The organism is Nonomuraea sp. NPDC003754 (assembly GCF_053605785.1).
In genome coordinates this window covers 1-53112 of the sequence record NZ_JBSGJX010000057.1, presented here as the reverse complement: position 1 = coordinate 53112, position 53112 = coordinate 1, and the positions used below count along the sequence as shown (strand labels likewise).

At 70.8% G+C, this 53112-nt stretch carries 53 protein-coding genes and 1 tRNA gene; 27 read left to right on the top strand and 27 right to left on the bottom strand.

The genetic code is table 11. The features are described from left to right. On the bottom strand, positions 1-70 hold a 70-nt coding region (locus ACWEVS_RS41640), incomplete at its 3' end, for a hypothetical protein (protein WP_452556374.1). Between the two features lie 917 nt (positions 71-987). Here ACWEVS_RS41640 and ACWEVS_RS41635 point away from each other — a divergent pair. The 5 genes from ACWEVS_RS41635 to ACWEVS_RS41615 all read left to right on the top strand — a co-directional run bounded on the left by ACWEVS_RS41635 (position 988) and on the right by ACWEVS_RS41615 (position 5809). Then, on the top strand, positions 988-1209 hold the full coding sequence (locus ACWEVS_RS41635) for a hypothetical protein (protein WP_452556372.1): 222 nt from the start codon (positions 988-990) through the stop codon (positions 1207-1209). Between the two features lie 180 nt (positions 1210-1389). Next, entirely contained in the window at positions 1390-1773 is a 384-nt protein-coding gene (locus tag ACWEVS_RS41630; protein WP_452556370.1) for a DNA methyltransferase, read from the top strand. A 296-nt stretch (positions 1774-2069) separates the two neighbouring features. Beyond that, the gene (locus ACWEVS_RS41625; protein ID WP_452556368.1) at positions 2070-2321 is read left to right on the top strand and encodes a helix-turn-helix transcriptional regulator; all 252 of its coding nucleotides are present in this window, start codon (positions 2070-2072) and stop codon (positions 2319-2321) included. Next, positions 2318-4015 (top strand): tyrosine-type recombinase/integrase, encoded by a 1698-nt coding sequence (locus tag ACWEVS_RS41620; RefSeq protein ID WP_452556366.1) that lies wholly within the window; start codon positions 2318-2320, stop codon positions 4013-4015. Before ACWEVS_RS41625 ends, ACWEVS_RS41620 begins: the two co-directional genes overlap by 4 nt. A 513-nt stretch (positions 4016-4528) precedes the next feature. Further along, positions 4529-5809 carry a hypothetical protein gene (locus ACWEVS_RS41615; protein ID WP_452556364.1) on the top strand — a complete coding sequence of 427 codons (1281 nt, stop codon included), beginning with the start codon at positions 4529-4531 and terminating at the stop codon, positions 5807-5809. A gap of 514 nt (positions 5810-6323) precedes the next feature. Here ACWEVS_RS41615 and ACWEVS_RS41610 read toward each other — a convergent pair. The 4 genes from ACWEVS_RS41610 to ACWEVS_RS41595 all read right to left on the bottom strand — a co-directional run bounded on the left by ACWEVS_RS41610 (position 6324) and on the right by ACWEVS_RS41595 (position 12148). Then, entirely contained in the window at positions 6324-8522 is a 2199-nt protein-coding gene (locus ACWEVS_RS41610; protein ID WP_452556362.1) for a hypothetical protein, read from the bottom strand. Positions 8523-9817: 1295 nt separating this feature from the next. After that, a tRNA-Lys gene (locus tag ACWEVS_RS41605) sits at positions 9818-9891 on the bottom strand. 41 nt (positions 9892-9932) lie between these two features. After that, positions 9933-10493 (bottom strand): class F sortase, encoded by a 561-nt coding sequence (locus ACWEVS_RS41600; protein WP_452556360.1) that lies wholly within the window; start codon positions 10491-10493, stop codon positions 9933-9935. 1163 nt (positions 10494-11656) lie between these two features. Then, positions 11657-12148, bottom strand: a complete 492-nt coding sequence (locus tag ACWEVS_RS41595; protein ID WP_354913712.1) for a hypothetical protein — start codon at positions 12146-12148, stop codon at positions 11657-11659. 219 nt (positions 12149-12367) lie between these two features. On the opposite strand from ACWEVS_RS41595, the gene ACWEVS_RS41590 reads away from it, so the two are divergent. Both ACWEVS_RS41590 and ACWEVS_RS41585 read left to right on the top strand, forming a co-directional pair. Continuing rightward, the gene (locus ACWEVS_RS41590; RefSeq protein ID WP_452556358.1) at positions 12368-13198 is read left to right on the top strand and encodes an AAA family ATPase; all 831 of its coding nucleotides are present in this window, start codon (positions 12368-12370) and stop codon (positions 13196-13198) included. Further along, the gene (locus tag ACWEVS_RS41585) at positions 13195-14535 is read left to right on the top strand and encodes a vWA domain-containing protein (protein ID WP_452556356.1); all 1341 of its coding nucleotides are present in this window, start codon (positions 13195-13197) and stop codon (positions 14533-14535) included. The genes ACWEVS_RS41590 and ACWEVS_RS41585 overlap by 4 nt, the downstream gene beginning before the upstream one ends. Here ACWEVS_RS41585 and ACWEVS_RS41580 read toward each other — a convergent pair. Next, on the bottom strand, positions 14516-15289 hold the full coding sequence (locus ACWEVS_RS41580) for a nuclease-related domain-containing protein (protein WP_354913718.1): 774 nt from the start codon (positions 15287-15289) through the stop codon (positions 14516-14518). The genes ACWEVS_RS41585 and ACWEVS_RS41580 overlap by 20 nt on opposite strands. Positions 15290-15435: 146 nt before the next feature. Here ACWEVS_RS41580 and ACWEVS_RS41575 point away from each other — a divergent pair, with 146 nt between their 5' ends. Continuing rightward, positions 15436-16014, top strand: a complete 579-nt coding sequence (locus ACWEVS_RS41575) for a TetR/AcrR family transcriptional regulator (RefSeq protein ID WP_354913720.1) — start codon at positions 15436-15438, stop codon at positions 16012-16014. On the opposite strand, the gene ACWEVS_RS41570 is transcribed toward ACWEVS_RS41575, so the two are convergent. Continuing rightward, positions 15995-16789, bottom strand: coding sequence for an SDR family NAD(P)-dependent oxidoreductase (locus ACWEVS_RS41570; RefSeq protein ID WP_449917464.1), 795 nt, complete (start codon positions 16787-16789; stop codon positions 15995-15997). The two genes, ACWEVS_RS41575 and ACWEVS_RS41570, sit on opposite strands and share 20 nt — an antisense overlap. A 70-nt stretch (positions 16790-16859) precedes the next feature. Between ACWEVS_RS41570 and ACWEVS_RS41565 the strand changes: the two genes are divergently transcribed. Beyond that, entirely contained in the window at positions 16860-17423 is a 564-nt protein-coding gene (locus ACWEVS_RS41565; RefSeq protein ID WP_452412561.1) for a TetR/AcrR family transcriptional regulator, read from the top strand. Positions 17424-17426: 3 nt separating this feature from the next. Here the strand turns inward: ACWEVS_RS41565 and ACWEVS_RS41560 are convergent, their stop codons facing one another. Genes ACWEVS_RS41560 through ACWEVS_RS41550 form a run of 3 tightly spaced genes read right to left on the bottom strand, consistent with a single transcriptional unit; the run spans position 17427 to position 20802 of the window. Then, positions 17427-18473, bottom strand: coding sequence for an acyl-CoA dehydrogenase family protein (locus tag ACWEVS_RS41560; protein WP_452556353.1), 1047 nt, complete (start codon positions 18471-18473; stop codon positions 17427-17429). Continuing rightward, a complete protein-coding gene (locus ACWEVS_RS41555; protein WP_452556351.1) occupies positions 18470-19609 on the bottom strand; it encodes an acyl-CoA dehydrogenase family protein in 1140 nt (379 codons plus the stop codon). Before ACWEVS_RS41555 ends, ACWEVS_RS41560 begins: the two co-directional genes overlap by 4 nt. Next, entirely contained in the window at positions 19600-20802 is a 1203-nt protein-coding gene (locus ACWEVS_RS41550; protein ID WP_452556349.1) for an acyl-CoA dehydrogenase family protein, read from the bottom strand. Before ACWEVS_RS41550 ends, ACWEVS_RS41555 begins: the two co-directional genes overlap by 10 nt. 107 nt (positions 20803-20909) lie before the next feature. Here ACWEVS_RS41550 and ACWEVS_RS41545 point away from each other — a divergent pair, with 107 nt between their 5' ends. Next, the gene (locus ACWEVS_RS41545) at positions 20910-21497 is read left to right on the top strand and encodes a GNAT family N-acetyltransferase (RefSeq protein ID WP_449917477.1); all 588 of its coding nucleotides are present in this window, start codon (positions 20910-20912) and stop codon (positions 21495-21497) included. Positions 21498-21591: 94 nt separating this feature from the next. On the opposite strand, the gene ACWEVS_RS41540 is transcribed toward ACWEVS_RS41545, so the two are convergent. Beyond that, positions 21592-22194 (bottom strand): TetR/AcrR family transcriptional regulator, encoded by a 603-nt coding sequence (locus tag ACWEVS_RS41540; RefSeq protein WP_452412556.1) that lies wholly within the window; start codon positions 22192-22194, stop codon positions 21592-21594. A gap of 75 nt (positions 22195-22269) precedes the next feature. Here ACWEVS_RS41540 and ACWEVS_RS41535 point away from each other — a divergent pair, with 75 nt between their 5' ends. Beyond that, the gene (locus ACWEVS_RS41535) at positions 22270-23463 is read left to right on the top strand and encodes an FAD-dependent monooxygenase (protein WP_452556347.1); all 1194 of its coding nucleotides are present in this window, start codon (positions 22270-22272) and stop codon (positions 23461-23463) included. On the opposite strand, the gene ACWEVS_RS41530 is transcribed toward ACWEVS_RS41535, so the two are convergent. The 3 genes from ACWEVS_RS41530 to ACWEVS_RS41520 form a co-directional block, all read right to left on the bottom strand. Beyond that, on the bottom strand, positions 23366-24250 hold the full coding sequence (locus tag ACWEVS_RS41530; RefSeq protein WP_452412554.1) for a hypothetical protein: 885 nt from the start codon (positions 24248-24250) through the stop codon (positions 23366-23368). The genes ACWEVS_RS41535 and ACWEVS_RS41530 overlap by 98 nt on opposite strands. Before the next feature lie 74 nt (positions 24251-24324). Continuing rightward, on the bottom strand, positions 24325-24687 hold the full coding sequence (locus ACWEVS_RS41525) for a VOC family protein (RefSeq protein ID WP_452556345.1): 363 nt from the start codon (positions 24685-24687) through the stop codon (positions 24325-24327). A gap of 35 nt (positions 24688-24722) precedes the next feature. Further along, positions 24723-25364 carry a TetR/AcrR family transcriptional regulator gene (locus ACWEVS_RS41520; RefSeq protein ID WP_452556343.1) on the bottom strand — a complete coding sequence of 214 codons (642 nt, stop codon included), beginning with the start codon at positions 25362-25364 and terminating at the stop codon, positions 24723-24725. A gap of 78 nt (positions 25365-25442) precedes the next feature. On the opposite strand from ACWEVS_RS41520, the gene ACWEVS_RS41515 reads away from it, so the two are divergent. From ACWEVS_RS41515 to ACWEVS_RS41500, 4 genes are all read left to right on the top strand, one after another. Next, positions 25443-26426, top strand: a complete 984-nt coding sequence (locus tag ACWEVS_RS41515; RefSeq protein WP_452556341.1) for an SDR family NAD(P)-dependent oxidoreductase — start codon at positions 25443-25445, stop codon at positions 26424-26426. Positions 26427-26586: 160 nt separating this feature from the next. Beyond that, complete coding sequence (locus ACWEVS_RS41510; RefSeq protein WP_354913745.1) at positions 26587-27465, top strand: DMT family transporter; 879 nt, start codon at positions 26587-26589, stop codon at positions 27463-27465. A gap of 80 nt (positions 27466-27545) precedes the next feature. Next, on the top strand, positions 27546-29735 hold the full coding sequence (secA2, locus tag ACWEVS_RS41505; RefSeq protein ID WP_452556338.1) for an accessory Sec system translocase SecA2: 2190 nt from the start codon (positions 27546-27548) through the stop codon (positions 29733-29735). An 84-nt stretch (positions 29736-29819) separates the two neighbouring features. Continuing rightward, entirely contained in the window at positions 29820-30170 is a 351-nt protein-coding gene (locus ACWEVS_RS41500) for a PRC-barrel domain containing protein (RefSeq protein ID WP_354913749.1), read from the top strand. A gap of 60 nt (positions 30171-30230) precedes the next feature. On the opposite strand, the gene ACWEVS_RS41495 is transcribed toward ACWEVS_RS41500, so the two are convergent. Beyond that, a complete protein-coding gene (locus ACWEVS_RS41495; RefSeq protein ID WP_354913751.1) occupies positions 30231-30827 on the bottom strand; it encodes a nucleotidyltransferase family protein in 597 nt (198 codons plus the stop codon). Between the two features lie 60 nt (positions 30828-30887). On the opposite strand from ACWEVS_RS41495, the gene ACWEVS_RS41490 reads away from it, so the two are divergent. From ACWEVS_RS41490 to ACWEVS_RS41480, 3 genes are all read left to right on the top strand, one after another. Further along, complete coding sequence (locus ACWEVS_RS41490) at positions 30888-31349, top strand: DUF1360 domain-containing protein (protein ID WP_452556336.1); 462 nt, start codon at positions 30888-30890, stop codon at positions 31347-31349. Continuing rightward, positions 31346-31828 carry a DUF6328 family protein gene (locus tag ACWEVS_RS41485; RefSeq protein ID WP_449917500.1) on the top strand — a complete coding sequence of 161 codons (483 nt, stop codon included), beginning with the start codon at positions 31346-31348 and terminating at the stop codon, positions 31826-31828. Before ACWEVS_RS41490 ends, ACWEVS_RS41485 begins: the two co-directional genes overlap by 4 nt. A gap of 61 nt (positions 31829-31889) precedes the next feature. After that, the gene (locus ACWEVS_RS41480) at positions 31890-32039 is read left to right on the top strand and encodes a GPGG-motif small membrane protein (RefSeq protein WP_164903902.1); all 150 of its coding nucleotides are present in this window, start codon (positions 31890-31892) and stop codon (positions 32037-32039) included. A gap of 246 nt (positions 32040-32285) precedes the next feature. On the opposite strand, the gene ACWEVS_RS41475 is transcribed toward ACWEVS_RS41480, so the two are convergent. From ACWEVS_RS41475 to ACWEVS_RS41460, 4 genes are read right to left on the bottom strand one after another with little or no spacing between them, the layout of a single operon-like run. Then, positions 32286-33836 carry a membrane dipeptidase gene (locus tag ACWEVS_RS41475; protein WP_452556334.1) on the bottom strand — a complete coding sequence of 517 codons (1551 nt, stop codon included), beginning with the start codon at positions 33834-33836 and terminating at the stop codon, positions 32286-32288. A gap of 38 nt (positions 33837-33874) precedes the next feature. Then, positions 33875-34615: a metallophosphoesterase family protein gene (locus ACWEVS_RS41470; protein WP_452412549.1), complete on the bottom strand. Its 741-nt coding sequence runs from the start codon at positions 34613-34615 to the stop codon at positions 33875-33877. After that, positions 34599-34847: a BON domain-containing protein gene (locus ACWEVS_RS41465; protein ID WP_354913760.1), complete on the bottom strand. Its 249-nt coding sequence runs from the start codon at positions 34845-34847 to the stop codon at positions 34599-34601. The genes ACWEVS_RS41470 and ACWEVS_RS41465 overlap by 17 nt, the downstream gene beginning before the upstream one ends. 46 nt (positions 34848-34893) lie before the next feature. Then, entirely contained in the window at positions 34894-35808 is a 915-nt protein-coding gene (locus ACWEVS_RS41460) for a DNA topoisomerase IB (RefSeq protein ID WP_452556332.1), read from the bottom strand. A gap of 55 nt (positions 35809-35863) precedes the next feature. Between ACWEVS_RS41460 and ACWEVS_RS41455 the strand changes: the two genes are divergently transcribed. Genes ACWEVS_RS41455 through ACWEVS_RS41445 form a run of 3 tightly spaced genes read left to right on the top strand, consistent with a single transcriptional unit; the run spans position 35864 to position 38999 of the window. Then, a complete protein-coding gene (locus ACWEVS_RS41455; protein WP_449917514.1) occupies positions 35864-36121 on the top strand; it encodes a hypothetical protein in 258 nt (85 codons plus the stop codon). Next, positions 36121-37125, top strand: coding sequence for an SDR family oxidoreductase (locus tag ACWEVS_RS41450; RefSeq protein WP_449917517.1), 1005 nt, complete (start codon positions 36121-36123; stop codon positions 37123-37125). Before ACWEVS_RS41455 ends, ACWEVS_RS41450 begins: the two co-directional genes overlap by 1 nt. Positions 37126-37169: 44 nt before the next feature. Continuing rightward, on the top strand, positions 37170-38999 hold the full coding sequence (locus ACWEVS_RS41445; RefSeq protein WP_449917519.1) for a transketolase: 1830 nt from the start codon (positions 37170-37172) through the stop codon (positions 38997-38999). A 56-nt stretch (positions 39000-39055) separates the two neighbouring features. On the opposite strand, the gene ACWEVS_RS41440 is transcribed toward ACWEVS_RS41445, so the two are convergent. Both ACWEVS_RS41440 and ACWEVS_RS41435 read right to left on the bottom strand, forming a co-directional pair. Beyond that, positions 39056-39439: a ChaB family protein gene (locus ACWEVS_RS41440; protein WP_449917521.1), complete on the bottom strand. Its 384-nt coding sequence runs from the start codon at positions 39437-39439 to the stop codon at positions 39056-39058. Between the two features lie 15 nt (positions 39440-39454). Continuing rightward, positions 39455-39703: a DUF6458 family protein gene (locus tag ACWEVS_RS41435; protein ID WP_354913772.1), complete on the bottom strand. Its 249-nt coding sequence runs from the start codon at positions 39701-39703 to the stop codon at positions 39455-39457. A gap of 37 nt (positions 39704-39740) precedes the next feature. Here ACWEVS_RS41435 and ACWEVS_RS41430 point away from each other — a divergent pair, with 37 nt between their 5' ends. The 4 genes from ACWEVS_RS41430 to ACWEVS_RS41415 all read left to right on the top strand — a co-directional run bounded on the left by ACWEVS_RS41430 (position 39741) and on the right by ACWEVS_RS41415 (position 45164). Then, on the top strand, positions 39741-40226 hold the full coding sequence (locus ACWEVS_RS41430) for a shikimate kinase (RefSeq protein WP_452412547.1): 486 nt from the start codon (positions 39741-39743) through the stop codon (positions 40224-40226). 9 nt (positions 40227-40235) lie between these two features. Next, positions 40236-40805, top strand: a complete 570-nt coding sequence (locus ACWEVS_RS41425) for a GNAT family N-acetyltransferase (RefSeq protein ID WP_354913775.1) — start codon at positions 40236-40238, stop codon at positions 40803-40805. Further along, positions 40802-44125 (top strand): nSTAND1 domain-containing NTPase, encoded by a 3324-nt coding sequence (locus ACWEVS_RS41420; RefSeq protein WP_452556330.1) that lies wholly within the window; start codon positions 40802-40804, stop codon positions 44123-44125. The genes ACWEVS_RS41425 and ACWEVS_RS41420 overlap by 4 nt, the downstream gene beginning before the upstream one ends. A gap of 115 nt (positions 44126-44240) precedes the next feature. Continuing rightward, on the top strand, positions 44241-45164 hold the full coding sequence (locus ACWEVS_RS41415; RefSeq protein WP_354913779.1) for a LysR family transcriptional regulator: 924 nt from the start codon (positions 44241-44243) through the stop codon (positions 45162-45164). Here the strand turns inward: ACWEVS_RS41415 and ACWEVS_RS41410 are convergent. The 5 genes from ACWEVS_RS41410 to ACWEVS_RS41390 are packed head-to-tail and all read right to left on the bottom strand — an operon-like array spanning position 45133 to position 49944. Beyond that, on the bottom strand, positions 45133-45885 hold the full coding sequence (locus ACWEVS_RS41410; protein WP_452412545.1) for a serine hydrolase: 753 nt from the start codon (positions 45883-45885) through the stop codon (positions 45133-45135). The genes ACWEVS_RS41415 and ACWEVS_RS41410 overlap by 32 nt on opposite strands. After that, positions 45882-47465 carry an N-acyl-D-amino-acid deacylase family protein gene (locus ACWEVS_RS41405; protein WP_452556328.1) on the bottom strand — a complete coding sequence of 528 codons (1584 nt, stop codon included), beginning with the start codon at positions 47463-47465 and terminating at the stop codon, positions 45882-45884. The genes ACWEVS_RS41410 and ACWEVS_RS41405 overlap by 4 nt, the downstream gene beginning before the upstream one ends. 31 nt (positions 47466-47496) lie before the next feature. Continuing rightward, a complete protein-coding gene (locus ACWEVS_RS41400) occupies positions 47497-48249 on the bottom strand; it encodes an amino acid ABC transporter ATP-binding protein (protein WP_449917586.1) in 753 nt (250 codons plus the stop codon). A gap of 1 nt (position 48250) precedes the next feature. Next, on the bottom strand, positions 48251-49081 hold the full coding sequence (locus ACWEVS_RS41395; protein ID WP_452412543.1) for an amino acid ABC transporter permease: 831 nt from the start codon (positions 49079-49081) through the stop codon (positions 48251-48253). Further along, positions 49078-49944 carry an ABC transporter substrate-binding protein gene (locus ACWEVS_RS41390; protein ID WP_449917539.1) on the bottom strand — a complete coding sequence of 289 codons (867 nt, stop codon included), beginning with the start codon at positions 49942-49944 and terminating at the stop codon, positions 49078-49080. The genes ACWEVS_RS41395 and ACWEVS_RS41390 overlap by 4 nt, the downstream gene beginning before the upstream one ends. Positions 49945-50066: 122 nt before the next feature. On the opposite strand from ACWEVS_RS41390, the gene lysA reads away from it, so the two are divergent. Beyond that, positions 50067-51302, top strand: a complete 1236-nt coding sequence (gene lysA, locus ACWEVS_RS41385; protein ID WP_452556326.1) for a diaminopimelate decarboxylase — start codon at positions 50067-50069, stop codon at positions 51300-51302. 92 nt (positions 51303-51394) lie between these two features. Then, complete coding sequence (locus ACWEVS_RS41380) at positions 51395-51928, top strand: ferritin-like domain-containing protein (RefSeq protein ID WP_449917544.1); 534 nt, start codon at positions 51395-51397, stop codon at positions 51926-51928. Here the strand turns inward: ACWEVS_RS41380 and mreB are convergent. Beyond that, positions 51925-52917: a rod shape-determining protein MreB gene (gene mreB / locus ACWEVS_RS41375; RefSeq protein WP_452556324.1), complete on the bottom strand. Its 993-nt coding sequence runs from the start codon at positions 52915-52917 to the stop codon at positions 51925-51927. The two genes, ACWEVS_RS41380 and mreB, sit on opposite strands and share 4 nt — an antisense overlap. Between the last annotated feature and the right edge of the window lie 195 nt (positions 52918-53112).

Genomic DNA, 53112 nt, shown 5'->3' with positions numbered 1-53112 from the left:
GAGATGGAGGTCCTTTGGAGTGCAGCGCCTGGGCGCCACCCTCGCGCCAGGCACGCCGCCACCGTTCCACCGACCGCTCAGTGACCCGCAGCCGATCTGCTCCTGCACGGAGTGATCACGGTGCTGTTCCTCAGCCCGCAGTGACGCGTACGGGCTGCCGGTGAAGAACGGGTAATACCGGTAGGCGGGGAACAGTTCGTCCTGGCCGTGCCCGGCCTGGGTGTTGACCTTCTTGACCCGGCGGACAATCAGCCTGGCGCTGACCGCGCCGCCTTTCTTGCTGGTGAAGGCGGTGTAGCCGATCTGGGCGACCTCGGCGTCGGAGATCCAGCCGCCGGCTTGGTCATCGAAGATCGCGTTCGGGTACTGGATCGGCCTCCACGCGGTCTCCTCGATGGCTGTGATCGCCACCTTGACCTTGGGATCCAGTTTGGCGGTGACCGAGAAGCGCACGTCGTGGGCGCGGCAAGGGCCGACGGACTCGGCGCCGTAGAACGCGCTGTCGCCGCGCAGGATCAGTGTGCCCGAGCAGCCCACCTGCCGGGCGGTGGTGATGGACTCGCGGATCAGGGACGCTGCGCCACGAGCGGAGTTGGCGCTGCCGCCGCGCAGCCTGGTCGCGGCCACGAATGGGGCGGCCAGTGGGGTGGACAGGGTGATGGCCAGCACGTTCAGCCCGCGGACCAGGACACTTTTGCCTTGGATTTTCGTATGGCCGAACCCGGAGCCCTGCTTGGCATGGCCGTAGGTGCGTCGCTGCATGGAGTCACCTGGTCCGGCTGGCGCGCACCCACCCGGGCTACGCCCTGGAGGTCACCAACTTGCGCCTCATCGACCCCGGCAACGATGAGCAGAGGGTGCTCGCGACCTCATCGCAAGCGCGGTCCTGGTCGTGGTCGAGCACACCTGCCGACAGCTCCTGACGCGGTCGAGGTCCCGGAGGTCACCCACGCGGCAGAGCTGGTCAAGCCGGGCGGGCATCTGGTCGTGCTCACCGGCCTGCACCGCGCTGACCGCGTGGTTGATCCGCTGCCGGAGATCATCGCCCAACCACGCGCCGCGGGCCTGGTGTATCTGCAGTACCTCATCGGCCTACGCCAGCCCGCACAGGGCGAGCACATCCACCCTGACGTCTCCGATCGTGGCCTGGCCGCTTCGCACGAGCTGCAGGAGTGCGCCGGATTGCCGGCGAGCGCACGTGCGCAGTGACGTGCTGCTGTTCACCCGGCCGAAGACGCCTCCGAGTTCATCCGAACCGGAAACGGGGGCCTGCGGAGCCGCTCAGCGGACGGCAGCGCGGACGGAAGTGAGCGTTCATGATCGAGATGACGACGTCGGTGTGGGCGACCGGCCAGCAGAACGTCGCGAGTGCAACGGTGGGGCCGGTACGTGCCGAAGTCGATGCGGCATCCGGGCAAGATGCTGCCCTCCATCGCCGCCACAACGATCGCCGCCTACACCGCACCTGGAGAATGGGGCATCGACCCGAAGTGCGGGATCGGCACCACCCTGGTCGAGGCCACTCACCTCGACAGACACGCCGTGGGTGTGGAGTACGAGGAGAGGTGGGCGCGGCTGACCGTGGCGAACCTCGGCCACGCCCGCAAGCAGGGCTTCCGGCTTCGGGACGAGTGGTGGCCGGGGGGGTTCCCGGCACATCGCCCGACTGCCACCGGATCTGGCCGGGCGGGCGGCGCTGGAGCTCACCTCACCCGTACGGGGCGGCCACGCACGGGCACATCCGCTCGTGGAGCTGAGCCTGAGCTGGAGTAGCGCGGATTTTTCCGGCGTTCGGGCCCGATTCGGGCCAAACGCTGGAGCGCGGGCTGAACCTGTGGATTTCGCTTGACGCGGGCCATGGAGGTGGGCGTCGATACCACCCGCCCACGCACCCGCCGCCCCGCTACCGGGCCCCGAACCCGGGCTGTGGCCGCCCGTCGATGACCGGCAACCACATCCCGCCCCGGGGGGCTACGCGGGGCTGGGTCGGGGCGTAGCGCCCACCACAGCCCGCCAGGAACACGGCCCATACGGCCGCAGGCCTGTCCTCAACGTCACGGAGGTGATGCATGACTAGCACAACGCTAACCAGCCACCCCACGCAGCAGGCAACGCCAGAGGTGATCAGCCTGCTCGCAACCGGACGGCTGCTCGGCATGGGCCGCACCAAGGCCTACCGCCTCGCCCGCGCGGGGCAGTTTCCGTGCCGCGTGCTGCGCATCGGTGGCCGGTACGCAGTATCGGTACGCGGGCTGCGGGCGCTACTCGACCACACCCATCCGGATGGCAGACAAGATCGTCCGGCAAGCAAAGAAGGATGACCACGATGGCGAAAGCCCCGGAAACAACAGCAGCCAAAGAGCCGAACGTAGCCAAGGGCACCACCTTCAAAACGCGCGCCTGCAAGGACTCGGCCACCGGCAAGCGGCTCGGGAAGAACTGCCCGAAGCTGCGCCGCCCGCACGACGACGGAGGAGCCCGGTGGAGCACCACGCACGGCTCCTGGGGCTACCAGCTGGAACTGCCCGCCCACACGGACGGCAAGCGGCGTAACCCGTTGCGGCGCAGCGGATTCGCCACGCTAGAGGATGCCGGGGCCGAGCTGGACCACGCCCGCGGCCTGCTCGCCCTCGACAACGACCCCGCCGTACGGCGGCAGATCACCAAGCTGATGCTGTCGGTCCTCAAAGACGCCAAGAGCCTGCCCGATACCGAGGAAGTGAGGCGCAAGGTCCGCACCCGTCAAGACCTCAACCGGCACATCACCGTGGCCGAGTGGCTGGAGGAATTCCTCAAGCGCAAGCGCGCCATCGAGGCGACGACGAAACGGTCCTACGAATCCCACGTCCGCCTCTACCTTAACCCCTACCTCGGCGACATCCGGCTGGACCGGCTACGCGTCTCCGACATTGCGAGCATGTTCGATGCGATCGAGGAGTTCAACGACATCATCGCCACCGAACGCGCCAGCGGCGACCCCGCCCGCGTAGCAGCCGTCAAGCATCGGCGTCCGGTCGGCCCCACGAGCATGCACCGCATCCGGGCCACCCTGCGGCACGCGCTGAACATCGCGATCCGCCAGGACAGGCTCCTGGACTTCAACCCGGCCGCCGTCGTCGAGATGGCACCGATCGACCGGCCCAAGCCGGTCGTCTGGACCGAGGAGAAGGTGACGCAATGGCGTAAGGACCACGTCGAACACCGGGACCGCCTCAAGCGGGCACGCGACGGCAAGCGGGTCGACCCGATCGCCGCTTTCGTCAGCACTCCCCGGCCCTCGCCCGTCATGGTGTGGACCTCCGAGCAGACGTCGGCCTTCCTCGCCTACGCCCGCCGGGACCGGCTGTTCGCCCTGTATCGACTGATCGCCGTACGCGGCCTGCGGCGCGGCGAAGGAGCCGGCCTCCGCTGGCCGGACATCATCTTCGCGACATCAAGGATCGGCATCCACTGGCAGATCACCCAACTCGGCTGGACCCCGATCCAAGGCAGTCCGAAAACCGATGCCAGCGACCGTGAGATCGCGGTGGACGCCCAGACGATGGTCCTGCTCAAGGAACACCGTAAGCACCAGGCCCGGGAACGGCTGGCTGCAGGCGAAGACTGGGTCGATAGCGACTTCGTCTTCACTGACGAGATGGGCCGGCCGCTACATCCACAGCATGTGACCGACCGCTTCTACTGGCTGTGCTACCAAGCAGGGCTCCCGCCGATCCGGCTGCATGACCTGCGCCACGGAGCGGCCACCGCCATGCTCGCGGCTGGGGTCGATATCAAGATCGTACAGGAGACCCTGGGACACACATCCTCGGCCTTCACTCGCGACACCTACACCAGCGTCTACCCCGAAGCAGCCGCCGCGGCAGCCGAAGCCACCGCCGCGCTGCTGACCTCCTACCCACTCCCCGCATCGTCACCGGTCCCACCTCGACACGGCACAACTCGTTCCAGGGCAGGCGGCCAAACCGCCGCGACAGAGGCGGACGGGGCGGTGATTCACCTGCCCACCAGCTGATCAGCCGTCCGGAAACAGAGCGGGAGGTAGGCCAGCCGCGCGACCGCTGCTGACCTACCTCCGAGTCGAGCGAACCTACGTCAGCCGTCTATGAGTCGGCCACCCCGCGGCCGTCACGTTGCCAATCGGACACCTGGCCCGGGAACCGGCGCGTGAGCGCGGTCCACGTCCATAGTGAACAACGCGCCGTGTGGCGGAGCTAGCCGCCGAACTCACGGGCGACGACCAAGAGCGGCGATGTGCCCACGCCCGCGCTCGGGGGTTGATGGGGGGTTCCGCCACGATATTGCGGTTGTCTAGGACCCGCTGGGCATTAACCTGACCAGAATGAGTCTCTCAGCGCCCGGCCTGGTCCCGGTGCACGTGGGTCAACCGGCGCCGGGTTCTGAGCAAGAGCAGATGCTGTTAGAGGAGCAGGAGCGCATGCGCGCCCGGTATGGCCGGCAGCGACCTCCGCGAATACCGGGCGGGCTGGATTGGCAGAAGCACGGTCTGCAGCCGCGGTGGCTCGGCATGGAGACCAGCGACTGCGTCGTGGCATTGGAGCCGGGATTCTTCCACAACCGTGGCGCTGACGAACGGAACCGTTTCTTCGCTGGCGCTCGACGGCGCAACGAACTTGCCCTGGTAGTCGCAGTGATCGGTGACGTTGATGACGACAGCACTCGCAGCGTCCTGTCACAATTCGACTCGTCCGTTTACCTCAACACCACGCTCACCAGCGTAAACGGCCGGCGCCTCCCCGTCGGGACTCGGCCCGAGATCGCCCCAGACCTAAGCTCTGCTGACCGCGACTTGGCGATCCGGCTGCTCACTCGCCCGCCGGACGCCCCGTGGTGGAGCTTGCACCTCGGTGGCGTACAGCTGGAAGGCGGCACCGGCTCCGGGTCTGTGAACCACGAGGCAGAGGGGCAATTGCACCCTGTTCTCATTGACCCGCTGGGGGACCCGGTGGTCGCGGCTTGGACCTCACCTTCGTGCGGTCAGCGCTGGTACATCATCCCGGACGCCACCGGTTGGGACAACGTTCTGAGCTGGCTGATACATCGGGCCCTGCCCGAGTTTGTGCCCGATGCCCTACGCCGGGCGCGCTCCCCCCACTTCATAGAGCCTGACCTACAGACCACCACCGAGTTGGCAACTCGGCAGGCCCTAGACGAGCTGGAGGCGCGCTACATCATGGAGAAGCTGCGTCTTGAACAGGACTTGCGGGAGGCCGAAGCGCGTGCTGAGCCGGTACGGTACGGGCTGCTCTATGGCACCGGCGCCGAACTGGTCCGTGCGGTTGCGGTAGTGCTGACCGAAGCGGGCCTGCAAACCGTCGATCTGGACGAGGCGCTCGGCGCCACCAAGTCGGCAGACCTGCTCGTAAGCGCCGACTCCCTGCCCGGACGCCTCGTTGAGGTCAAGGCCGCCAGCGGCGCGGCCCAGGAACACCTGGTCGGCCACCTGCAGCGGCACCTCGAGACTTGGCCCCAGCTGCGCCCCAACGAGCCAGTCAGCGGCGGCGTCCTGGTCGTCAATCACCAACACAAGTTGCACCCGTCCCAGAGGGCGGCACACGTCTACTCCCGACCCGAGTTCGTTGCCGCGCTGCCTGTGCCGGTCGTGAGCACCATGCAGCTGTTTCACTGGTGGCGCACGGAGGACTGGGCCGCAATCCGTACCGCGGTACTCGGTGCCGACCTTCGCACCGCGGTTTCGAGCGCAGTTACGGAGGAGGTCACAGATCGTCCAGAAACGCCACCGGTGAGCCGGTGGCAGCGGTGGCGCTCTCGCGGGCGTAGCCGGTAGCGATCTGGTTGGCCGAGGCACACATCAGGTGTCGCGGGCGGAGAGGAGCTGGGCGCGTGTAGGTGGCGCCTTCGGCCTAGGGCGTGTTCTTGATGAGTTCCAACAGTCCGTTGGGCAGCAAGGTGTCGTTAGTGGGGCCACTGTGTGGAGCGACGGCGGTGATGCCGGCTAGGAGAAGGCGGATCAGGTAGGCCAGGGCAGTGGACCTCGATCCGCCGTAGGCCCAGCTCAGGCCGCGCCCGGACTGTTCGGGGGCCAGGTAGAGGACGCCGTCCTCGGTGCGGATCCACACCTGCCGTCAGCGCCCGCGACCCCTGGTGAAACGGGCGAGGAAGCCACGCGCCTGGTCACGTCGGTGCCTTCTGTACCCAGTGTGGATGCGGCCAGGCACTTGTGGAGGTGGGAGATTGGATGGCTTCCTGGCACCGGTATCTACAACCGCTGGAGGCAGCAGCATGGCCCACCACTAATGATCTTCGGTGGGCCCTGCATGCCCTACTTGGTGGGGTCAAGGTTAAGCAGCATCGTCGTCTTCCTCACCGGAGTCGAGGTCCGGCTCATTGGAGTAGATCGTCGATTGGACCTTGACGGCGAGCTTGGAGAGCTTGGCCCATTCGCGGCGGGATCCGAGCGGATGGGCGCCTGCGGCGTCCGGTGTCTGGCTCAGCCGGATGAGCTGGGTAAGGGCCTCTTGTGCATCGGTGAGGGTGCCGAGCAGCTTGCGCCGATAGTCGGCCATCTGATCGAGGACCGGTTTGGGCGCGGTGTCGTCGGCGGCAGCACGCCGATCCTCTTCCTGGGCTGCGCGCTGGGGGTCAGACAACTTGACGACGGTGTACTCGTCGAGGCGGCGGGGTACGCCCGCGCCGTCGCGGGCGATGCCGTCGTGGGCCTCCAGATCGACGTCGACCAGGATGTAGCGGTCGTCCTCGGCCCCCTCCTTGATCAGCTGCTTGTCGGTAAAGGAGTTCACCGCCACCCGATCGGCGTCGAATCTGTTGGCGGCGTGGGCAAGCAGGAGCAGCCCGGCAGGGTTGTCCGCCCGGGCCAGCCCGGCGATGACGTCGTCGACGTCGGCGCGGAACGGGACGGTGATGCCGACCGCCGAGCCGACGTTGCGGGTCAGCAGCTTGTCGGTGATCAGTGCGATACCGCCGGCGACGGCCAGGGTGAGCCTGGCGTCGAGGTCGCCGGAGGCGGCCGGTTCGACCAGCGTGGTGAAGTCCGAGCAGGGCACCGGCTGCCAGTCCGCGTCGGTGACCTCCTTGGTGAGCACGCCTCCGTTGCCCCAGGCGTTGCGCGCCTGCCGCAGGGTCTGTTTTTTGGCCAGCCGCCACGGCAGGTCGGTGATGGGTCCGAGGATCTCCGCGTAGGTGTTGGTGCGCAGCCGTTGCTTGCCCGCGATCGCCTTCACGTGCTTCTTCATGACCTCGAATACAGGCGGGCGGGTCAGGTAATGGACCAGGAACACCGTACGCCAGAGGGGCGTGCCGGGGATGGTTTGGTCGCAGAAGACCTCGGGCGTGTGCTGGGGGTGGTACTGACCGATGGCCAACCGGTAGACGTCGGCGACGCTGATGCCGGTGGTGTCGGTGACGCCGTCGAGCATGGTCCGCTTGAGCGCCCGGGAGCCGATCTCGGCGTTCTGCGCGGCCGAGTCCCACATGCCGAACTCGACGTGGATCGACGACAGGATGCTGCGGACGGCATCATCGAAGACCTCGCCGGGCGGCAGCCCAGAGCCAGGGTGCACCTGAAGCCCCACGGCGATCTGAGCCGGCACAACGATGCTCTGCCCGATCCTGATCGATTCCTCGGCGGGGGTGGCACCGCTCAGGCCAGCGATGAAGGACGCCCGCAGCTTGTCGAGTTCGCCCTGCCGGCCGAGCGCCATGCGCTGGGTCAGTGGCTTGTCCACGCCACGACGCACGGGCTTTTCAGCAAGCAGGACCTCGATGGCCCGCTCAGCGATCTCTTCAGGAGTCGCCTGGTCCCCGCACAGCGCGCCCCAGGCGCTGACGACGCGCGTGATTCCGTCGCGGACGACCAGGACATAGAGCGGCTCGGATCCGTCGGAGAACTCTATGCGGGCCACATGCGCGACGATCGCCCGGGTGATGCGCCGGCTGAGGATGGACTCGTCGTACTGCTTGTTGGAGTTCCGGGTCGCGATGATCGTCTGGCGCAGGTAACCACGCAGATGATCATGGTCGCGAAACCGGTACACCAACATCGCATGTGCGGTGTCGCCGGTCAGCTCGCCCTCAATCTCAGGGTCGGACTCCGCGTGCGGGTCCTGCCCGATGCGCGGCTGCACCAGTGGGAAGACCTCGGTCAGCCAGACGCGGCCGTTGCCGGAGCGCAGCGTCGCTCCGCCGACGTGCTCTTCGATGAGCGAGGAACCACCAGTGCCGGACTGGTACAGAAGCTGCGCCGTCAGTGCGGGCGGGTGGACCACCGCCCGCGACAGCGCGTGCCAGCCGTCTTCCGGCAGTGCGCAGTAGGGGTTGTTCTGACCGACACGCACCAGTCGGGTGCGATCGCGGACTTCTGACAGAGCGGGCAGTTCGTGGCTGAAGTTGGTGACGGTCAGCGTGTCGTCGCCGACCTTCAGCGTGATGGGGTCCCACCGCTCGTCGCCGTGAGTAACCGGCTGTTCCGGGTGGTGGACCGTGTCGAACTGCGGTGCCTGGAACTGAGCGTCAACAGACATGTGCGTCTGTCCTCTCGGTGATCCTGGGCGCCATCCGGCACTCACCGGGGCCCTGCCCCTCGTGCTAGCGCGTGCATACGCCGTCTGGGGGACGCGGAGATCATGAAGGTCCGCGCTGCGTCGCTTGGCAGATCCGAAAGTGCCCCACACCTGGTCACATCGCGCGGCGCGGCTCATGTCACCGGCCGAACGTGTACCCGATGGCTCCTTCTGGGAGCCCCCGGAGCGATCTCCGGGGTGATGCATCGCCCCTGCCAAGGGCGCGACCCGATCCACGGTACATCACTGAATCGCCGCATGCGTCGGCGTTTGTGCCACTTCCAGTGAGCCGGGGTGGACACCGCACCAGGTGTTCCCGCCCTGGCCCAACTGCGCGCCGAGCACCCGGGCATGTCCTGGCACTCCTTCGGCGGCCATATTCCGCGACTTCGAGCCGTTCTGGACCACCGTCGGCGACGGCCTGCCCGGCGGCTACCGGCACCGCCTGCCCTCGCCTTACCCCCATATCGGTACCGGCTGGCCACAGCAGGGCTGACTTCGCCCGTTACCCCGCCCGTCCCCGGCCCGGCAGGGGAAGATGGCGCTCGTGAGCCAACCAACGCGGGAGCAGCGGGCGGCCGCGCTGCATCGGCTGGGGACGGCTGGCCGAACAGGGCGCACCACTGAGCGCTGAAGTCGCCGCGGCAGCGGCAGCTTTGGGGGTTGGCCGAGCGGACTGTGTGGCGCCGCATGGGTTCGGCCCTCATGTCGCGGCCGCGGTTGCTCCGGTCGCACGCCGTGATACGCGTGCGATCAGCCGAGACCCCAGCAACTCCCCCTCGAGCTCTCATAGCCCACCCCAGGAACGGGGCAGCCGCAGCCGGGGCCCCGAGCAGGACGAAGACGACGCTTCGCAGACAAGGAAGACGAGCTCACGAGCAGATCCGTTCTGCAGAGGAGGTCAGAACAGCTCCGCTGCGAAGCGGCGGAGCATGCGCTTCAGACAGCTTGATCAACTCTTTGCCGGAAGGAAAGCGCCTCCCGGCCCAGCATGCCCGCTGCACCTTCCGGTTTGGCGTTCTCTTGATCGTCTTACGAGTCTGACCTGACGAACGGGCTCACGGGACGCCCAGCCACGTGCCTGTCCAGCCACGTGCCAGCCACGTGCCGTGTCAAGTTCTGTCAAGTTCTGTCAAGTTCCGGTACCGTGCCGAAGAGCATCCGGCGAGCAACCACGGGAGCGTCTCAACGCGGCCGGAGCCACTCGAAAACCAAGAAACCCCAGCTCAGCGCCCTGAGCTGGGGTTTCGATGCTGTGCGCCGCCAGGGACTCGAACCCCGGACCCGCTGATTAAGAGTCAGCTGCTCTAACCAACTGAGCTAGCGGCGCCTGCGGGAAGAAACATACCCGACTTCACGGCACAGGTCGAATCAGCGGCGGTCCAGCGGTCCGGCCGCCCGCCGCCCGGTGATGAGCTTCGCGAAGACCACCGTGTTGTCGAGGTAGTGCCTCGTGGTGGTGTTGAACGCCCCGGCGCAGGTGATCAACCGGAGGGCCGGATGCCCGGGATCGCCGTACACCTCCCGCGCGGGGAACTCGTCCTTCGGATAGGTGGCGACCTTGGTGACGACGAAGCGCAGCCGGCGCCCGTCCTTGCGGGTCACGAAGACGCGTTTGCCGGGGGTGAGCTCACTGATCCGGTAGAAGACGGCCGGGCCCGTGGTGTTGTCGTAGTGCCCGACCATCACCGCCGCGCCGGGCGCGCCCGGCCTGGGCCCCATCTTGAACCAGCCGACCTTGTCGGAGACGCTGAGCGGCGGGGCGCCGATCCTGCCGTCCTCGTCGACGCCGACCCGCATGACGGCGGCGGCGATGTCGAGGCTGGGGATCTGGAGGTTCAGGGGAGGCGAGTCGATCCCTTTGGCTCCGGCGGGCCCGACAGCCGCCGTCCGGGGTGGCTTGACCGGGAACGGCCTGGCGCGGGCGGACACGTCCGCCGGAGCGGCCTGGAGACTTCCGGCCCTGCGAGCCTCGGACGTCCCGGCCCGACGGGACTCGGACGTCTCATCCCGGCCAGGTCTGGGGGTCTCGGTCCGACGGGGTGTGGAGGTCTCAGCCCGGCGAGGTTCCGATGTCCCGGCCCGACGAGGCTCGGACGTCTCAGCCCGACGGGGTGCGGAGGTCTCAGCCCGACGGGGTGCGGGGGTCTCGGCACGGCGGGGCTCGGACGTCTCAGCACGGCGGGGTGTGGAGGTTTCGGCACCGCCGGGCCTGGCGCGGTCGGCTCGGACCTGCTGCGGCGGCCTGGGGGTCGTCTCCACTCGCGCCGGCGCGGGCGCGGCACTGTGGACCTGCCTGACCGGCCGGGAGACCGGCTCGCCTCGTACTGGCGCGGGCGCGACGGCACGGGCCTGCCCGGGCCTCTCAGCCCGGCCCGGCGTGTCGGCCTTTCCCGGGCCTGGTGTGCGGGTCCGGACCGGCTTGGGCGGGCTCGACGGCGCAGGTGGAACCGACGGCTTCGAGCGGGCGACCGGCTTCGGCGGACTGGGCGGCACGGGCGAACTCACGGGCTTGGAACGACTGACCGGCTTGGGCGGGCTCGGCGGCGCAGGAGGAACCGACGGCTTCGAGCGGGCGACCGGCTTCGGCGGACTGGGCGGCGCAGGCGAAGTCACCGGCTTGGAACGACTGACCGGCTTCGACGGGCTGGGCGGCGCGGGCGGGGTCATGGGCTTGGAGCGGGCGGCCGGCTTGGGCGGGCTCGACGGCGCAGGTGGGTGGGGTGACTGGGGTGGGGTGGGCGCCTTGGGCGGAGACACGTTGGGCGCCTGGCGCGCTCCGGGACGGGCGCGTTCGAGAGTCTCGGGTCCGGTGGGATCGGGGGCCTTGGACGTGCGAGGTCCGGAGGGGTCGGGGGCCTTGGACGTGCGAGGCCCGGAGGGGTCGGGAGCCTTGGACGTGCGAGGCCCCGCGGGGTCGGAGGCCTTGGGCGTGCGGGGCCCGGAGGGGTCGGGGGTCTTGGGCGTGCGAGGTCCGGAGGGGTCGGGGGACTCGGCCCTGCCGGTGGCCGCGTTCGCGGGCGCCGGTGTGAGGGTCAGGGCCATGAGGGAGGCCGCCACGCACAGGGCGTGGCGGCCGATTGCGTGACGGATCATCACTTGCGGACGGTCGCCTTGGCCATGCCGCCGCCGCCGGTGTGGGGGCCGGGACCCCAGCCCGGGCCCCAGCCGCCGCAGCGGGGGCCGCCCCACCATCCGCCGCCGCCACCACCGCAGCCGTGGCCGCCCTTGAACCCGTGGCCACCCTTGAAGTCGTGGCCGTCCTTGAACCCGTCGCCCTTGAAGTCGTGGCCGCCCTTGAACCCGGGGTCACCCTTGAATCCGGGGTTGCCCTTGAAGTCGTGGCCGATCTTGCCGAAGTTTCCCTTGCCGAAGTCGATCTTGCCGAGGCCGCCCTTGCGGCCGTTCATCCTGCCGAGGTCGTCGTCGAGGTCCTCGTCGAAGCGCCTGGGACCGAAGTCGTCGTCGGGATCGGCGGCGAGGACCGCGCGGCCGGGCAGGCTCTGCGCCGCGACGGAGGTCGCCATGGAGGCGAGACCGAATCCGGAGAGCAGGATCAGGCCGGTGGCGGCTACTGCGATACGCATCGCTTTTTCCTCTCTGAGTGACTGTGAAGTCGAAGCGGGAAATCCCCTCATGTCGCATCCGCCGAACCGACACAATCCGCTTCTTGCCATGGCCATTACTGCAATAAGGCAGAAGACCGTTTATCGCCATTTCTCTTAACGCCACAGAACCCGTCAATTCGGACTTATTGTTGGCCCCTGCTAGAATAAAGTTCGGCCCCCCGCCCGACAGGAGCATCGATGTTCAACTCGCCCGCCGACGTGAGCGAGCGCCTCGCCGCCGTTGACTACCTCTCCGACGACTCCATCGCCACCTCGGTGTTCCTGGCCGCCGCACTCGGCAAGCCGCTGCTCGCCGAAGGACCGGCGGGGGTCGGCAAGACGCAGCTGGCCAAGGCGGTCGCGAAGGCGACCGGGGCCCGCCTGATCAGGCTGCAGTGCTACGAGGGGCTCGACGAGGCCAGGGCGCTGTACGAGTGGAACTACAAGAAGCAGTTGCTGCGCATCCAGGCGACCAGCTCGGACGACGACATCTTCTCCGAGGAGTTCCTGCTGGAGCGGCCCCTGCTCAAGGCGATCAGGAGCCCCGAGCCGGCCGTCCTGCTGATCGACGAGACGGACAAGGCGGACGTCGAGGTCGAGGGCCTGCTGCTGGAGCTGCTGTCGGACTTCCAGGTGACGATCCCCGAGCTGGGCACGATCGAGGCGACGCTGCGGCCGTTCGTCGTGCTCACCTCCAACGCCACGCGGGAGCTGTCGGAGGCGCTCAAGCGGCGCTGCCTCTACCTGCACATCGAGTACCCGACCCCGGAGCGCGAGCGCGACATCGTGCTGTCGCAGGTGCCGACCCTGCCCGCGGACCTGGCCGAACAGCTCGCCAGGACGGTGGCCACGCTGCGGGCGCTCGAGCTGAAGAAGGCCCCCTCGGTCGCCGAGACCGTCGACTGGGCGCGCACGCTGCTGGCGCTCGGCCGCGCGGAGCTCGACGAGGAGACCGTCTCCGGCACGCTCGGCGTGGTGCTCAAGCACGCCTCCGACCAGGCGCGCGCCCGCAAGGAGCTGGGCCTGTGAGCCTGGTGGACCGGCATGTCGGCTTCGTGCACGCGCTGCGCGAAGCGGGGCTGCCCGTGTCGCTGGCGGAGGGTCTCGACGCGGCCAGGGCGCTGCGCGTGATCGACCTGACCGAGCGGGAGTCGCTGCGGGCCGCCTACGCGGCGACGCTGGTCAAGAAGCCCGCCTACCGGCCGGGCTTCGACATGCTGTTCGACCTGTGGTTCCCGTCGTCCACCACCGGGCTGTCCGGTACGGCAGGCAGCCCAGGCGAGCACCCGGCCGACCCGCCCGACGACCCCCGCGAGCGCCTGGCCGAGCTGCTGCACGGTTCGACGGAGGCCGAGATGAGGCAGTTCGCCCGCGCGATGGTCGACCGGTTCGGCCGCCAGCCCGCCGCGGAGGGCAGGCAGAACTGGTTCTCCTACAGCGTCATGCGGGCCCTGTCCCCCGAGACCCTGATCGCGAGCCTGCTGCGGGGTGTCCCGCGGGGCGGCCTGGAGGAGAGGACCGCCAGGCAACGGATCACCACCAATATCAGGCGCTTCGAGGAGGCCGTGGCCGCCGACGTCCGGCGGCGGATCGCCGAGGACTCCGGCATCGAGCGCATCGCCCGCTCCGCCGTACGGCCGCCGGTGGACCAGCTGGACTTCCTGCGGATCACCAGGGCGGACCTGGCCAGGCTGCGCAGAGAGGTGTATCCGCTGGCCCGCCGCCTGGCCACGCGCCTGACGATCAAGCACAGGCACGGCAGGCGCGGGCGGCTCGACTTCCGCAGGACGGTGCGGGCGTCGCTGTCCACGGGCGGCGTGCCCGTGGAGCCGAGGTTCCGGCCGCCGCGCCCGCACAAGCCGGAGCTGGTCATCCTGTGCGACACGAGCGACTCGGTCTCGTCCTTCGCCCATTTCACGCTGCTGCTCACGTATGCGCTGAGGGAGCAGTTCACCAAGGTGCGCGCATTCGGTTTCGTCGACACCGTGGATGAAATCACGCGGTTCTTCACCCCGGGTGGAGATGTGGGCGAGGCACTGACCCGACTCGCAACAGAAGCTCATATGTCGCGGTTCGGCCGGACGAATTATGGGCGGGCATTCGAGGAGTTCGCCGAAAAGGACGCCGTCGGGCCCAGGACCAGCCTGCTGATTCTCGGCGACGCGCGTTCCAATTACCAGCCGCCCGCGCTCGACACGCTGCGCCGGCTGGCCAAGGGCGCCCGGCGCGCGTACTGGCTCAACCCCGAGCCGAGGCGGCAGTGGGACAGCGGCGACTCCCTCGCCACCGCCTACGGCTCGATCGTGCCGATGCGCGAGTGCCGCAACGTCACCCAGCTGGCGGAGTTCATCGAGCGACTGGCCTAGCCAGCTCCCGCGCCGCCGTACGGGCGATCAGCTCGATCTGCTCCTCGGTCAGCACCACCCGGCCCGCCCTCTTGATGACCTTGGCCACCAGCGAGGGCTTGAGCAGCGTGATGCCCTCGCCACTCACGATGCCACCGCGCGGCAGCCGGCCGCAGTGGACGGCGAGCATCGGCTCGATGGACAGCGCGATGCCGGTCTCCCTGCTGAGCAGTGCGGCGAAGGCGTCGGCGGTGTCGACCAGCGGCTTGGCCACGTGGGAGCCGAACTTCTCGCCGAAGAACAGCCGCCCGCCGTAGGCCGCGATGTCGGTGTCGGGCGACCACGCCTCGTTGTCGACGATCCAGGCCCCGGCGGGGCCGATGATCAGATGGTCGATGGAGGCCTGGCCGCGGATGGCCCGGCCCTGCAGGATGCGGTAGCCGGACTTGTTGAGGCCGCGTTTGAGCTTGCGCTGGGTGATCACCTCGCCGCGGCGGCGGCCGCGCCAGACGGAGGTGGCGTTGAAGTTGTACCAGACGATGCCCCAGTCGAGGGCGGCGACGAGACCGGCGAACAGCAGCCCGAAGACGGGGATCCAGGGCAGGTCGAAGCGGAAGGCCAGCCCCAGCCCCGCGACGAACCCGACTCCCGCCTTGATCGCCCTCGACCGTTGCCGGTTCTTGGCGTCCTCGCGCCAGAACTTCTCGTACCACCACTGCGGGGACGAACCTGTGAACTTCTCGTCCTGCTGCACGTAGATCGAGCCACCGGGCACGGCAAACTCCCCGAGTTCAGTAGGTCCACCTTGGATCTGCCACGCCGAAGATCCCTCGCTGGTCATCAGATACCCAAGGTAAGCCTAACTTAGCCGTGACGAGGCCCTTCCGGACACTCAACCGACCAGTCGGTATGCTGTTGACCATGGCACAGGATGAACCGGTCAGGCAGCGGCTGTTGTCGGAGGCGACGAGGCTGTTCGCCGACCGCGGCTTCGAGAGCACGTCGGTGCAGGAGATCGTGGTCGCGGCCGGGGTCACCAAGGGCGCGATGTACCACTACTTCGACTCCAAGGACGACCTGCTGCACGAGATCTACGGTCGCGTGCTGCGGATGCAGATGGACAGGCTGACCAGGATCGCCGACGGCCCGGGGACCGTGGCGGAGCGCCTGCACGCCGCGGCGGCCGACGTCGTGGAGACAACGGCGGACAACCTCGACGACTCCAAGATCTTCTTCAGGTCGATGCACCTGCTGGCCCCCGAGACGCAGAAGACGGTCAGGGCCGATCGCCGGCGCTACCACGAGCGCTTCCGCGACCTGGTGGCCGAGGGGCAGCGTGAGGGCGTGTTCCGTGCGGACGTGCCCGCCGAGATCGTGGTCGACTACTTCTTCGGCTCGGTCCACCATCTCGGCACCTGGTACCACGCCGACGGCCGGCTCTCGGGCGCCCAGGTCGGGGCGCACTTCGCCGACCTGCTGATCAGGTCGTTGCGACCGTAGGGGTGCGCGCGACGCCCCTGGTGACCATCCGGCTCACCAGGGCCAGCAGCCGGCGCGGCCGGCGCGGCATGAGGTGGGCCATCGCGAAGTTGCTCGCCCCCGGCACCACGTAGCCGCGGTCGCGGTCGAGGCCGCGCAGCGCCGCGGCGACCACCTGCCGGGGCGTGGACATCTTGCCGCCGATCGCCGCGTCTCTCGTGCCGAGCACGTCGAAGAAGGGGGTCTCGACCGGCCCCGGGGTCACGGCGAGCACCTTGACGCCGGTGCCGCGCAGCTCGCTCCACAGGGCCAGGCTGAAGTTGAGGACGAAGGCCTTGGACGCGCCGTAGGTGGCGAAGTAGGGCGCGACGTTGAAACCCGCGGTGGAGCCGACGTTGACCACCGCCCCCTCCCCTCTCGCCAGCATGCCCGGCACGAGCGCGTGGGTCAGGCCGACGAGCGCGACCACGTTGACCATGAGCTCGTCGTGCTCGCGCTCCGGCGAGAGGTCCTGGAAGCGGCCCGCCGTACCGAAACCCGCGTTGTTGACCAGCAGGTCGATCCGGCGTCCCTGGACGCGCTCGGCCACCCTGGCGGCGGCGTCGGGGGCGGACAGGTCCTGGCCGATCACCTCGACGGCGACGCCGTGCCGGTCGGCCAGCTCGGTGGCCAGCGCCTCCATCTTCTCCACGGAGCGGGCCACGAGCACGAGGTCGTGACCCCGGGCGGCGAGCTGCCGGGCGAACTCGGCGCCGATCCCGGAGGAGGCGCCGGTGACGAGAGCAGTCTTGTTCATGAGAGCGAATGTAGCAGCTTGGCCGATAACTGCAACACTTTGTCTCAGTTAGGTGCTGTAGCGTCGGCGCATGACAGTCAGGCGGTTGCGGGCGGACGCCGAGCGCAGCGTGCGAGCGATCATGGCGGCCGCCGAGCGGCTGTTCCGCGAGAACCCCTCGGCCACGATGGAGCAGATCGCCGAGGCGGCGGGGGTCGCGCGGGCCACGATCCACCGGCGCTTCGCCAGCCGTGAGGCGCTCATCGAGGCGATGGAGCTGGCCGCGTGGCGCGAGCTCGACGCGATCGTCGAGGCCGCGCGCCCGCAGACCGCTCCCCCACTGGTCGCCCTCCACCAGGCGACGGCGGCGATCCTCGAGGTCAAACCGGGATGGCGGTTCACCCTGGCCGGCCCCGTGCCGATGGGCGCCGAGGCCAGGCAGGTGCAGGAGAGCGTGATGGGCAAGTGCGACGCGGTGTTCGCCAGGGCGCGGGACACCGGGCTGCTGCGCCCCGAGACGGACGTGGCCTGGGTACGGCAGGCCTACCTGGCGCTGCTGACCGAGACCGCGCACACGGCGCCCGACGACGCCGACCCCGACGCCCTGGCCGCCCGCCTGCTCGACACCCTCCTGTACGGCGTCGCGGCGCGTTGACGATCAGGCGGGAGCCGGCAGATCTGCGAGCCCGGCCAGCGCGTCCCTGTGGTCACCCGGCGTGCCGAGCGCGATCTCGGTGGACTTGGCGCGCTTGAGGTACAGGTGGATGGGATGCTCCCAGGTCATCCCGATGCCGCCGTGCAGTTGCACCGCCTCCTCCGCCGCGTGCACCGCCACGCCCGCGTTCCAGGCCTGCGCGACCGCGGCCGACACCGGGTCGGCGGCGGTGGCCGCGCGGGCCGCGGCCCTGGCCCTGACGACGTCCAGCCACAGGTCGGCGAGCCGGTGCTTGATCGCCTGGAAGGACCCGACGGGCCTGGCGAACTGGTAGCGCTCCTTGACGTAGGCGAGCGTCGTCTCCAGGCACCACTCGGCCACGCCGAGCTGCTCGGAGGCCAGCAGCCCCGCCCCGAAGCGCAGCGTCTCCGCCAGGTCCAACGCGCCCAGCGGTTCGGCCGCGGCGCCGTCCAGGGTGACGTTCGAGAGCGGCCTGGTCAGGTCGAGCGACGGCACCACCTCGACGCGGGCGCCGGCCGCGCGGACCGCGTGCAGGACGCCGCCGGCCGGCACCAGCAACACGTCGGCCACGTCGGCGCCTGCCACGCCGCGGACCTGCCCGCTCAGCCTCCCGCCGCTCAGGGTGACCCCGGAGGGGACCTCCCGGTACGGCGTGGCCGCGAACGGCACGGCGAGGGCCGCGGTGCTCTCGCCCTCCGCCATCGCGCCCAGCGGGCCGGCGGCGCCCACCTGGAGGAGGGCGTGGGTGGCCAGCACCGCGCTGGTGAAGAACGGGACCGGCGCCACCGCCCTGCCCAGTTCCTCCAGCACGACCGCGGCCTCCCTCGCGGAGGCGCCCGCTCCGCCGTACTGCTCGGGGATCAGCAGCCCGGCCACGCCGATGTCTCGCGCCAGCGTCTTCCACAGCCCGAGGTCGCAGGGCTCGCCCTCCACCCTGGCCGGCGCCGCGGACGGCGGGCAGCGGTCGGCGAGCACGGCGCGGACGGTGGCCCGCAGCTCGTCCTCGACGTCGGTGTAGAGCAGCGTCATCGCGGCAGGTCCTTCCAGGGCACGTCCTTGTCGGCGCGGGGTTCGGAGGGCAGGCCGAGCACGCGCTCGGCGATGATGTTGCGCAGGATCTCCGAGGTGCCGCCCTCGATCGAGTTGCCCTTGGCCCGCAGGTAGCGGTAGCCGGGGCCGCGGCCGAGGAAGTCGACCGAGTCGGAGCGGCGGAAGGCCCAGTCGTCGTAGCCGAGGTCGCGGTGGAACTCCACCTCGAATCCGGTCAGCGCCTGGTTGAGCCTGGCGAACGACAGTTTCATGCCCGAGCCCTCCGGGCCGGGCTGTCCCGCGGCGAGCTGCTCGCGCAGCCGTACCCCTGACAGGCGGGTGACCTCGGCCTCCACCCACAGCGCGAGCAGGCGCTGGTGCAGGTCGTGGGTGCGCAGCACGGGGTGTTCGCGCCAGGCGTCGGCGACCAGCCCGATCATGCCGCCGCCCTGGCGGACGGGTCCGCCGCCGATGGCCACGCGCTCGTTCATGAGCGTGGTCTGGGCGACCCGCCAGCCGTCGCCGACCTCGCCGAGGCGCAGGTCGTCGGAGAGCCGCACCCCGGTGAGGAAGACCTCGTTGAACTCGGCCTCTCCGGTGATCTGCCGCAGCGGGCGCACCTCGACGCCGGGGGCGCGCATGTCGCAGATGAAGTACGTCAGGCCGCGGTGCTTGGGCAGGTCGGGGTCGGTCCTGGCGACGAGGATGGCCCAGCGGGCGTGGTGGGCGCCCGAGGTCCACACCTTCTGACCGTCGACGACCCATTCGTCGCCGTCCTTGACGGCTCGCGTCGCGAGCGTGGCCAGGTCCGAGCCCGCGCCGGGCTCGCTGAACAGCTGGCACCAGATCTCCTCGCCCGTCCACAACGGGCGCAGGAAGCGCTTCTTCTGCTCCTCGGTGCCGAAGGCGAGGATGGTGGGCGCGGCCATGCCCAGGCCGATCGCCTGCACGCCGGTGTCGAGCTGCGGGGTGTGCGCGAGCGCGCGTTCGACCTCCTGCTGCGTCTCGCGGGGCGCGCCGAGCCCGCCCAGCCCGACGGGGAAGTGCACCCACGCCAGCCCCGCGTCGAATCTGGCGCGCAGGAACTCCAGGCGGTCGGAGGGAGCGTTCGCGAGGAACCTGTCGACTACATCCACTTCTTCAGCTCCCTGTGGGCGAGCGAACGCTTGTGCACCTCGTCGGGCCCGTCGGCGAAGCGCAGCGAGCGCACGCCCGCCCAGAGCCCGGCCAGCGGGAAGTCCTGGCTGACCCCGCCGGCGCCGTGCACCTGGATGGCCTTGTCGAGGATCCACTCCACGTCACGAGGAGTGGCGATCTTGATCGCCTGGATCTCGGTGTGGGCGCCCTTGTTGCCGACGGTGTCCATCAGCCAGGCGGTCTTCAGCACCAGCAGCCTGAGCTGCTCGACGCGCACCCTGGACTCGGCGATCCAGTCCTGGACCACCCCCTGCTCGGCGATGGTCCTGCCGAAGGCCGTACGGCTCAGCGAGCGCCTGCACATCAGCTCGATCGCCCGCTCGGCCATGCCGATCATGCGCATGCAGTGGTGGATACGGCCGGGGCCGAGCCTGGCCTGCGCGATCGCGAAGCCGCCGCCCTCCTCGCCGATCAGGTTCCCGGCAGGCACGCGCACGTCCTCGAAGACCACCTCGGCGTGGCCGCCGTGGTCGGCGTCGCTGTAGCCGAAGACGTGCATGCCGCGCTCGATGCGCAGGCCGGGGGTGTCGCGGGGAACGAGCACCATGCTCTGCCGGCGGTGCTTGGGCGCGTCGGGGTCGGTCTTGCCCATGACGATGAAGATCTTGCAGTCCGGGTTCATCGCGCCGGAGATGAACCACTTGCGGCCGTTGATGACGTACTCCGCGCCGTCCTTGACGATCCGGGTGGCGATGTTGGTCGCGTCGGAGGAGGCGACCTCGGGCTCGGTCATCGCGAACGCCGAGCGGATCTCGCCGTCGAGCAGCGGCTGCAGCCACTCCTTGCGCTGCCACTCGCTGCCGAACATCGACAGCACTTCCATGTTCCCCGTGTCGGGCGCGGCGCAGTTGGTCGCGGTCGGCGCGATGCGTGGGCTGCGGCCCATGATCTCGGCCAGCGGCGCGTACTGCAGGTTGGTGAGGCCGGCACCGTGCTCGCCGGGCAGGAAGAGGTTCCACAGCCCTCGCCTGCGGGCCTCCTCCTTCAGATCGGACATCAGCGGCGGGCTGCTCCAGCCGCCGGCCGCCGCCTGCTCCTCGAAGGCCTCCTCGGCCGGATAGACGAACTCGTCCATGAAGCGCAGCAGCCGCTCGCGCAGGTCCTCGGTGACGGTGTCGAAGGCGAAGTCCATGACCTGACCCTACCGACCGGCCGGTATGGGTGTCGACAAGTGGTCGCGAGGAAAACCGGCCGGGTGGCCATGACCGCAGGTGGGCGCCGCTCTGTACGGTGTGCCGCATGACCGTCAAGATGCCGACCGCCATCGTCCACGAGAACTCCGTCGTACGGCTCGAGCCGCTCACCCTCGGCCACATACCCGACCTGTTCGAGGCGGGCGGCGGTGACGACGAGGTGTGGCGCTGGCTGTCCGTCCCGACGCCGCGCACGCCGGACGAGCTCGCCGCGATCGCCGCCGAGATCATCGGCAGCGACAAGTACGCGGCGCACGCGGTCATCCCCCGGCACACCGGCAAGGCCGTCGGCTGGACGACCTACATCGACGTGCCCGGCTTCGACCAGAGCATCGAGATCGGCTGGACCTGGTACGGCCGGACGGTCTGGCGCACGGCGGTGAACACCAGCTGCAAGGTGCTGCTGATCGACCACGCCTTCGACGTGCTCGGCCACAACAGGGTGCAGCTGAAGACCGACCACCTGAACCTCAGGTCGCAGGCGGCGATCAGGCGGATCGGCGGGGTGCACGAAGGGACACTGCGGCGGAACAGGCAGCGGCCGGACGGGACGTGGCGGGACGCCGTGGTGTTCGGCATCCTGCCCGAGGAGTGGCCCGAGCACCGGGCCCGCCTCGTGTCCTCCTCCGCCTGAGCGCGCCGGTCACCCCGGCCACCCCGACCCGGGTGACACCGACCGCGGTCACCCCGGTCACCCTCCGTGCCGCCGCCGGGGTCAGGGCGAGCGCTCAGGACAGCATGCCGGACAGGAACTCGCCGATCCCCGCCCGCAGGTCCTCCGGCGTCGGCGTCGTACCGGCCCCCGCGATGGCGTCGAACATGACGCCCTCGCCGTAGGCGACCAGTTGCCGCCCGTGCCGTTCCGGATCCGGCGATCCCGCCGCGGCCAGCAGGGCGACGGCGGGGGCCCGGAAGCGGGCGCCCGCCCTGTCGTAGATCTCCCGTAGCTCGGGACGGCGGGTCGCCTCCAGGGCCAGCTCGTAGCGGGCGAGGGTCCTGCGGCGGTCGGCGAACAGGCCCCAGAGCACCTCGGCGATCACGCCCGCCAGATCGTCGCGATCCAGCGGCTCCTCCGCCGCGGACTCGGTGAGCCGACCTTCACCCGGCCACTCCACCGGCAGGGCGGCCGCCGGGGACATCGCCGTCGACTCCAGCTCGGTCAGGCGTTGCAACGTCAGCTCCAGCAGCGCCGCCCTGGTCCGCGCCAGGTTGGAGGTCGACCCCGGAGGAAGGCCGGCGAACTCGTCCACCGCGCGGTGGGTCAGCCCGCGCATGCCGCGCTCGGCGAGCAGGGTGATCGCCGCCTCCGCGACGGCCTCCGAACGTCTCATGTGACCGAGACTACACTTGTAGTTGAAACTACGGCTGTAGTACCGTCCGAACTACAGCCGTAGTGAGGAGTGGACATGTCGAAGGCAGTCGTGATCGGCGCGGGGATCGGCGGCCTGGCCGCGGCCATCGCGCTGGAGCAACGCGGATGGGACGTCACCGTCCTGGAACGCGCGAAGGCGCTCGAACCGGTGGGCTCAGGGCTGGCGATCGCGGCCAACGCCCTCAAGGCACTCGACACCATCGGTCTCGGCGACGAGGTCCGCCGGCTGTCACGGATCCAGGGCAAGGGCGGCATCAGGACGCCGAGCGGCCGCTGGCTGGCCCACACCACCGAGGAACGGGCCACCGCCAGGTACGGCGACTCGGTGGTCGTCATGCTGCGGGCCACGCTCATGGACCTGCTCGCCGACCGGGTGAAGGATCTACGGCTCGGCACGGCCGTCACCGCCGTCGACGCCGGCACCGGCGAGGTCCGCGCCGAAAGCACCCCGGCCGGCCCCGCCTCCGGGGCCACGGGCACGGACGGCATCGCGTTCGAGGCCGACCTGGTGATCGGGGCGGACGGCATCCACTCGGCCACGCGCACCACGCTCTTCCCCGGCCACCCCGCCCCCGTCTACTCGGGCGTGACCGCCTGGCGGGCCCTGATGCCCCATCCGGGCGGCACCGTCCAGAGCGCCGAGACGTGGGGAAGGGGCCAGATCGTGGGTGTCCTCCCGCTGGCCGGGGACCTGGTCTACCTCTACGCCACCGACCTGTCGCCAGCGGGAGCCGTCCATGGGGACGAGCGCGCGGAACTGCTGCGCAGGTTCGGGAGCTGGCACGAGCCGGTGCCCGCGCTGCTGGAGTCCGTCGCCCCGGAGAAGGTGATCCGCAACGACGTCTGCTTCCTCGACACCCCGCTGCCCGCCATGCACCGCGGCCGGGTGGCGCTCGTCGGCGACGCCGCGCATCCCATGACGCCGAACCTCGGCCAGGGCGCCTGCCAGGCGATCGAGGACGCGGTCGTCCTGGCGGCCAACACCGGCGACCTCGCCGCCTACACCGCGGCCAGGCTGGAGCGCACCTCGATGGTGGTGGCCCGGTCGATGAAGCTCTGCCGCATGACCAAGCTCCGCCACCCGCTCGCCGTACGGCTGCGCGACACGGGCATGTCGCTGGCGGCCAGGTTCAGCTCCGATCTGATGCTGCGGTCGATGGATGAGGTACTGGGATGGACACCTCAGGACTCGGCCGGGAGTGGTCGGGGGCCAGCCGTCCCAGCGTGATCGTCCCTGCGATGGTCAGCGCCGCGGCCAGCAGCGCGGGCACGGCCGTCGACGGCGAGGTGGGCAGCGGCTCGCCGAGCAGGATCGCCCCCGCGAGCACCGAGGTGACCGGGTCGATGACCTGCACGCCCGCGTAGGCGACGCCGAAGTAGCCGACCGCGTAGGAGCGCTGGAGCAGCACCACCGCGAAGACCAGCATCACCGGGATGACCAGCGTGAACCAGTGGAGGAGCCGGGAGAGGTCGCCGTGCAGACCGGCGCCGACCACCCGCACGAACGTCGACACGCTGGCGGTCACCACCCCCGCCCCGACCGACAGCAGCAGCGCCTTGGTGGCGCCCTGCGATCTGGCCGCGGCCGCGTTCGAGACCAGTACGATCAGCCCGATCACCGCGAGGAAGCCCAGCGCGGCGGGGGTGGACAGTTCGGGGGTCACGTTGGTGTGCGGGACCAGCAGCGTCAGCCAGAGCAGGCCGACCGCGACGGCGATGGATCCGAGGATCTCGGCCCGGTACGGCTTGCGGCCGTACAGGTAGGCGGCCAGCGGCACGGCGAACACGAGTGTCGCCACGGACACCGGCTGCACGACCACCAGCGGCGCGAAGCTCAGCGCCACGGCGTGCAGGCTGGCGCCGGTGAAGCCGATGACGCCGCCGATCCACCAGCGGGGCCGCTTGACCAGCTTGAGCGAGGCGCCGGCGGCGACGGCCTCGAACTGCTGCAGCGCCGCGCCGATCGCGTATCCCAGTGCCCCAGCGAGGGCGATGATCAGGCCGACCCAGGTCATGGGCGCCCACGCAGGGGCATGTTCACGAGCATTCCTCCAGCTTAGGGTGCCCGCCGCGGCCCTTGAATCAGACTTTAGGAGGACCTCTCCGGACATACACAGAACAGATGCCCCTCGGGGTCCTGCATGACGACCCATCCGTCACCGGGTTGGAAGTCGGGCCTGGTGGCGCCCATGGCCTCGTACTCCTCGACCGCCTTGGCCACGTCCGGAACCCTGAAGTCGAGGTGGAACTGCTTGTCGTCGCTGGGCCATGCGGGGGCCCGGTATCCCGGGATGCGGCCGAAGTAGATGGTCGTGGCGCCGTCGCTCACGGCGGAGTACTCGGGTTCGGCGACCTGGATGCCGAGACCGGTGACCTGGCTCCAGAACTCGGCCATGCGGACGGGGTCATCGCAGTCGATGGTGAACGCGATGAGGTTTGCCTTCGTTGTCATGCGCTCAGTCTTCACGTCATACCTGTCAGCTCGTGTCAGGTACACGAGGATTCGTCCCGAGGGCCGCTCATGTGCTGCCGGCGGCAGCACATGACCAGGTCCACGGCCTGCCGCATCGCACGCCGTACCCCTTCGGGAGAGTCGCCACGCGCCAGAGCGGCCAGCGTCGCGGCGCTCACCGCACCGATCACGCCACCCACCAGCGCGGCGGCACCGATCGGGTCAAGCTGGTCCGGGTAGGCCTCGTGCAGCGCCCCGGCCACCTCGTCCTGCGCGGCGAGGTATCGCTGGAGCACGCGCGCCTGCAGCACCGGAGACGAGGCGGCCAGGCGGACCCGTAGCGCCGCGAGCCCGCTGGCCAGATCACCGTCCCAGCTGTTGGCGATCATCCGCTCCGTCGCCCGCAGGAGGACGTCGGGATACCCCTCGGCTGGATCGCGCTCGGCGATCACCCGCAGGGCGAGGTCGATCCGCACGTCGGCGTCGGCGAAGAGCACGTCCTCCTTCGCCTGGAAGTGGAGGAAGAAGGTGCGCGTGGACACCTCGGCCGCCTCGGCGATCTCGGCCACGGTGACGTCCTCGTAGCCCTTGTCCTCGAACAGGTGGACCGCCGCGTCGATCAGGGCCTGCCGCGTGCGCAGCTTCTTGCGCTCCCGCAACCCGAGGCTCTCCTTCATGGCGCCATCCTATTGCATTCCATGCATTGCTTCATGCTATGTATTGATGCATCGAATGTAGCGAGCTGGAGGTCACCCATGGGACACCTGGACGGACGCGTCGTGCTCATCACCGGCGCCGGGCGGGGCATCGGGCGAGAGGAGGCGCTGCACTTCGCCGCCGAGGGCGCCAAGGTCGTGGTCAACGACCCCGGCGTGGCCATCGACGGCTCCGGTGGCGACTCCGGCGTGGCGGCCGCGGTGGTCGAGGAGATCGTCGCCCGCGGCGGGCAGGCCGTGGCCAGCACCGACAGCGTCGCCGACTGGGACGGCGCGCGGCGCATGGTGGACACGGCCCTGCAGGTCTTCGGCGACCTCCACGTCGTCGTCAACAACGCGACCATCGAGCGCAACCGGGCGCTCGCCGACCTGACGGAGGAGGAGTTCGACGACGTCGTCGCCGTGAAGCTGAAGGGCACGTTCGCGGTCACGCGGTGGGCGGCCCGGTACTGGCGCGAACGATTCGAGGCCGGGGTCCGCGTCGACCGGGCCGTCGTCAACACCTCCTCGGGCTCCGGCCTGCTCAACCCGCTGCCCACCCAGGCCTCCTACGCGGCCGGCAACGCGGGCGTCGCGGCGCTGACCATCGTGGGAGCGCTCGAACTCGGCCGGTACGGCGTGCGAGTCAACTGCCTGTCCCCCTCCATGGCCCGCACCCGGCTCACCCTCGACGTCCCCGGCATGCGCGAGGAACCGTCCGCGGACGGCTTCGACCCGTTGCACCCCTCCACCAGCGCGCCCGTCGCCGCCTACCTGGCAAGCGCCGCGTGCCCGCTCACCGGTCAGGTGCTCTCGGTCCGCGGCGGGTCGGTCGCGGTCAACCACGGATGGTCGCGCGGCGGGCACGTGCGAAAGGAGGGCCGGTGGACCGTCGGCGAACTGGCCGAGAAGCTGCCGGCGGTGCCGATGGACGACCCCTTCGGCAAGCTCGCCGACGCCCTCGGCGGCGCCCTCGGCCCGGACGGGCGCGCCAGGATCCAGGAGATGATCGACGCGCTGCTCGACCAGGAGGGCAGGCGGTAGGGTGAGTCCCGTGCCGTTCTTCATCATCTCTCCGCCCGCCGCGCGCTAGCGGGCGGCCTCTCTCCTGATCTCTCCGGATCTACGGGAACCACGGGATCCGGCGGTGGTTGCTGCCCGCGTACGGGCCGAACGTCGACAACCACTCCATCCGGAGAAATCAATGACGCAAGTTTCCGTACGGCGCGGCGTGCTGTACGTCTCCGTGGCCGCGGCCGCCTGGGGCACCGGCGGCGCGGCGGGCTCCCTGCTCTTCCAGTCCGCCGGGATGGGGCCGATCGGGGTGTCGCTCTGGCGCTACCTGCTCGGCGCGCTCTTCCTGCTCTTCCTCATCCGGCGCCGGCCCCGCCCGCACGGCAGGCTCCTGCTCGTGGGAGCGGGGATGGCGGTGTACCAGACCGCCTACTTCGCGGCGATCTCCTCCTCGGGCGTGGCCGTCGCGACGGTCGTCACGATGGGCGCGACCCCGCTGTTCACCGCGCTCGGCGGGCGGCTGTTCCTCGGCGAACGGCTCGACCGGGTGGGCGCCGTCTGCGTGGGCGCCGCCCTGGCGGGGCTGGTCATGCTGACCGGCGAGACGGCGCTGGACGGCACGACCGCCCAGACCGGGGCGGGGGCGCAGACGCCGGCCGGGATCGGGTTCGCCCTGCTCTCGGCCGCCGGATACGCCGCGGTCACCCTCCACTCCCGGCGGCACCACGACGACCCGTACGGCACCGCGGTCGGCGGGTTCGCCGTCGGCGCGCTCTGCCTGGCCCCCTTCGCCCTGGTCGACGGGGTGCTGCCGCAGGTCACGCTGCCCACCGTCGGCCTGCTCCTCTACCTCGGCGCGGTGCCGACCGCCCTGGCGTACGGGCTGTACTTCAGGAGCCTGTCGGCGCTCAGGGCGACCACCGTCTCGGTGATCTCCCTCGGCGAGGCGGTCGGCGCGGCGGCCCTCGGCGTGCTGGTGTTCGGCGAGCGGCTGACCGTGCTCACCACGGCGGGCTGCCTCGTCCTGCTCGCCGCGGTGATCACACTGACCGTTCACGAACGCGGATGAGCTAGTGTCCGGTACGGCGGCGTCCGCCGTACCGGACAGGTCCGGGAACCGGTGCCGACCGAGCGCTCGTTGGAGGATTCGTGGCGTCGTTTTCCGGGTTTTTCAGGAACATCCTGGACCGGCCAGGTGGCCTGAACCTGTCCCCGTACAGGAAGATCGTCGATGCGGCGGGCAAGCTGTCCTATCCCGGCGAGCTGCCCCGGCCGAGGACGGACAACCTGGCCGAGTTCTGCGCCGTGGCGCGCGAGGCGGCCGACCGGACGCTGGGGCTCAGGCCGTACGACGTGCAGCTGCTCGGCACCGTGGCGCTGCTCCACGGTCACGTGGCCGAGATGGCCACCGGCGAGGGCAAGACGCTGTCGGGCGCGATGGCCGCGGCCGGATACGCGCTGCAGGGCAAGCGGGTCCACGTGATCTCGGTCAACGACTACCTGGCACGGCGTGACGCCGAGTGGATGGCGCCGTTCTACGACGCGCTCGGCGTCACGGTCGGCTGGATCGACCAGAACTCCACGCACGAGGAGCGCCGCGAGGCCTACGCCAAGGACGTCTGCTACGGCCCGGTCAGCGAGATCGGGTTCGACGTGCTGCGCGACCGGATGCGCACCGACCCCGCCGACATCATCATGCCCGCGCCCGAGGTGGCGCTGGTCGACGAGGCCGACTCCGTCCTGGTGGACGAGGCGCGGGTGCCGCTGGTGCTGGCCGGCGCGGCCGACGCCGGCGACGCCGTACCGGAGATGGCGGAGCTGGTGCGCACCCTGGTCAGGGGCTACCACTACGAGATCGACGAGCAGGCCAGGAACGTCTTCCTGACGTCCAAGGGCGCCGACAGCGTGGAGTCGATCCTCGGCGTCGAGCTCTACGACGAGCACGAGCCCGGCACGCTCATCGAGCTGAACCTGGCGCTGCACGCGCACGCGCTGCTGACGCGCGACGTCGACTACATCGTCCGCGACGGCAAGGTCCAGCTCATCAACCCCTCGCGCGGCCGGGTGGCGCTGCTGCAGCGCTGGCCCGACGGGTTGCAGGCGGCGGTGGAGGCCAAGGAGGCGCTCTCGCCGACCGAGAAGGGCGAGATCCTCGACCAGCTCACCGTGCAGGGGCTGATCAGACGCTACCCGCAGGTGTGCGGCATGACCGGCACGGCGGTGGCGGTCAGCGAGCAGCTCGGCGAGTTCTACGACCTCAAGGTCGCCGTCATCCCGCCCAACAAGCCGTGCGTCAGGGAGGACGAGCCCGACCGCCTCTACCCGACCGAGCCCGACAGGGACGCGGCGCTGGTGGAGGAGATCCAGGCGATGCACGCCACGGGCCGGCCGATCCTCATCGGCACCCTCGACGTGGCCGCGTCGGAGCACCTCGCCAAGCTGCTGCAGCGGCGCGGCCTCGACCCCGTCGTCCTCAACGCCAAGAACGACGCGGAGGAGGCGGCGATCATCGCGCGCGCCGGCGAGCGCGAGGCCATCACCGTCTCCACCCAGATGGCCGGGCGCGGCACCGACATCCGTCTCGGCGAGGGCGTGGCGGAGCTGGGCGGCCTGTACGTGATCGGCTCCGGCAAGCACGTCAGCAGCCGGCTCGACGACCAGCTGCGCGGCCGCGCGGGACGCCAGGGCGACCCCGGCGGCTCGGTCTTCTTCGCCAGCATGGCCGACGACCTGGTCACCCAGTTCGTCCCCGGCGAGCGCCCGCCGCCCGCCGACCCCGACGGCGTGGTACGGCACCGCCGCGGCGCCTACCTCGTCGGCCACGCGCAGCGGGTCGCCGAAGGCGTCAACCTGGAGATCCACCGCAACACCTGGCGCTACACCCGCCTGCTCGAGCACCAGCGCGAGCTCATCCTGGAGTGGCGCGACAAGGTCCTGCACGGCGACTCCGCCGCCAAGGCGCTCGCCGAGGCCGATCCGGAGCGCTGGGCCGCCCTCGACGAGGAGACCCGCGACGAGACCGCCCGGCAGATCGTGCTGCACGCCATCGACACCTGCTGGACCGAGCACCTGGCCTTCCTGAGCGACCTGCGCGAGGGCATCCACCTGCGGGCGCTCGGCCGGATGAGCCCGGTGGACGAGTTCCAGCGCGAGGCCGTGGCGGAGTACAGGACGTTGCTGGCCGAGGTCGAGCGCCGCTCGCTGGAGTCCTTCGAGGCCCCGGCGCGCGACCTGAAGCGCCCGTCGGCGACGTGGACGTACATGGTGCAGGAGAACCCGTTCGGCACCGAGCTCGACCGCCTGCTGAAGCGGGTCACCTCGGCCCTGCGGCACGGCTGAGCGCCGGACGGGATTGACCCTCACTTCCGCGGGTAGAGGGGGCGGGCCCGAGAAAGACGAGCAGAAGAGAGGGAGAGAGCACCGATGGAGCTCTGGAACTATCGTCCTGACGTCTACGACCGCAACCAGAGCCTGGACCTGGCGGGATACCACGTCCACGCGACGGACGGGAAGATCGGGAAAGTCGACGAGGCCACCTACGAAGTGGGCGAGAGCTACGTGGTCATCGACACCGGTCCGTGGATCTTCGGTAAGAAGGTCATGCTGCCGGCTTCGGTGATCACGCGCATCGACCCGCAGGAGAGCATCGTCTACGTCTCCAGGACGAAGGAAGAGATCAAGGACGCGCCCGAGTTCGACGAGGGCACGTTCAAGGAGCCGGAGTACCGGCAGCGGCTGGGCGACTACTACGGCCGCTTCCCGCAGTCCTTCTGACCCAGGAGGCAGGAAGGGCCGCGCCCCAGGGCGCGGCCCTTCTCATGTCCGGAGGCGGGTTCAGGGCCAGGAGACGCTCATCCCCTTCTCCACCGGCTTCTCGATCACCCCCAGCCGCTCCAGCAGCGTCAGGAACGTCGACGCGTAGGGCGACGCCTCGACCACCGCCGCCACACGGCTCCAGTCGACCTGCTCGCGCATGGCCCTGACCTGGGGCAGCAGCCCGCCGTAGTCGCACGAGTGCTCGGACAGCGGCAGCAGCCAGGAGATCACCAGATCCGTCGCCTCCAGGACCGGCACGATCACCGCCGCCGCCACCAGCGGCTCGGCCCGTTCCAGCAGCCCCTCGGTGACCGGCCGGTAGGCCACCCTGAAGATCAGGTCCACCAGCCGTCCCTCGTCGTACGCCTTGACCAGCCAGTCCTCGGGCGGCCGCACCGTGTCGAACCCGGCGCGCGTCAGGGCGTCCAGCGCCGCGGGCGCGTCCTTCTCCAGGATCACGAAGTCCACGTCGTGCAGGGACGGCGCCGCCCCTCGCGCGTAGGCGGCGCAACCTCCGGCGAGCGCGTATCTGACGCCCGCGTCCTTGAGGCCGGAGCTGGCGCGTTTCAGGGTTTCCAGGATCGCGTCGGTGACCTCGTGACTGTGGCTGCCCATGGCACGGCACTACCCGATCGATCGGCGACTAGACCTGGCGGCAAGGGGTAGCGGGCCCCCATGACCGAGATCTCCGAGGGGTACGGCCGCCCGCTGAGCGGCTACGTCAAGATCATGGCGGCGTACGGCACAGCCGTGGCCGCCGCGGCCGCGCTGGCCGGGCTGAACGGCAAGCGCCCGCCCGACCGGCTCGGTCTGCTCGATCTCTTCCTGATGGGGGTGTGCACCCACCGCCTGTCGCGCACGCTGGCCAAGGATCCCGTGACGAGCCCGTTGCGCGCGCCGTTCACCACGTTCCAGGGTGTCAGCGGCCCGGCCGAGCTCAAGGAGGAGCCGCGCGACGCGATCGGCGAGCTGATGGCCTGCCCGTTCTGCCTGGCGCAGTGGGTGGCGACGGGCTACGCCGCCGGGCTCGTGCTCGCTCCCCGGCTGACCAGGCTGGTCGGCGCGACCATGACGGCGGTGGCCGTCTCCGACTGGCTGCAGTTCGGTTACGTGAAGCTCATGAAGGAGGCCGAGTGAGGCGGGAACGTCCGGAGCCCGGTGAGAGCCACAAGGAACGGGTGGACCGGGAGCTCGCCGAACTGTTACAGGGTCTGCGGGTGGCGGTCACGGGCGTGCAGGTGCTCTTCGCGTTCCTGCTGACGCTGCCGTTCCAGGCCGGCTTCCCCAAGGTCGACGCCGTGGGCAGGTGGTTGTTCTTCGTGTCGCTGATCGCGTCGGCGTTCGCCTCGGTCTGCTTCATCACGCCCGCCGCCCAGCACCGGTTGATCTTCAGGACCGGGTTGAAGGAGCGGATGCTGCAACGCGCCAACGGGCTGGGCGTGGCGGGCGCGATCCTCCTGCTGGTCGCCATGTCGAGCGCGGTCGCGCTGGTGACCGAAACCGTGATCGACAGCTGGCAGGCCGCGCTGTTCGGCGGTGCGGTGGCGGTGGCCGGCGGATGGTTCTGGCTGCTGCAGCCGCTGCTGGACCTCTACCGCACCCGGGGGTCGTCATAACCGAGCCCCTTCCCGGGCCGTTCGACGTTAGACGGCCTTCCTCAGGGGCAGCTTGGATGCCATGGCTACATTGCTTTGGATCATCGCAGTCATCCTCGTCATCGCCGGGATCTACGTGATCCTGGCCCGTCGCGACATCCTCTGGGGGATCGTCCTCATCGTCCTCGGATTCCTGGTCGGCCCCGGTGGTGTGAGCATCTTCAACGTCTGACCCTCGGGGCGGGACTCCGGTCCATGCCGCCCCGAGGCGACGCCTGTGATAGCCCCTGACGGGGCCGGTTCCCGGACCGTGACGGCCGGCTGAGGCCGTCCGGGCCAGGGCGCCGACCGTCGCCGGCGCGCGTCAGGGACGAGACGGCCGCGGAGCCGACCGGCTCCGCGGCCATGACCTGTCCGGGGGGTTGGACGACCCGTTCTTCGACCGTCAGCGGGCTGGGGGCGCCGTCAGGAACGCGCCTCAGCGCGCCGGTGGTGCCGTGGTCGCCTCCCACGTGCGCAGATAGGCCTCGGCACCGGAGGCGAGGTCGTCCACGAGCGGCTGGCCGCCCAGCTGTCTCAGGTCCTCGATCCAGTCGGGAACCAGGCCGTAGTGGGCGACGCCGTCCACGTTGTAGTCCCACACCCGCTCGCCGGTGCGCGGCCGGTCCAGCGTGAGGGAGCCGTCGGCGGTGGTGAACGGATAGGTCACGGTGCTTCCCGCCCGTGGCGCGGGAAGCGGGCCGAGCCCGTTGGCGTCCAGGCCGTAGCCGTAGCCGGGGCGGCCGATCTCCTGGCGCAGCGGCTGGGTGCGCCGCCACTCCGCGGCGAACTCCTCGGCGGCGTGGCCGTACTGGGTGACCATGCCGCCCAGACGGTAGATGCGCGGCAGGTAGGCCGGGTCGGCCCAGCTGTGGGAGGAGATGACGCCGGGATAGCGGGCGGCTTCGAGCAGGTCGAGCGTCTGGTCGGCGGCCTTGACGCTCATGTGGTCGATCTCGATCATCATGCCGCGCCGCATCATGCCCTCGACCATGTGGCGGCCGAGCGCGGTCAGCCCCTTGGGGTTGCAGTGCGGGGCGGGCGGGTAGACCGGCAGGCCGATGCCCGGTGGCAGCCAGCGCGCCAGGTCAGGAGGCAGGACGGCGGGCGAGATCGGGTTGTCGTGCTCGGGCCCGGTGCACTTCTCGACCTTCCAGAAGCTCCCCGACGACAGCAGGTTGCCCAGGTTGACGATCGCGCCCTGGGTGCCGGAGTCGAAGCGCACGCCGCACAGCGCGTTGTCGTACTTGTGGCAGACGAACATGCTGCGCACGCCCAGCGCGTACATCTCGTCGAGCCCGCGGTCGATCTGCGCCTTGGTGCAGTGCGGGACGCCGAGCGTGGTGCGGCAGCCGAACGGCTCGGAGGTCTCGATGCCGAGCACCACGGCCAGCTTGCCGGCCGTGATGACCTCGCGCGCCTCGGCGGGGCTCCTGACCACCCGGAACCAGCCGCGTCCCGGGCCGCCCGCCAGCGTGTCGATGTGGTCCTGCAGCTCGAACGTGCGCTGGGCCTCGCGCCTGATCGCCCACATCTCGTCGCACGGGTTGGTCTTCAGCGGGTAGATCTCGCACAGCTGCCGGTTGGCGACGAGATCGTTGACCATGACGCGCAGGCCGCCGCGCCAGGCGCGCTCGATCCATTCGTAGTAGGCCTGCTGGTGGGTGAGTGAGTCGTTGGCCGGCCAGTCCTTGAAGGTCGGCCAGCCGGTGGGGTCATGGGTGCCGGTCGGCGAGCCCGTCCTGGTGAAGTTCTCGAACCAGGCGGCTTCGCCGTTGGGGTAGTGGTCGAGGCAGTCGAGCAGGGCACGGGCGACGCCCGCGGGGTCGAACGGCTTGCCGCACAGCAGCTTGCCGCCGAACGCCTCGTAGGACATCAGGTGACTGTGCCCGTCGACGAACCCGCGGACGGGAGCGGAGGGCTGAGTGGGCGCGGCCATCGCGACCACGCACAGCAGGGCGAGTGAAGCCAGGACACGGCGTACGACCATGCACCGACATCAACACCAAGCTACCGCTCGGTCAAGACCTAACATGAGTCGGACTCACTAAGACAGTAAACCCCGTAGGCCCTGCCCAGCACGGGCAGCGCGACGTTGCGGACCCTGATGCCGCCCGGCGTCATGCCCTTCTCCGCCCCCTTGTGCGCGTGACCATGGAGGATGAGGTCGGCGCCCGCGATGTCGACCGCCTCGGCCAGCAGGTAGCTGCCGAGGAAGGGGTAGATCTCCAGCGGCTCCCCCTCCAGCGTCTCCTTGACCGGGGAGTAGTGCGACAGCACGACCTTGAGATCGGTGTCGAGCCCCTTCAGCTCGGACTGCCAGCTGTCGGCGATGCCGCGGGTGTGCCGGACGAAGTCCTTGATCTCCCGCTCGCCGAAGTCGCTCGCGCACTTGCCGGCGAACCCGCCGCCGAAGCCCTTGCCCCCGACGACGCCGAGCCGCCTGCCGTGCAGGGTGAGGACGGCCGAGTCGTCGTCGAGCACGACGATGCCGTGGTCGCGCAGCTCTCCGGCGATCTCGTACTGCAGGTCGGAGTGGTAGTCGTGGTTGCCCAGGACGGCGACGACCGGAACCGGCAGGTCGCGGAACTCCTGGGCGACCAGCCTGCCCTCGTCCAGGGTCCCGTGCCTGGTGAGGTCACCGGCGAGCATCAGCACGTCGGCCCGCTGCTCGATGCCCTCCAGCCGCTCGCGGTACCTGCCGCGCACGTCCTCGCCCAGATGCACGTCGCCGACGGCGGCGATACGCAGCTCAGTCAAGATGCTCATCCTCCCCCGGCTCACGGACCTGCACGACCTGCAGCTCGTTGTGCACGTGCAGCCCCGGGGCGGCCTCCTTCGCCACCTGCTCCATCTGGCGCCTGTGCTCCTCGCCGGTGACCCGGCCGCGCAGGAACAACTGGTCACCGCGCACGTCGACGCGGATGCCGAGCTCGTGGGACCTGTCGTCCTCGGCCAGCGCCCGCTGGACGCGCGCCGCGACGTACTGCGGAGCCTCCATCGCTTCCTCCTTCGTCAGATCACCCCGATGCCCGTGCGGTTACCGGTCAAACAGCTCTGATCAGGTCGATGACCGCGCGTTCCACGTCGCCGCCGGTGCCGACGGTCCTGCCCCGCTCGAACGCCTCGATCACGCGGGGGTCGACGTAGGAGGCCCGCGCCACCGCGGGGGTGTTGCCGAGGTAGTCGGCCACCCGGCGCATGACCTCCGGGACGTCCGGCGTCGTCGCCAGGCCCACCGCCGCCAGGACGGTGCCCTGCCAGGTGCGGAAGTCCTTCGCGGTGGCCTCGCAGCCGAGCGTCTCCCGCACGTAGGTGTTGATCTCGTCGCTGCGCACGTCCGTCCAGCCGTCGGCGCCCTTGTAACGCAGCAGCTCGCCCTCGTGACCGAGCGCCTTCAGCGCCCTGACGACCCTGCACGCGGAACGGTCGGTGACCTCCACCTCGCGCGGGACGTCGCCCTTGGCGGGATAGCAGAACAGGACCGAGCCGTTCGCGCAGGTCACGTGTTCCATCCTGAGCGTCGCCAGGCCGTACGACTCGTACTCCTCGCCGCCCACCCTGAAGTATCCGACGTCGAGCAGGCGCGCCGCGGTGGCCAGCACCCGCTCCCTGGTCAGCCCCCTGGTCTCCAGCTGCTCCTGGACCTTCTTCCGGAAGGCGGGCAGCCGCTCGGCCATCTCGAGCACCCGGTCGAACTTGAGCCTGTCCTGCTGGGCCCGCCACTCCTCGTGGTAGCGGTACTGCCGCCGCCCCGCCGCGTCGGTGCCCGCGGCCTGCAGGTGCCCGTCGGGCGAGCAGCAGATCCACACGTCCTTCCAGGCGGGCGGTACGGCCAGTGCCCTGATCCGGTCGAGCGTGGCGGCGTCGCGCACGGGACGGCCGTCGGGGTAGGTGTAGCTGAATCCCCGCCCCCTGCGCCTGCGCCTGATGCCCGGTTCGTTCTGGTCACTGGGGTGCACGTGACCTGGCTACCCTGCGCGTTATGCGGCAAACGGCCCGGGCAGGGGGGTGGGTATGCGTGAAGATGACTACCGTCCGGAGCAGCGGTCCGCGTCCGGCAAGCCCATGGTTCCTTCGACGCCGCGTGATGTCGTCCACATCAGGGTGGGGTCGTTCATTCTGATCTTCCTTCTGGCGATCGGCGCGATCAGCGTCATCGCGGGGATCGGCTGGCTCGCCGTCGTGGCAGGCGTGCTGGCCCTGGCCACGATCGCCGACATCGTGCTCGCCGTACGCCGGCAGAGAGAGCGAGGAGCGGGAGAGGCGGGCTGATGCGCCCTTCCCGTGTGGTGGTGGTGACGGGTGCCAGTGGTGGTGTCGGCAGAGCGGTGGTGCGCGAGCTCGGCGCGCGCGGCGACACGGTGGCGCTGATCGCGCGCGGGACGGCGGGCCTGGGGGCCGCGGCCGTCGACGTCGGCTCCGCGGGCGGCTCCGGCGTCGTCTACCCGGCCGACGTCTCCTCCTACGAGGAGGTACGGCAGGCCGCGCGACGCGCCGAGGAGGATCTCGGCCCCATCGACGTGTGGATGAACGTGGCCTTCTCGGCGGTGTTCGCCCCCTTCACCGAGGTGAGTCCCGAGGAGTTCGAGCGGGCCACCGCGGTGACCTACCTCGGTTACGTGTGGGGCACCAAGGTGGCGCTGGAGCTGATGCGGCCCCGCGACAGCGGGGTGATCGTGCAGGCCGGCTCGGCATTGTCCTACCGGGGGATCCCGCTGCAGTCGGCCTACTGCGGCGCCAAGCACGCGATCAAGGGCTTCACCGAGTCGGTGCGGACGGAGCTGATGGCCGAGGGCAGCGGGGTGCGGGTCACCATGGTCCAGCTGCCCGCCGTGAACACCCCGCAGTTCGACTGGGTGCTGTCGCGCCTGCGCCGGCATCCGCAGCCGGTGCCGCCGATCTTCCAGCCCGAGGTGGCGGCGCGGGCGCTGGTCCACGCCGCCGACCATCCCGAGCGCAGGGAGTACTGGGTGGGCGCGTCGACCGCTCTCACGCTGGTCGGCGAGCGCGTCGCACCCGGGCTGCTCGACCGCTACCTGGCCAGAACCGGTCAGCAGTCGCAGCTCACCGCCGACAGACCGCCGACGGGCGTGGCGAACCTGTGGGCGCCCGCCGACGAGTACCGCGACCACGGGGCGCACGGGACCTTCGACTCCCGCGCCCACGGCAGGAGCCCGCAGGCCTGGCTGTCCCGGCACCGCCGGTCCGTGCTGGTCGCGCTCGGCGCCGTGGCCGCGGGCGCGACGGTGGCCACCCGCGCCCTGCGCCGCACATAGCGACCGCGGGGCTGGGTAGGCGGCGGGAGACCCTAGGAGGACCGATGCCCGAGCGCGATGTTCATTACCTGTGCGAGCTGGCGGCGCAGCTGCGGGTGGACTCGGTGCGAAGCTCCGCGGCGGCGGGTTCAGGCCACCCGACCTCGTCCATGTCCGCGGCGGACCTGATGGCCGTGCTGTTCGCCCACCATCTGAGATACGACTTCGACGACCCCGGCAATCCCGCCAACGACCACCTCATCTTCTCCAAGGGGCACGCCTCTCCCTTGCTGTACGCGCTGTTCAAGGCGGCGGGGGCCATCACGGACGAGGAGATGCTGAGCTTCAGGAAGCGCGGCAGCCGCCTGGAGGGCCATCCGACGCCGCGCCTGCCGTGGGTCGACGTGGCGACGGGCTCTCTCGGGCAGGGACTGCCGGTCGGCGTGGGAGTGGCGCTGGCGGGGCGGCGCCTCGACCGGCTGCCGTACCACGTGTGGGTGCTGTGCGGGGACAGCGAGCTGGCCGAGGGCTCGATATGGGAGGCCGCCGAGCACGCCGCCGACGAGGGCCTGGCCAACATCACCGCGATCGTCGACGTGAACAGGCTCGGCCAGCGCGGCCCGACCCGGCACGGCTGGGACACCGGCGCCTACGCGCGCAGGTTCGGCGCCTTCGGCTGGCACACGATCGAGGTGGACGGCCACGACCCCGGCGAGATCGACTACGCGCTCGGCGACGCGCGCAACACGCGCAGGCGCCCGACCGTGATCCTGGCCCGCACCCGCAAGGGTGAAGGCGTCAGCGCGGTGGACAACCGCGAGGGCGCCCACGGCAAGCCGCTGAAGGACCCCGAGCAGGCCATCCGCGAGCTGGGCGGCGACCGGGGCGTGACCGTCAAGGTCAGCCCGCCGGACAACGACCGCCCGCCGCACGTCTTCGACAGCGGCCCCACCGAATGGCCGGTCTTCGAGGTCGGCACGAAGGCCGCCACCAGGACCGCGTTCGGCGAGGCGCTGAGAACCCTGGGCGAGGCTCGCGGCGACGTGGTGGTGGTGGACGGCGAGGTGGCCGACTCCACCAGGACCGAGGCCTTCGCGCACGCCTTCCCCGAGCGGTTCTTCGAGTGCTACATCGCCGAGCAGGAGATGGTCGCCACCGGCGTCGGCCTGCAGATCCGGGGCTGGGTGCCGTACGTGTCGACCTTCGCCGCCTTCCTCACCAGGGCGCACGACTTCCTCAGGATGGCCGGGGTCAGCGGCGCGAACCTGCGCGTCGTGGGCTCGCACGCGGGCGTGTCGATCGGCGAGGACGGCCCCTCGCAGATGGGGCTGGAGGACCTGGCCATGCTGCGCGCCGTCCACGGCAGCACGGTGCTCTACCCCTGTGACGCCAACCAGACCGCGGCGCTGGTCAACGAGATGGCCGACATCCGGGGTGTCTCCTACCTGCGCACCACGCGTGGGGACACGCCCGTCATCTACGATCCCGGCGAGCCGTTCACCGTCGGCGGTTCACGGGTGCTGCGGCACTCGCCCGACGACCGGGCGACCATCATCGCGGCGGGGATCACCGTCCATGAGGCGCTGGCCGCGGCCGACACGCTCAAGGGTGAGGGCGTTCCCGTCGGCGTCGTCGACATGTACTCGATCAAGCCCGTCGACCAGGCCGTGCTGAACGAGGCCGCCACCACGACGGGGAACCTCATCACCGTCGAGGACCACCGGCCGGAGGGCGGCCTCGGCGACGCGGTGCTCGACGCCGTCTCCGAGCTGGGGCCGCGGGTGATCAAGCTGGCGGTGCGGGGGATGCCGGGCTCGGCCACTCCCGCCGAGCAGCTGGCCGACGCGGGCATCGACCGGCGCGCCATCGTGGCGGCGGTCAGGCGCCTGCTGTGAGAGCCCGGGTACGCGAAAGGGGATCCCCGCGCCTGGGGATCCCCTTTCGCACTCGGTCAGCGTGATCTGGCCGTCTCCCGCCGGTTGGCCTTCTTGATCGCGTCGACGAGCTCGGACTTGGTCATCTTGGAGCGTCCCGTGACGCCGAGCCTGGCGGCCACGTCGTACAGGTGCTGCTTGCTGGCGTTGGCGTCGACGCCCTCGGCGGTCCGCCCGGAACGGTCGGTGGCGCCCTTGTCGGAGGGGCCCTTGCCGGACTTCGGCTCCCAGTGGTCGCCGACCTTCTCGAAGGAGTGCTTGAGCGCCGAGAAGGCGGTGCGGTGGGCGCGCTCGCCCTCGCCGTAGGTCTTCACCGCCGAGTCGTGCGCCTTGATCCAGGTCTCCTGCGCCTTCTTCGGCGAGCGCGCGATGGTCGAAGGCAGTTCCTCGCGTCCGGGCATGGCGAACCCCCTCTGTCAGATCTGCGGCGGGTCGGTGTAGCGCCGCTCCTCGTACACGGTCGTGCGCTCCCTGTCGGGCTCGACCGGCGACACGATCTCGCGCGTCACGCGGACCCGGTAGAGCCCGAACAGCAGTAAGGCGACTCCACCCAGCATGAGGATGACGCCCACGATGTTGATGTCCAGGCCGGCGATGTCCCATTCGACGGCCCATGTGAGCACGGCGCCGAGCATGATGAGGAAAATGCTTCCGGCGATGGTCATGGAATACCTCCCTAGAGCCAAGGAAACCTCTATCCCCATGTCGAGAAACAAACCCGTCGTCGTCATCGGGCTGATGGGGTCGGGCAAGAGCACCGTGGCCCTGCTGCTGGCGCAGGCGCTCGGCCTGCCGATGAGCGACAGCGACTCCTATCTCAGGCGCCGGTACGGCAGCAGCGCGGCCGAGATCGCCAGGACGGAGGGCGCCGACGTCCTGCACGAGCGGGAGGCCGAGCACGTGCTCGACGCGCTCGGCGAGGACCAGGTCGTGGCCGCGGCGGCGAGCACCGTGGAGCGCCCCGAGGTGCGCGCGGCGCTGCGGCAGGCGTTCGTGATCTGGCTGGACGCGACCCCCGAGGTGCTGGCGGAGCGGATGCGGTCGAGCGACCACCGCCCCGACTTCGACCCCGCCGTCATGAAGGCCAGGCGGGACCCGTACTTCAGGCAGGTCGCCGACCTGCGGGTCGACACGACGTCGACGCCGCCGCAGGAGGCGGCGGGACAGGCCCTGGACGCCATCCGATAGGAAGAGCGCATGTTCGTCACCAAACCCACCCTGACCGGGGAGCGGATCACACTGCGCCCCGTCGGCGCCGAGCACGTCGACGGCCTGCTCGAACTGGCCTCCGACGAGGAGGTCAGACGGCTGACCGGATCGCGCGCGGGAGTGGACCGCGAGCGCGCCACGATGTGGTACGCCACCCGCAAGGACCACGACGACCGGCTCGACCTGGCGATCTGCCACGGCGACGAGTACGTCGGCGAGATCGTGCTCAACGAGCTCGACGCCGACAACCTCTCGTGCAACCTGCGGATCGCGCTGATCGGGTCGCGGGTGTTCGGCAAGGGCTTCGGCACCGAGGCGATCAGGCTGGTGCTCGGCCACGTCTTCGCCACGACCCCGATCAACCGGGTCAGCCTGGGCGTCTACGCCTTCAACGAGCGCGCCAGGCACGTCTACGAGAAGGCCGGCTTCGTCGTGGAGGGTGTGCTGCGCGACGCCCTGCTGTGGGAGGGCGTGTGGCACGACGAGATCGTCATGTCGGTGCTGCGCCGCGAATGGGTCACAACCAAATCCGGGATCGGCGCATCTAAGCTGCAGTGACGACGCGTTTGCTTCCCGACGATCCCGACCGGCTGGGCGGCTACTGGCTGGCGGGACGGCTCGGCTCCTGCTTCGACGCCTATGACCGCGGGGGCAGACGCTATGTGATCAAGATGGCGCGCGGCAGGGCGCCCGTGGTGGCGCCGCACTGCGTGGCCAGGGTGGTCGAGTCGGGGCCCGGCTACGTGGTCAGCGAGTTCGTCGAGGGGCCCAGCCTGCGGGAGGCGGTCGCGCATGCCGGCCCCTACGCGGGCGAGGCGCTGCACAGGATCGCGGTCGCGCTGGCCACCGCGCTGGTCGCGATCCACGACGCGGGCGCCGTCCACCTCCATCTGGGGCCCGGCTGCCTGCGGCTGGGCTCCGAGGGTCCCAGGGTCACCGGTGTCGGCACAGCCGACGCGCAGCGTCCCACCCCCGAGGTGTTCACCGGGGGCGCCGCGGGGCCGCCCGCGGACGTGTTCTCGTGGGGGGCGGCCGTCCTGTTCGCCGCGACGGGCCGCGACCCCTTCGCGGCCGAGAGCCTGGGCGAGCTGATGCACGCGGTGCTGACCGTCGATCCCGACGTGAGCGACCTGCCCGAACCGCTCAGGTCCCTGGCCGCCAGGGCGCTGTCCAAGGAGCCCGGCGACCGGCCCACGGCGCGCGAGCTGCTGATCGGCCTGACGGGCAGCGCCGAGCCGGCCGTCGGCGCCCACCTGGCCGCCGAGATCAGGCCGCCGGAGGGGCTGACGGGCCCGCCCGCGCTCGGCGACGTGGCCGAGCGCGTCTACCAGAGCCTGCCGCCCGAGCAGCAGTCGACGCTCCCGGAGATCCTGCTGCGGATGCGCGAGCCGGGCAGGCTCCCGCTGGCCGAGGTCGGCGACGACCCGGCGGTCGCCGCGCTGACCGAGGCGGGCCTCCTGGTACGGCGCAGCATCGCGGTGCCGCCCGCCGACCGGCCGGAGGGAAGGCTGGTCGCCGTCGCCGACGACTCGGTGGGCCCGGCCAGCCAAGCTCTGTTCCACGCGTGGCCGAGGCTGCGCACGTGGGCCGAGGACGTCACGCCCTTCCGGCGGCGCAGGCACAGACGCAGGATGCTGGTGGCGGGGCTGGCCGCGGCCGTGGCGGTGGCGCTGGCGGCGACGGTGGTGACCGTGACGGACGGGCTGTCCCGCCACCGGCAGGCGGGCACGAGCGACCTGGCCGGCGCGGCCCACGACCCTTCCCGCGACGCGGCGGGCGAACCGTCCCGCGGCACGTCCGGCGACGGCTCCAGCGACGCGGCCCACGAGAGCGCCAGGGAGGTGGCGGCGCGCGCCGAGAGCCTGCGCAGCGCGGACCCCATGACCGCGATGAAGCTGAGCGTGGCCGCGTGGACCCTGGCGCCGGTGCCGGAGGCCCGCGACGCCCTGCAGCGCTCGCTCGGCCAGAGCGACCTCGACACCTTCAGCGACCCCGAGCCGGTGGCCGGCACGGCCTACCGCCTCGCCGACGACGGCACCAGCCTGCTCGGCCGGCGGAACGACCGGCTGCGGCGCTGGGATCTGGCCACGAGGAAGCTGGCCGGCGAGTACCGCCTGCCCGTGCCCGCCGACGGGTGGACCGCGCTGTCCGGTGACGGCAGGTTCTACGCCGCGGGCGACGACGAGGCGGTCCGCGTGTGGGACCTGACCACCGGGGCACCCGTCCGGGGCACCTGGCCAGGCGGCAGGCCCGCGCTGTACGCGCGGGGCGGGCTCCTCGGCGTCACCACCGGCCACCGCACCCGGCTCTACTCGACCGAGGGCGGCCCCCCGCTCCTCGACGTCACCCAGGCGACCGTCGCCACCTCCCCCGACGGCAGGTGGGCCGCGGTCTCCGCCGCCTCGGGCCGGGTCCAGGTGTGGGACCTCACCCGGCGAGCGCGCCTCTACACCCACGCGGGCGAGCCGCTCGTCGGCGCGGCCGACGTCGAGCTGCCGCCGGTCACGGCCTTCAGCCCCGACGGGCGCCGCCTGATGATCGGCGGCACCCTGCTCGACACGACCACCGGCACCGTCAAGGCACGCCTGGCCGACCGCGAGCGGGACGTCGGAGGGTGGTGGGGACCGCAGTCGTTCTCGCCCGACGGCCGCTTCCTGCTCGAACCGCTCGAACCCGGCGAGCTGGAACCCGGGCCCGCCGCCTGGACCGGGCCGGTGTCGGACCAGCCCTCCCAGCCGCCCCCCGAGACGAGCCAGACCTGGCCCGAGCAGGAGTTCGGGCAGACGGTCCGGTTGTGGCGGCTGTCCGACGGCCACCTGCTCGGCACCTATCCGGCCGAGAAGGCGGCAGGAGAGTTCGCCTTCTCGGCCGACGGCAGGGCGATCCGCTACACGGTGGAGGGCGGCACCGTGCACTCCATCGACGTCTCCGACGTCCTGGCCGACGCGCCCCGCCGGCAGGAGACGATCGCGCTCAGCGCCGGCCGCCGGTTCTTCGCCGGCGCACCGCCGCAGCGGCTGCTCTCCCCCGACGGCAGCGTCGCCGCCGTCCAGCGGGGACAGCGGACCGACCTGCACGACACGGCGACGGGCGAGCTCATGGGCGGCCTCCCCGTGGCGGGCGAGCTCTCCTTCGACGGCACGGCCAGGTTACTGGCGGTGGGCGGGCAGGACACCACGGTCTGGGACGTGGCGAGCCGCACCCAGGTCCTCGCGATCCCCACCGGCCCGGTCGACGACGTGGCGCTGTCGGCCGACGGCCGGCGGCTGGCCATCTCGGCCGCAGGCGAGCTGAGAATCTGGAGCGTGCCGGAGGGCGAGCCGGTCATGGGCCCGCTCGCCACGATCGCCCGGCCGCTGGTCTTCTCCCCCGACGGCAGGCGGCTGTTCGCGGGACGCGACCTGGTGGACCTGCCGTCGGGCAAGGTCACCGAACTGGGCGGCAGCACTTTCGCCGGCGCTTTCGCTCCCGACGGCCGCACGGCCGCCTTCGTGATCGACGCCGACTTCTTCGCGGTGTGGAGGCTGAGCACCTGGCCCCCGCAGACGGTCAGGCGTGCGGTGCCGGGCGCCAGCATCAGGTTCTCGCCGGACGGCACGCTGCTGGCGCTGGGCGGCGACCACACCACGCTGTGGGACGCCACGACGCTGCGCGAGATCAGCAGGGTGCCGCTGGGCCAGGACATCGCCGACGTGGCCTTCAGCGCCGACGGCGCGAGGCTGATCGGCCTGCGGGAGGACGGCACCGTGCGGGAGAGCCCCGTCGACCCGGCGCTGGCCGCCAAGGCTGTCTGCGCGAAGGCGGGCGGCGCGCTGGACGAGGCGGGCTGGCGGCGGCTGTTCCCCGGCCGGCCGTACCCGGCCGGCATGTGCTCCTGACTGTCGCCCGCCCCGCTCTGGGGTGTCGCGCGTGGATCCCGATGACGCCCGTCGCGGCGGGAGCGTGCCGACACCGCTGGTGCGGTTCGGTGATCAGGCTCATACTCTTGGTCACGTGTTGAGTAGTAACCGGCTGCGTGTCCTGCTTGAGGTGTTCAGGACGGGCAGCATCGCCGGTGCGGCGAGAGTGTTGAAGCTGTCGCCGTCCGCGGTGTCCCACCAGCTGTCCCGCCTGGAGCAGGAGGCGGGTGTCGGCCTGGTCGAGCGCAACGCGCAGAGCCTGCGGCTGACCGAGGCCGGACGCCGCCTCGCCATCCGCGCGCAGGAGGTGGTGGACATCATCGAGGCGGCGGAGAAGGACCTGCTCGCCCAGGCCAGGGTGGACGCCGGTGAGCTGCGCATCGGCTTCTTCGCCTCCGCGGGCTACCGGCTGCTGCCGCTGGCGCTGTCGCGGTTCGCCTCCCGGTATCCCAAGGTGGCGCTCGACCTGGTGGAGGGCCAGCCGTACGAGCTGCTGCCCGATCTGGAGCGCGGCGCGCTCGACGTGCTGGTGGTCTTCGAGCACGCCCTCGACCCGTGGCAGTGCCCCGAAGGGGTGGAGGTGGTGCACCTGTTCGACGAGCCGCAGCTCCTGGTCGTGCCGGCCGGCCACCCCGCCGCCCAGCGGCCCAGGGTACGGCTGGCCGACCTGGCCGACGAGCCGTGGATCACCACGTTCGGCGCCGAGCACCCGGTGTCGATCCTCGAGCGGGCCAGCACGCTGGAGGGCTTCTCGCCGCAGATCCGCTGCCGCAGCGACCACTACGAGGTGACGATCGGCCTGGTGCGGGCCGGGCTCGGCGTCGCGCTGGTGCCGAGCCTCGGCCTGCAGGGCGCGACGGGGCTGACCACCTGCCGCCTGGCCACGCCGAACCTGTTCCGCAGGATCGGCGTGGCCAGGCGGCCGACCAACCCGAACCCGGCCGCCCGGTCCTTCCTCGCCTACCTGCGCACGGCCTCGGCGCAGCTCAGGAACTCGCTGGAGCCCTCGTTGCGCTGAGGCGGGCCGCGATGTCCAGCCCCGCCTGCCGTACGGCGGACGCCAGCTCGTGCTCGCTGCCCGAGGGACCGTGGGCGAGCACGGCGTAGGCGATCCGCCCGTCCATGATCCCGACGTCGGACCTGACGCCGTCGTCGGTGCCGGTCTTGTTGGCCAGCCAGCCGCCTTCGGGATCGTGCCTGACCAGGGCGGGGACGAGGCTGTGGTCGGTGTTCTGCTGCATCCAGCCGCGCATGAGCACCTGCCAGCCGCCCGCACCCGCGACGAGCGCGGCCAGGCCGGAGAGCTCGGCGGCGGTGCCGATCGCGAACGTCGGCGGATCCTCGGGGCCGCGCGGCTCCCTGATGCGGTCGAGCAGCCGGGTTCTCGACAGGCCGAGGGCGGCGGCCGCCGCGTTGACCCGGTCCACGCCGACCCTGCGCAGCAGGGCGTTGGTGGCGGTGTTGTCGCTGATCGCGGCGGTCAGCAGGGCCAGGTCGCCGATCGTCCAGCTGCGCCCGGACAGCGACAGCAGCAGCCCCGAGCCGCCGCAGTAGTCGTCCTCGTGCAGCGTCACGGGCGTGTCGGGGTGGAGGATGCCGCCTTCGATGCTCATCGCCACCTCGGCCAGCAGGAGCAGCTTGCCGACGCTGGCCAGCGGCAGCTCGGCGTCCTCGTTGACGCCGTGGAACTCTCCCGTCACCAGATCGCGCGTCGCCACGGCGAGCGTGATGTCGTTCACCGCCCGATGATCCTTCCTGGTCTGTCTTCGGTGAGCGTGCCGTCTTCCACGGCGACCCGGCCCGCCACGACGACGGCCCGGATGCCGGTGGGCGGCAGCAGCGGATCGGCGTAGGTGGCGCCGTCGGCCACCGTCTCGGGGTCGAGCAGCACCAGGTCGGCGTGCGCGCCGTCGCGCACGACTCCCCTGCCGGTGAGCCCGAACCTGTCGGCCGCCATGCCGGTCATCTTGTGGACGGCGACCTCCAGCGGGAACAGGCCCTGGTCGCGGGAGTAGCGGCCGAGCACCCTGGGGAAGGTGCCGGCCAGGCGCGGGTGCGGATGACCTGGCTTGGGCACGCCGTCCGAGCCGATCATGGCGAACTCGCTGGCCAGAACCCGCTGGACGTCGTCCTCGCGCATCGAGTGGCTGATGATCGTCACCTCGCCCTCCTCGGCGAGGAGCAGCTCGGCGGCGGTGTCCACGGGGTCGCCGCCCAGCTCGGCGATGGTGCGGCCCTCGACCTCGGGATGGTTGACGGCGCAGGCGACGGAGATGCGATCCCATCCGCCGTTGCCGACCGTGTTCTCCCAGCCGGGCACGCCCTCCTCGATCGCCCGGCGCATCCGGTCGCGCTGGAGGGGGTCGCGCAGCCGTTCGAGCAACGCCTCGGTGCCGCCGTCGTTGGCCCACGGGGGGAACATCGCCGACAGCGACGTGCTGCCCTCGGTGTAGGGGTAGACGTCGCAGGTGACGTCCATGCCCTGGGCCCGCAGCTCGGCGATGCGCGGGAGCGTCCGCCGGGTTCTGCCCCAGGCGTGCCTGCCTGCGGTCTTGTGGTGGCTGACGTGCAGCGCGGCCCCGCTCCTGCGGGCGATCTCGACGGCCTCCTCCAGCGCCTGCTCGACGCGGGACATCTCGTCTCTCAGGTGGGTCACGTACGGCTTGCCGTACCTGGCCGCGACCCTGGCCAGCGCGACCACCTCGGCCGTGTCGCCGTAGGTGCCGGGGGTGTAGATGAGCCCCGTGGACAGGCCCGCCGCCCCGGCGGCCAGCGCGTCGTCCAGCAACGCGCACATGGTGTCGAGCTCGGCCGGGGTGGCAGGGCGGTCCTCGTAGCCGAGCACGCCGGCGCGGAGGGTGCCGTGGCCGACGAGGGAGGTCAGATGGTTGGACCGCGGGGCCCGCTCGTGCGCCTCCACGAACGCCCCGTAGTCCTGAAATATCGGGATGTCGCCGCCGAAACCCGCCCTGCTGGACCGGCTCAGCGCCGGCACCCGCTCGGGCAGCGCGGGAAACAGGCTCGACCCGCAGTTGCCGCAGATCTCCACAGTGACACCCATGCGCACGGGGGCGGCGGCCAGCTGCCTGCCCGCCTCGCCGAGCAGGGACACCGCGTCGGAGTGAGTGTGGACGTCGATGAAGCCGGGAGCGACCACCAGCCCGGTGGCGTCGATCACCCGCGCTCCCCCGCCGTCGGCCGGGCCGCCCTTGGGCAGCAGGACGAGGCGGTCACCGGTGACGCCGACGTCGGCCCGGCGCAACGGCGCGCCCGTCCCGTCGGCCACCAGGCCACCGCTGATCATTACGTCGAGGCTCACGGAGCCGAACCCTTCCCGAGGAGTGCGCCGTTCACAAGACCTGCCCGAGGAAGGCGCGGGTGCGTTCGTGACGCGGCTGGGACAGCACCTCGCGGGGCGGGCCCTCCTCCACGATCACGCCGTCGTCGATGAACACCAGGTGGTCGCCCGCCTCCCTGGCGAACCCCATCTCGTGGGTGACCACGATCATCGTCATCCCGCTGGCCGCCAGGTCGCGCATGACCTGCAGCACCTCCTGCACCAGTTCGGGGTCGAGCGCGCTGGTCGGCTCGTCGAACAGCATGAGCTTCGGGTTCATGGCCAGGCTGCGCGCGATCGCGACCCGCTGCTGCTGGCCGCCCGACAGCTGCCGGGGGTAGTGCCCCGCCCTGTCGGCCAGGCCCACCCGGTCGAGCAACGCGAGCGCCCGGGAGGTGGCCGCGGCCTTCGAGACGCGCTTGACCGTGCACGGACCCTCCATGACGTTCTCCAGCGCGGTCATGTGCGGGAACAGGTGGAAGCGCTGGAAGACCATGCCGATCTCCTGCCGCTGCCGGCACAGCTCGTCGGGCCGCAGCAGGTGCAGCCTGCCGCCCTTCTCGGCGAAGCCCATGAGCTCGCCGTCCACCCACACCCGGCCCGCGTCGATCGTCTCCAGCCGGTTGACGCAGCGCAGCAGCGTCGACTTGCCGGAACCGGAGGGACCCACCACGCAGACCACCGAGCCGGCCGGCACGTCGAGGCTGACGCCCTTCAGCACCTCGAGCTGCCCGAAGCGCTTCCTGACCGACTCGATCTTCACCATGCTAGTGGCCACGGCTGAACCTCCTCTCCAGGAAGCGCTGGCCGACGGTGGCCACGCTGGTGAGCAGCAGGTACCACGTCGAGGCGACCACCAGCAGCGCGATGACCTCGAAGTTGTCCAGGTAGATCCGCTGGGAGACGGTCAGCAGCTCGGCGCCGGAGATGACGGAGACCATCGAGGTGGTCTTCAGCATCGAGATGAACTGGTTGCCGGTCGGCGGGATGATCACCCGCATCGCCTGGGGCAGCACGACCCTGCGCAGGATCTGCCGGTGCGTCATGCCGAGCGACTCGGCCGCCTCCCGCTGGCCGGGATCGACCGAGCGGATGCCGGCGCGGACGATCTCGGCCATGTAGGCGCCCTCGTTGATGGTCAGCCCGAGCAGCGCAGCCGTGAACGGCGTGATCAGCTCGTTGGCCGGCCACTGGAGGAACATCGGCCCGCCGAACGGGACGCCGATCCCGATCTCGGGGAAGACCAGGCCGATGTTGAACCAGAAGATGAGCTGCACCAGCAGCGGCGTGCCGCGGAAGAACCAGGTGTACAGGCCGGCCGCGCCGCGCAGCACGGGGCTGTCCGACAGCTGCATGACGGCGGCGAGCACGCCGAGGCCGACGCCGATGACCATGGACAGCGCGGTGAGCGCGATCGTGATCCACAGGCCGCCCAGGATGCGCCCGTCCAGCAGGAACTCGGCGATCACGTCCCAGTGCAGGTTGGGGTTGACGATGACGGTGTAGATCAGCCACGCCATCACCAGCGCCGCCAGCACCGCCGCGACGAGCCGTCCCGGCCTGGGCGGTTTCACCGCCTCGATCCGAAGCTCCGTCATGCGCCGGTGTTGATCGTGACCTTGGCCACGGCGTTCGCCGTCGTGCCGTACTTCTCCAGGATCTTGCCGTACTCGCCGCTGTCGATCAGCTCCTGCAGCGCCTTGGCGACGGCGTCGCGCAGGCCGGTCTGCTTCTTGTCGATCGCGATGCCCCACGGTCCGGCGTCGTACTGCTCGGCGAGGACCTCGTACTTGCCGGTCTCCTTGGCGTACATGGCGGCCACGGGCGAGTCGACGATCGTGGCGACCGTGCGGCCGGAGTCGATGGTGAGCAGGCCGGTCGGGGCGTCCTCGCTCTGCATGATCTCCATCTTCTGCGCGCACTTGTCGTTCTGGCGCTTGCCGATCTCCAGGTTGGAGCTGCCCTTGGCCAGGACGACCTTCTTGCCGCACAGGTCGGCGAGGGTCTTGATGCCTTCGGGGTTGCCCTTCCTGACCATGATCGAGCCGCCGGCGTTGAAGTAGTCGACGAAGTCGACGGCCTTGCGGCGCTGCTCCAGATCGCTGAGCGCGGCCATGGCGATGTCCCACCTGCCGCCCTGCAGCCCCGGGATGAGGCCGTCGAAGGAGGCGTTGATGATGCGGGTCCGCAACCCGAGCCGCGCCCCGACGGCGACGGCCAGGTCGGCGTCGACGCCGGTCATCTCCTGGGTGCCCGGCTTGTACATCTCCATCGGCGGGTAGCCCTCTGAGGTCGCCATCCGCAGCTCGCCCGACTTCCGCACGGCGTCGGGGACGAGGTCCTTGGCGCTCTTGCCGGTCGAGGAGGGCGGCGTGGGCGCCGCCGTACCCGAGGTGGACCTCCCGCATCCCGCGCCCAGCGCGCAGACCGCCGCCAGGGCGATGACCAGGTGTTTTCGCATGGCTCCACATCGTGGCCAGGCGGTCATGCGCCACCAAGCCTCGTGAAGGCATGCGACCCTCACCAACGAATCCATCGACGCTCCGCCCTGCGAGGCGTCGTGGTTGCTTACGCTCGCGCCTTATGAGCTTGGACATCTGGCCCCAGACCGCCACGTGGGACGGCGGGGAGCTGCATCTCGGCGGCATCGGCGCGGTCGAGCTGGCCCGTGTGTACGGCACGCCCGCCTACGTGCTGGACGAGGCCGACTTCGCCGCCCGCGCGCGGGCGTGGCTGGACGCGCTGCCGGACGGTGACGTCCACTACGGCGGCAAGGCGTTCCTGTGCCCCGAGGTGGTGCGCTGGCTCGACCGGCTCGGCCTGTCCCTCGACGTCTGCACGGGCGGGGAGCTCGCGGTGGCCATGGCCGGCGGGATGCCGCCCGAGCGGGTCGTCTTCCACGGCAACAACAAGTCGCCTGCCGAGCTGCGCCGCGCCGTGGCGTGGGGCATCGGCTGCGTCGTCGTCGACTCCTTCACCGAGATCTCCAGGCTCGCCGCGATCGCCGCCTCGCTGGGCGTCCGGCAGCGGGTGATGATCAGGGTGACGCCGGGCGTCGACCCGCACACCCACGCCTTCATCGCCACCGGCGGCGAGGACTCCAAGTTCGGCTTCTCGCTGAGCGCCGGCGCGGCCGCGCTCGCGGTGGAGCGGGTGACCGCCGAGCCCTCGCTGGAGCTGTACGGCCTGCACTCCCACATCGGCTCGCAGATCACCGAACTGGACGGCTTCGGCGTCGCCGCCGCCCGCATGGCCGAGTTCGCCGCGTCCGTCGGCGTCACCAGGCTCGACCTGGGCGGCGGCCTCGGCATCGCCTACACGCCGGACGACCCCACCCCGCCGACGCCCGCCGAGCTGCTCACGGTGCTCAGGAAGGAGACGGCGGGCCTGCACCTGGCCGTCGAGCCCGGCAGGTCCATCGCGGGGCCGTCCACGGTGGCGCTCTACGAGATCGGCACGATCAAGGGCGGGTTCGTGAGCGTGAACGGCGGCATGAGCGACAACCCCCGCCCCGGCATGTACGGCGCCGCCTACACCGCCTCGCTGGCCAACCGCGCCTCCGACGCGCCGCTCAGCCCGTTCACCGTGGTCGGCAAGCACTGCGAGAGCGGCGACGTGCTGGTCAGGGATCTGCCGCTGCCTGACGACGTCCGGCCAGGCGACCTGCTGGCCGTACCGGTGTCGGGCGCCTACCAGCGCTCCATGGCCAGCAACTACAACCACGTGACCCGGCCGCCCGTCGTGGCGGTGCGGGACGGCGCCGCCCGCGCGATCGTCCGCCGCGAGACCGAGGACGACCTGCTGCGGCTCTACCTGTAGAGCGCGCCGGCCGCGGGCCGTACACGAAGTGCAGAGCCATCCTTTGCGGGCCGCTGGTGCGTCACTTCGGACAGGGAGGGCATATGCGGGCCATGGCTGAGTTCCTGACCGACATCAAGACCATCCGCGAGCGCGCCAGGGCCGAGATCGGCAAGGGCCCCATCACCGACGCCTACGGGGCGGACCTGGATCGGGTGATCCAGGTGTGCAACGAGGCGCTGGCGACCGAGATCGTCTGCGTGCTCCGCTACAAGCGCCACTACTACACCGCCACCGGCATCATGGCCGAGTCGGTCGCCGCCGAGTTCCTGGAGCACGCGGCCGAGGAGCAGGAGCACGCCGACAAGCTGGCCGCCAGGATCGTGCAGCTCGGCGGCCAGCCCGACCTCAACCCCGACACGCTCACCGCCCGCTCGCACTCGCAGTACGACGCCAGCCCCGGACTCACCGAGATGATCAAGGAGGATCTGGTCGCCGAACGCATCGCCATCGCCGCCTACACCGAGATCATCCAGTGGCTCGGCGACAAGGACGTCACCACGCGCCGCGTCTTCGAGGAGCTCCTGGCGAAGGAGGAGGAGCACGCCGACGACATGAAGAGCCTGCTGGAGCGGATGCCCGGCTAGTTGCGCGCCGCCCACATGCCCAGGCCCAGCGCCACCGTGTGCTGGGGCCGGTTCACCAAGTCGACCGGGATGCCCAGATCGCGGCGCAGCCTCCTGGGCAGCCCGCTCAGCAGCGCGCCGCCGCCCGTCAGCAGCAGGCCGCGCCTGGCCACGTCGGCGGCGATCTCCGGCGAGCACGACTCCAGCACCTCGCGCACCGCCTCGACGATCGCCCGCACCGCCGGGTCGAGCGCCTCGTGCACGCATTCCGCCGACACCATGGCCGACATCGGCGCACCGTGCCGCGGGTGGGTCCCGCTCACCTCCATCCGCCGGCCCGCGGACGGCTCGCAGGCCGAGCCGATCTGCTCCTTGAGCGTCTCGGCCGTCCGGTCGTCGATGACGATGCCGTGGGCGCGGCGGACCTCCAGCCTGATCGCCGCGTCCATCGCCTCGCCGCCCGTCCGCATCGACCGGACGGCCACCGCCCTGCCCATCGACACCGCGGCCACGTCCGTGGTGCCGCTGCCGACGTCCACGACGATGGCCGCCATCGGGTCGCCCAGCGCCAGGCCCGCGCCGAGCGCCGCGGCCAGCGGCTGCTCCATGAAGATGATCTGGCGGGCCTGCGCCTCGTAGGCCGCCTCCACCATCACCCTCCGCTCGATCGCGGTGATCCCGCCCGGGACCGCGATCGTCATCCTCGGCCTGGCGTACGGGTGGCCGTGCACCTTGTGCACGAAGTGGCGGAGCATCACGCGGGCCGCGTCGGGCTCGACGATCGCGCCGTTCCTGACCGGCCGTACGGTGACCACCCCGGCCCGCTGCCTGCCGGCCTCCGCGCCGAACGCGACGAACTGCCCGGTCTCGGAGTCGACGGCGACGAGGGACGGCTCGTTCAGCATGATGCCCTTGCCGCGCACGTGGATGCGGGTGGCGGCGGTGCCCAGATCGATGGCCAGGTCCCTGCTGAGGAACGGGAGCATCGATTCCAGTCGCCTGACACTCATCCCGTTCCTCATGGTTGTTCCGTTGCCCCCGGGAAGTCCACGCAAGACCAATCGCTCATCCCGACTCGGCAAACGAGGCGGGGGTGCGGGCCGGCCGGCCCCCCCCCCCCCCCGCGCGGGGGGGGGGGGGGCCGCCAACGACCCCAAAGACATTTCCAAAACCCGTGGCCCCCCCACCCCCTGCGAGAGGCCCAA

Excerpts from the sequence above, each read along its gene's own strand:
- ACWEVS_RS41625 (WP_452556368.1), top strand. The coding sequence starts at position 2,070 with ATGACTAGCACAACGCTAACCAGCCACCCCACGCAGCAGGCAACGCCA.
- ACWEVS_RS41620 (WP_452556366.1), top strand. The coding sequence starts at position 2,318 with ATGACCACGATGGCGAAAGCCCCGGAAACAACAGCAGCCAAAGAGCCG.
- ACWEVS_RS41615 (WP_452556364.1), top strand. The coding sequence starts at position 4,529 with ATGGAGACCAGCGACTGCGTCGTGGCATTGGAGCCGGGATTCTTCCAC.
- ACWEVS_RS41610 (WP_452556362.1), bottom strand. The coding sequence starts at position 8,522 with ATGTCTGTTGACGCTCAGTTCCAGGCACCGCAGTTCGACACGGTCCAC.
- ACWEVS_RS41595 (WP_354913712.1), bottom strand. The coding sequence starts at position 12,148 with ATGCGTATCGCAGTAGCCGCCACCGGCCTGATCCTGCTCTCCGGATTC.
- ACWEVS_RS41590 (WP_452556358.1), top strand. The coding sequence starts at position 12,368 with ATGTTCAACTCGCCCGCCGACGTGAGCGAGCGCCTCGCCGCCGTTGAC.
- ACWEVS_RS41575 (WP_354913720.1), top strand. The coding sequence starts at position 15,436 with ATGGCACAGGATGAACCGGTCAGGCAGCGGCTGTTGTCGGAGGCGACG.
- ACWEVS_RS41570 (WP_449917464.1), bottom strand. The coding sequence starts at position 16,789 with ATGAACAAGACTGCTCTCGTCACCGGCGCCTCCTCCGGGATCGGCGCC.
- ACWEVS_RS41565 (WP_452412561.1), top strand. The coding sequence starts at position 16,860 with ATGACAGTCAGGCGGTTGCGGGCGGACGCCGAGCGCAGCGTGCGAGCG.
- ACWEVS_RS41560 (WP_452556353.1), bottom strand. The coding sequence starts at position 18,473 with ATGACGCTGCTCTACACCGACGTCGAGGACGAGCTGCGGGCCACCGTC.
- ACWEVS_RS41550 (WP_452556349.1), bottom strand. The coding sequence starts at position 20,802 with ATGGACTTCGCCTTCGACACCGTCACCGAGGACCTGCGCGAGCGGCTG.
- ACWEVS_RS41545 (WP_449917477.1), top strand. The coding sequence starts at position 20,910 with ATGACCGTCAAGATGCCGACCGCCATCGTCCACGAGAACTCCGTCGTA.
- ACWEVS_RS41540 (WP_452412556.1), bottom strand. The coding sequence starts at position 22,194 with ATGAGACGTTCGGAGGCCGTCGCGGAGGCGGCGATCACCCTGCTCGCC.
- ACWEVS_RS41535 (WP_452556347.1), top strand. The coding sequence starts at position 22,270 with ATGTCGAAGGCAGTCGTGATCGGCGCGGGGATCGGCGGCCTGGCCGCG.
- ACWEVS_RS41530 (WP_452412554.1), bottom strand. The coding sequence starts at position 24,250 with ATGACCTGGGTCGGCCTGATCATCGCCCTCGCTGGGGCACTGGGATAC.
- ACWEVS_RS41525 (WP_452556345.1), bottom strand. The coding sequence starts at position 24,687 with ATGACAACGAAGGCAAACCTCATCGCGTTCACCATCGACTGCGATGAC.
- ACWEVS_RS41520 (WP_452556343.1), bottom strand. The coding sequence starts at position 25,364 with ATGAAGGAGAGCCTCGGGTTGCGGGAGCGCAAGAAGCTGCGCACGCGG.
- ACWEVS_RS41515 (WP_452556341.1), top strand. The coding sequence starts at position 25,443 with ATGGGACACCTGGACGGACGCGTCGTGCTCATCACCGGCGCCGGGCGG.
- ACWEVS_RS41510 (WP_354913745.1), top strand. The coding sequence starts at position 26,587 with ATGACGCAAGTTTCCGTACGGCGCGGCGTGCTGTACGTCTCCGTGGCC.
- ACWEVS_RS41500 (WP_354913749.1), top strand. The coding sequence starts at position 29,820 with ATGGAGCTCTGGAACTATCGTCCTGACGTCTACGACCGCAACCAGAGC.
- ACWEVS_RS41495 (WP_354913751.1), bottom strand. The coding sequence starts at position 30,827 with ATGGGCAGCCACAGTCACGAGGTCACCGACGCGATCCTGGAAACCCTG.
- ACWEVS_RS41490 (WP_452556336.1), top strand. The coding sequence starts at position 30,888 with ATGACCGAGATCTCCGAGGGGTACGGCCGCCCGCTGAGCGGCTACGTC.
- ACWEVS_RS41480 (WP_164903902.1), top strand. The coding sequence starts at position 31,890 with ATGGCTACATTGCTTTGGATCATCGCAGTCATCCTCGTCATCGCCGGG.
- ACWEVS_RS41475 (WP_452556334.1), bottom strand. The coding sequence starts at position 33,836 with ATGGTCGTACGCCGTGTCCTGGCTTCACTCGCCCTGCTGTGCGTGGTC.
- ACWEVS_RS41470 (WP_452412549.1), bottom strand. The coding sequence starts at position 34,615 with ATGAGCATCTTGACTGAGCTGCGTATCGCCGCCGTCGGCGACGTGCAT.
- ACWEVS_RS41465 (WP_354913760.1), bottom strand. The coding sequence starts at position 34,847 with ATGGAGGCTCCGCAGTACGTCGCGGCGCGCGTCCAGCGGGCGCTGGCC.
- ACWEVS_RS41455 (WP_449917514.1), top strand. The coding sequence starts at position 35,864 with ATGCGTGAAGATGACTACCGTCCGGAGCAGCGGTCCGCGTCCGGCAAG.
- ACWEVS_RS41450 (WP_449917517.1), top strand. The coding sequence starts at position 36,121 with ATGCGCCCTTCCCGTGTGGTGGTGGTGACGGGTGCCAGTGGTGGTGTC.
- ACWEVS_RS41445 (WP_449917519.1), top strand. The coding sequence starts at position 37,170 with ATGCCCGAGCGCGATGTTCATTACCTGTGCGAGCTGGCGGCGCAGCTG.
- ACWEVS_RS41440 (WP_449917521.1), bottom strand. The coding sequence starts at position 39,439 with ATGCCCGGACGCGAGGAACTGCCTTCGACCATCGCGCGCTCGCCGAAG.
- ACWEVS_RS41435 (WP_354913772.1), bottom strand. The coding sequence starts at position 39,703 with ATGACCATCGCCGGAAGCATTTTCCTCATCATGCTCGGCGCCGTGCTC.
- ACWEVS_RS41430 (WP_452412547.1), top strand. The coding sequence starts at position 39,741 with ATGTCGAGAAACAAACCCGTCGTCGTCATCGGGCTGATGGGGTCGGGC.
- ACWEVS_RS41425 (WP_354913775.1), top strand. The coding sequence starts at position 40,236 with ATGTTCGTCACCAAACCCACCCTGACCGGGGAGCGGATCACACTGCGC.
- ACWEVS_RS41400 (WP_449917586.1), bottom strand. The coding sequence starts at position 48,249 with ATGGTGAAGATCGAGTCGGTCAGGAAGCGCTTCGGGCAGCTCGAGGTG.
- ACWEVS_RS41395 (WP_452412543.1), bottom strand. The coding sequence starts at position 49,081 with ATGACGGAGCTTCGGATCGAGGCGGTGAAACCGCCCAGGCCGGGACGG.
- ACWEVS_RS41390 (WP_449917539.1), bottom strand. The coding sequence starts at position 49,944 with ATGCGAAAACACCTGGTCATCGCCCTGGCGGCGGTCTGCGCGCTGGGC.
- lysA (WP_452556326.1), top strand. The coding sequence starts at position 50,067 with ATGAGCTTGGACATCTGGCCCCAGACCGCCACGTGGGACGGCGGGGAG.
- ACWEVS_RS41380 (WP_449917544.1), top strand. The coding sequence starts at position 51,395 with ATGGCTGAGTTCCTGACCGACATCAAGACCATCCGCGAGCGCGCCAGG.
- mreB (WP_452556324.1), bottom strand. The coding sequence starts at position 52,917 with ATGAGTGTCAGGCGACTGGAATCGATGCTCCCGTTCCTCAGCAGGGAC.